Here is a 56,672-nt window from a genome sequence, read left to right as displayed (position 1 = left end):
GTCAGCACCGTACTCTTCGAGCCGTAGCGCACCACTTCGCCGCGATACATCACCGCGATCGAATCGGCGATCGACTTTACCGTCGCGAGGTCATGGGTGATGAACAGGTAGGCGACGTTCTCCTCCTTTTGCAGTTCGAGCAAAAGCTTGAGGATGCCGTTGGCCACCAGCGGGTCGAGCGCCGAGGTCACCTCGTCGCAGATGATCAGCTTGGGCTTGGCTGCGAGCGAGCGGGCGATGCAGACGCGCTGCTTCTGGCCGCCGGAAAGCTCGGCCGGGTAGCGGTCGGCAAAACCCTTGCCCATCTCGATCTTGTCGAGCAGTTCGGTCACGCGGGCGTCGCGCTGCCTGCCGCGCATGCCGAAGTAGAACTCCAGCGGCCGGCCGATGATGGTGCCGACGGTCTGGCGCGGATTCATCGCCACGTCGGCCATCTGGTAGATCATCTGCAACTGGCGCAGATCCTCCTTCGGCCGGTCGGCGAGCCGGTTGGCCAGCGGCCGCCCGTCGAAGGTCACCGTTCCCTGTTCCGGCGGCAAGAGGCCGGTGATGGCCCGCGCCAGGGTCGACTTGCCGGAGCCGGACTCGCCGACGACGGCCAGCGTCTGACCCGGGTAGATATCGACCGAGACGTTCTTCAACACCTTGACGTGGCCGCCCGCATAGGCGGCGGTGACGTTCTTGACCGACAGGAACGGTGTCGTGCCGGGCTTCTGCTCGGCGTGCTCGATCTCATGCACCGAGACCAGCGCGTTGGTGTATTCCTGGCGCGGCTCCTTGATGATCTGGCGCGTGCCGCCCCATTCGACCAGCCGGCCGTGGCGCAGCACCATGATCTCGTCGGAGACCTGGGCGACGACGGCAAGGTCGTGGGTGATGTAGAGTGCCGCCACATGGGTGTCGCGGATGGCGTCCTTGATTGCCGCCAGAACGTCGATCTGCGTCGTCACGTCGAGCGCCGTCGTCGGCTCATCGAAGACGATCAGGTCGGGCTCGGAACAGAGCGCCATCGCCGTCATCACACGCTGCAGCTGGCCGCCCGAGACCTGGTGCGGGAAGCGCTCGCCGATGGTTTCGGGATTGGGCAGGCTGAGCTTCTTGAAGAGTGCTATGGCCCGCTTCTCGGCCTCGGCCCGTGTCGCGGTGCCATGCAGCAAGGTGGCTTCCACCACCTGGTCCATCAGCCGGTGCGCCGGGTTGAAGGCGGCCGCCGCCGACTGCGCGACATAGCAGACCTCGCGGCCGCGCAATTTGCGGAAGCCTTCCTTGCCGCCCTTCAGGATATCGCGGCCGTTGAGCAAAACCTCGCCGCCGGTGATGCGCACGCCGCCACGGCCGTAGCCCATGGACGACAGGCCGATGGTCGACTTGCCGGCGCCGGATTCGCCGATAAGGCCAAGCACCTTACCCTTTTCCAGGGTCAGCGAGACATCGTGCACCAGCACGATATTCTTTGGCGCTTCCCCCGGCGGGTACACCGTCGCCTCGATGCGCAAATTGCGGATATCGAGCAGCACGCCTGGTTTTGCCTGTCCGGGCTTCGCTTTGGTATCTGCCATCACCCGCGTCCTCCCTTCAGGCTTGTCGTGCGGTTGAGGATCCAGTCGGCGACAAGGTTGACCGAGATGGCAAGCGCCGCGATCGCGCCTGCCGGGATGAGCGCTGCGGCGATACCGAAGACGATGCCGTCCTTGTTCTCCTTGACCATGCCGCCCCAGTCGGCGTCCGGCGGCTGCACGCCAAGGCCGAGAAAAGACAAGGTCGACAGGAACAGCACGGCATAGATGAAGCGCAAGCCGAGTTCCGAGACCAGCGGCGACAGCGCGTTGGGCAGGATCTCGCGGAAGATGATCCAGGCGCTGCCTTCGCCGCGCAGCTTGGCGGCTTCGACATAATCCATGACGTTGATGTCGACGGCGACCGCACGCGACAGGCGGTAGACGCGGGTCGAATCAAGAATGCCCATGACCAGGATCAGCGTCACCAGGTTCGTCGGCAGCACCGAAAGCACGACCAGGCCCATGATCAGCGTCGGGATCGACATCAGGAGATCGACGAGGCGCGACAGGATGGTGTCGAACCAGCCGCCGAACACCGCCGCCGAGAAACCGAGAATGGCGCCGAGCGAGAAGGACAGCGCGGTGGCAAGCACGGCGATGAACAGCGTGATGCGGGCGCCGTAGATCATGCGTGACAACAGATCGCGGCCGAGATTGTCGGTACCCAGAAAGTGCGCCGCCGACATCGGTTCCCATACGTCGCCGACGATCTCGGCATTGTCGTGCGGCGAAATCCACGGTGCGAAGATCGCCGCCAGCACGAACAGCGCGGTCAGCACCAGGCCGATCAGGGCGGGAATGGGGATGCGTCTTATGTCAAGCATGCCCGCCCCTCACTTTGGATGTCTAAGACGCGGATTGGCGACGATCGCCGCTATGTCCGCGATGATGTTGAGGCTGATGTAGACGGCCGCGAAGATCAGGCCGACCGCCTGCACGACAGGCACGTCGCGCTTGGTGACATGGTCGACCAGATACTGCCCCATGCCGGGATAGACGAAGATCACCTCGACCACGACGACGCCGACGATGAGATAGGCGAGGTTGAGCATGACGACGTTGATGATCGGCGCGATGGCGTTCGGAAAGGCGTGTCTGCGGATGACCGCGAAGGCTGAAAGCCCCTTGAGCTCCGCGGTCTCGACATAGGCCGACTGCATGACGTTGAGGATCGCCGCGCGCGTCATGCGCATCATGTGGGCGAGCACGACCAGCGTCAGTGCCGTTGCCGGCAGCGCGATGGCCTGCATGCGTTCGCCAAAGGGCATGCCGTCATAGACGGTCGAGATGGCGGGGAAGATCTGCCATTTCACGGCGAAGAAATAGACCAGGAGATAGCCGATGAAGAACTCGGGGAAGGAGGTCGACGCCAGCGCCAGTCCGGAGATCAGCTTGTCGACCCAGCCATTGCGGTAGCGCACCGCGATCAGGCCGAGGATGATCGCCAGCGGCACCGCGACGACCGCCGCCCAGAAGGCGAGGAACAGCGTGTTCCACAGCCGGCCCTTGATCGAGGTCGCAATATCCTGGCCGCTCGACATGGCGGTGCCCAGATCGCCGGTCAGCACGCCGCCGAGCCAGTGGAAATACCTGACATAGGCCGGGTCGTTCAGCCCGAGCTGCTCACGCAAATTGGCGAGCGACTCCGGTGTCGCCGATTGTCCGAGAATGGCTTGCGCGACGTCGCCGGGCAGAATCTGGGTGCCGGCGAAGATCAGGACCGAAATGGCCAACAAAAGGAGGATGCCCAGCGCAATGCGCTGGGCAATCAGTTTCAGGATGGGTGAAGACATATCCGCAAAGCCGGACTCAGGCCTGCAGCCAGCACTTCGCCAAGGCGTAGCCGTTCATCAGTTCCTGATGCGGATCGTCGACCCAGCCATCGACCTTGGCACCGGTAGCGTCGATGAACTGGTTGAACATCGGCAGGATCAGGCCGCCTTCGTCGCGCACCAGGACAGCCATGTCGTGGTACATCGCCTTGCGCTTGGCCTCGTCGAGCTCGGCGCGTGCCGCCAGCACCATCTTGTCGAAATCCGGGCGCTTGAAACGCGTGTCGTTCCAGTCGGCGGTCGACAGATAGGCGGTCGAATACATCTGGTCCTGCGTCGAGCGCCCGCCCCAGTAGGAAGCGCAGAAGGGCTGCTTGTTCCAGACCTCGTTCCAATAGCCGTCGCCGGGCTCGCGCTTGAGCTCGATCTTGATGCCGGCCTTGGCGGCGCTCTGCTGGAAGAGCTGCGAGGCATCGACCGCGCCCGGGAAGGCGACGTCGGAGGTCCTCAAAAGCACGGTGCCGTCATGGCCCGACTTCTTGTAGTGGAACTTCGCCTTGTCCGGATCGTACTTGCGCTGTTCGATCTCGGTGAACAGCGGGTAGGCGGAGTTGATCGGGAAGTCGTTGCCGAGCGAACCGTAGCCGCGCAGCACCTTGGTCAGCATCTCTTCGCGGTCGATGGCGAGCTTCAGCGCCATGCGCAGGTCATTGTTGTCGAACGGCGCCGTGTTGCAATGCATGATGAAGACGTAATGGCCCGGGCCGGCGTGGTTGCGGATGGTCACGCCCGGCACGCGCTTGATCAGGTCGACGATCTTCGGCTCGACGCGGTTGATCATGTTGACCTGGCCGCCCTGCAGGGCCGCCGTGCGCGCCGTCGCATCGTTGATGACGATGATCTCGATCTGGTCGGCATGGCCCATCTTGTCGCCCTGCCAGTAATTGGCGAAGCGCTCGCCGCCATGGTGCACGCCGGGCTCGTTGGTGGTGACCTTATAGGGGCCGGCCGAGATGCCGGCGTCGGCCTTGTCCTTGCCGCCATTGGGCTGGACGATCAGGTGATAGTCGCTGAGCAGGTAGGGAAGGTCGGCATTGGCTTCCTTCAGCGTCAGCACCACTTCCTTGCCATTGGCCTTGATGGTCTCGATGCCCTTCATGTAGCCGAGCGCACCGGATTTCGATTTCTCGTCGGAATGGCGCTCGAGCGTCGCGGCCACGTCCTCGGCGGTCACCTTCTTGCCGTTGTGGAATTCGACGCCGTCGCGGATCTTCAGCGTCCACACCTTGGCGTCCTTGGACGAGCCGATCTCCTCGGCGATGCGGTTCTCGAGCTTGCCGTCGGGGGACAACTCGACGATCATTTCGCCCCAGCACTTGCCGAAGGCGAACGGCACCTGGGTCATGAACAGGGCCGGATCGAGACTGTTGGTGGATTCACCGCCGACCAGACCGGCCTTCAACGTGCCGCCCTTGACCGGACCGGCCGCCCGCGCCGCGCTTGAAAGCAGCGAGTTGGCGAAGGGTGCTGCGATGCCGAGCGCTGCCGCCCGGCCGAGAAAATCACGACGGCTCAGCTTGCCCGCTGCAACACGCCGGCTAAGGAATTCGAGTTCTTTTGACATTTTGAGTTCCTCACTCTGTTGGTTCGACTCTGTGGTCGATTTTCTTGTTTCTTGTGAGGGGAATAATGACGGCAAGGCAAAGCGGTAAGCAAGACCGAATGCGACATGCCGTGGCGTAAATCGTATGTCGCATTTGGACCAACGGGTTCAGTCATCAGACCAGCGCGCGCGGAATTTTTTCCTCGAAATTGCGTTCGAAGACGAGGATATCGCCTTCGTAAGCTTCGATTCTGGCGCTAACGACGAAGTTTTGCGCGTCCGATCGCATCTCCGCCCATGTCTCGGTACGCACCGACCATCCGTTTCGCGACAACGTCTGCGTCCAATGGGTTTTCCCCGATGCGGACAGCGGATCGTCGGGATGGATCGCCCAGGTCTCGCGGGCGATGCTGCCATTGGCCAGGCCATGGGCAAGATCGCGCACCTCGCCGAAGTCGTCCGCTATGGATAGCGTGACGATTCCGGTCTTTTCGTCGCGATCGACATGACGTTCGGAATTCGCTGGCCGGACCGTCTGGGTGGCCCAGGGCGCGGCGCCTTCCGGCTCGGCGAATGTCACCTCGCTGCCCGTGGCCAGCGGGCGCAAGGGAAGGGCCAGTGTCGCTGCCGACAAGGTGAGTTGAACCGGCTCCGGCGAGGGCCAGATCATTGGCCAATAGGCGTTCGAAACGGCAACGCGCAGGCGGTGGCCGGCCGGAACGCGGTAGGCGCACTGATCGAGCACGACGCGCGCCGAGATGGCCTCGCCCGGCGCCAGCGCTTGCGGGAATTCGTGCGAGTCGCGGTGCGTCAGGTTGAGCACGCCGTAGGAGATCAGTTCCGACGCGCCGTCCGGATGCACGTCGCACAGTCGGATCGCAATGTTGGCTTGCGGGCGATCGGAAGTGAGCGTGACTTGGACTTCCGGTGCACCGACAATGTCGAGCGCCTCGGCGAGTTCCGGTTGGTCGAAACACACCGACAGAGCATCGTCGGGACGCTGGTCACCTGGCAGTTCCGGGCCGAAGGTGAACGGGAAGTACTCGCCGCCAGCGAGACCGCAGCTTTGTGGTGAGGCGACGATGGCAGGTTTTTTGCCCTTGGAGATCAGCTCGATCGCTTGCGTCTTGATGGTGGGCGACGGCCATTGCTGCTCCGCCACCCAGCGGCCCAGCCGCTCGGGATGCCAGCGCGCCGGGCGCACGCTGTCCATCACATAGGCGCGATAGGCCGGGTCGGCCTCGACACCAGTGTCGCTGCCCTTCAGCCAGTGGTCCCACCAGCGCAGTGCTTCCTGCAGGAAGCCGATGGCCGGCTGAGGTCCGGCATAATGTGGATATTTGTGGATCCATGGGCCGACGATGCCCTTGACCGGTGCCTCGATGTTGCTGACGAGATTGGAGATCGTGTTGCGGTAACCGTCATGCCAGCCGCCGATCGACAGCACCGCTGCCTTGACCGCGGAAAAATTCTCGCAGATGGAGCCGCGTTTCCAATAGGCATCGCGGTGCTGGTGGCTGAGCCAGAGCGGCAAAAGGAAGGACTGGTTCTTCAGCCGGGTCAGCCACAGATCGCGCCACCGGTTGTCGCCTGCAATCAGCGGGTCCGGTGGCCGTGACGAATAGGAGAGCATCGTCGAAGCCCAGCCGAAATTCTCGATCAGCAGGCAGCCGCCCTTGTAATGGATATCGTCGGCGTAGCGGTCGACGGTCGAGCACAGGCTGATCACCGCCTTCAGCGCCGGCGGCTGTTTGGCCGCCACCTGCAGGCAGTTGAAGCCGCCCCAGGAAATACCCATCATGCCGACATTGCCGTTGCACCAAGGTTGGCTTGCGGCCCAAGCAATGACGTCGCAGGCGTCCTGCAATTCCTGCTCGGAATATTCGTCGTCCATCAGCCCTTCGGAATCGCCATTGCCGCGCATGTCGACGCGGATCGAGGCGTAGCCGTGGCCGGCAAAATAAGGATGCGTCAGCTGGTCGCGAAAGATGGTGCCGTCGCGCTTGCGGTAGGGCAGGTGCTCGAGAATGGCAGGCACCGGATCGTCGCCGGCATCCTCCGGCATCCACACCCGCGCCGACAGCCGGCAGCCATCCGGCATGACGATGCCCATGTCCGGGAATTCGACGACCTTGCGGGGAAATTCGGTGACGGTTTTCATGGCTGCTCTCCAGGATATCAGTGACGCATGAAGCGCGCACATTACGAAGTCGAACGGACGACGGCCTGTGTCGCCGGGACGACGGTTGGCGCGAACATTTAACTTCTATCTTGCGTTATCCCGAGAATTTATGTATTACTTTTATTCACTCCAGTTCGACATACTGAGGATAATTACGCCTGAAAATCGTTTGGGATGAGCCGAAGCGCGTAACGAACCTCAAAAACCGGGGTCTCGATTTTGCCAAACTCGATATCGAGTTTTTTGCGACTTCAACCGTCCTCCCGGCCAAGGCCGGCCGGCTCAAGGCGATTGGCGAATTCGGAGAGATCATTCTCGCCGTTATTTTTAAGCCGCTTGGTTCCGAAGCGATTTCGGTGATCTCGATGCGACGTGCTAGCCGAAAGGAAAGGTCAGTATATGAACAACCCTAAGTCACGTATTCGGCCGCTTACCGATGAGGAGGAAGCGGAAATCCAAAGGCAAATCGCTGCTGATTCCGACGACGCGGAGGCGACTGACGAGCAATTGGCGCGAGCCAAGCCTTTCGCGGAAGCGTTTCCGGAACTTTTCGAAAGCATAAGGCGCGCTCGTGGCCGGCCTCCTGTGGAAAAGCCCAAGCAAGTTGTGTCCATCCGTCTGGATCAGGACGTCGTCAGAAAATTCAAGGCGACTGGCAAGGGCTGGCAGGCCAAGATAAATGAGGTATTGAAAAACGCGAAGGTAAGCTAGGCGATCCCTCTCAATTCAGCGGAATGTCGTTCTCGTTCTTGTTCGCCTGGTAGGCGCCTGACAAATCGTCGTAGCGCGCCGAGATCTTGCCGATACGCGCTTCCAGCCGTTGGCGCTCGGTCTCGGGCAGCGCCCGCACCAGCCTGCGTATGGAGAAACTCTTCCAATAGGCGTTCTCGGCATTGTAACCGCCGGGATCGAGGGTGAAGACCTCTTTCAGGATTTTCAGATCGTGCGGGATGGCAAAGCTGTCGCGCGAATCCTCGTGGCTGAACAGATAGTAGAAATTGTCGAAGCCGGTCCAGGTGATTGCCGACAGGCAGAGCGAGCATGGTTCGTGCGTGGCGAGGAAGATGGCGTCGCCAGTGTCGACACGCTCCGCCCTGGGCATCTCGTAAAAACGCTTCAGGCAATGCACCTCGCCATGCCAGAGCGGGTTTTCGATCTCGTTGTTGGTCTCGGCCAGCACCAGCGAACGATCGTCCTTCCTCAGGATCGCCGCGCCGAACAGCTTGTTGCCGTGGGCAACGCCTTTCTCCGTCTTCGGCACGATGTCATGCTCGATGACGTCGAGCAGGCGGTCGATCAGCGAAATGTCGGTCATGACGGCTCTCCTGCTGCATGTCGCCCAAAAGTGCCCCGGTTCTGGGGTAACGACATGCGCGAAAAACTAGGGAAGATGGATCTCGTAGGCGTGCGAGAAATGGAATTCTTCGAGATTGGAGCCGTCGCCGCCACGGTCGACGATCAGGAAGTCCTGAGCTTCGCCAAGCGGCGTCAGCACGCCATGCCAGAGATTGCGGGAATAGTTGATGCCTTGTCCGGGCGCGGTGATGAAGGCGTGCGGTTCGCCCGGCCCCTCCTTGCCGTCATGGCAGACGACGACTAGGAACGGGCGCGGCGACAGCGGTATGAAGGCCTGGCTGCCGAACGGATGCCGCTCGACCATGGTCAGCTTCAGCGGCAGTTCGTAAGGCGTGCCGCGCACCATCGAGATCAGCACGCGCGCGTTCGGTCCCGTCGCCTCGGCGGTGGCAAGATCGTGGTAGCGCTCGGCCTTGCCGCCATTGATCGGGTAATGGTTGTCGCCGCCCATGTCGATGACGTCCCCGAAACCGGCAAACGCCTCGCGCGTCAGCGGCCGCGCGACGATGCGGGTCACCGCGTGCGACCGCCAATATCGGCACCGCCCAGCTTGGCGTGCCGGTTGACGTCTTTGTAGAGCAGATAGCGGAATTTCCCCGGGCCGCCGGCATAGCAGGCCTGCGGGCAGAAGGCGCGCAGCCACATATAGTCGCCGGCCTCGACCTCGACCCAGTCCTGGTTCAGGCGGTAGACCGCCTTGCCTTCGAGCACATAGAGCCCGTGCTCCATCACATGCGTCTCGGCGAACGGAATGACGGCGCCGGGCTCGAGCGTCACGATGGTCATATGCATGTCGTGGCGCATGTCGGCCGGATCGACGAACCGCGTCGTCGCCCAGCGGCCCTCGGTGCCGGGCATCGGCGTCGGTGCGATCTCCTGTTCGTTGGTGAAGAAGGCTTCCGGCGCTTCGATGCCGTCGACGGCTTCATAGGCCTTGCGAATCCAGTGGAAACGAACAGCCGCCTTGCTTTCATTGCGAACGGTCCAACCGCTGGCCGGCGGCAGGAAGGCAAAGCCGCCGGGCCGCAACATATGCTTCTTCCCGGCAAGCAGGACCGTCAACTCGCCCTCGACCACGAACAGGGCGCCCTCGGCGCCGGCATCGGGTTCCGGCCGCTCGCTGCCGCCGCCGGGTGCGACCTCGACAATGTACTGCGAAAACGTCTCGGCAAAGCCGGACAGCGGACGCGACAGGATCCAGACGCGGGTCTCGTCCCAGAACGGCAAGGCGCTGGTGACGATGTCCTGCATCACCCCCTTGGGGATGACGGCATAGGCCTCGGTGAAGACGGCGCGGCCGGTCAAAAGCTCGTTCTGGCCGGAATGGCCGCCATGTGGAGCGTAATAGGTTCGCTCGGGCATCCTGATCGTATCCATGGGTTCAAACCTATTGCGGTAGCATGTCCCGGAGGCGGAGCAGCGCGATGCGCTCGACCTGTTTGCAGGCGGTCTCGAATTCCACGCCCCGGCTGTTGCCGATGCGGGCTTCGAATTCCGCCAGGATTTCCTCCTTGGTCTTGCCCTTCACCGCGATGATGAAGGGGAAGCCGAAGGTGGTGACGTAGGCGGCGTTGAGTTTGGAGAACAATTCGCGTTCCTTGTCGGTCAGCGCGTCGAGACCGGCGGAGGCCTGTTCCCGGGTCGATTCCGCGGTCAACCGCCTGGCCTTGGCCAATTTGCCGGCAAGGTCGGGATGGGCGTTGAGCACGCCGAGCCGCTCGGTCTCGTTGGCGGAACGGAAGACGCGGCAGAGCGCATTGTGCAGGCCGCCGGCCGTGTCATGCGCTGGGCCTAGTTCCAGTTCGTAGGCCCGCTCCGCGATCCAGGGCGAATGCTCGAACACGCCGCCGAAGCTGTGAACGAATGTCTCGAATTCCATTTTCGACGGGCGCAGCGCCGCCGGCTTGTAGGGATGTTTTTCCTGCCAGTGCCTGGCGATGTCGATGCGCCGCGCCAGCCAGACCTTGTCGTGCGACTTCACATAGTCGACGAAGCGCTTCAGCGCCGCCACCCGGCCTGGCCGCCCGACGAGCCGGCAATGCAGGCCGATGTTCATCATGCGCGGCCGGCCCGCCTTGCCCTCGGCATAGAGCGTGTCGAAGCTGTCCTTGAGGTAGGCGAAGAACTGGTCACCCGAGTTGAAGCCTTGCGGCGTGGCGAAGCGCATATCGTTGGCGTCGAGCGTGTAGGGGATGATGAGCTGCGTGCCGCCCGCATGCTCGTACCAGTAGGGCAGCTCGTCGTCATAGGTGTCGGAGACGTAGTCGAAGCCGCCTTCCTCGGCGACCAGCCGTACCGTGTTGACCGAGGTGCGGCCCGTATACCAGCCGGTCGGGCGCTGGCCCGTGACCTCGTAATGCAGCTTGATCGCGGCTTTGAGGTCGCGGCGTTCGTCCTCGGCGCTGTGGTCGCGGTAGTCGATCCATCTCAGCCCATGCGAGGCGATTTCCCAGCCGGCCTCCTGCATGGCCGTCACCTGGTCGGGCGAGCGTGCCAACGCGGTGGTGACGCCGTAGCAGGTCACCGGCACCTGGCTCTCGCTGAACAGGCGCAGCAGCCGCCAGAAACCGGCCCGCGCCCCGTATTCGTAGATCGATTCCATGTTCCAGTGGCGCTGGCCCACCCAGGCCGCGGCGCCGACGATTTCCGACAGGAAGGCTTCCGAGGCCTTGTCGCCGTGCAGCACGCAGTTTTCGCCGCCCTCTTCGTAGTTGACGACGAACTGCACCGCGACATGCGCTCCGCCAGGCCATTTCGGATCCGGCGGATTGGCTCCGTAGCCGCGCATGTCTCTTTCGTAACGCATCGTCCCTCCCGCGGGGCATCGCCCGAAGTATGAGCAGGATATCGAAAGGGTGCTTCTCGCATTCCCCCGAAAATTTTTGAAAGTGTTTTTGTCGCACTCCGCTCGACCGGGACTTATGCATCGCCTTTAATTGGCGCACAATTCATCACTTGTGTTCGATTGTACCAGCCAGTTCGTTCAACTGGGAAAGGGAGGCGGCCAATGGCAGAGACGTCGAAAGCCGATGGCGGACGCCTGACGACCCATGTTCTCGACACGGCGACCGGCAAGCCGGCGGCGGGCCTGTCGATCGCTCTTTACCGTCTCGACGGTGCCGCCCGCACGCTTCTGAAGACGGTCGCGACCAACGCCGATGGCCGCTGCGATGCGCCATTGCTTGTCGGCGGTGACTTCCGCATCGGCGAATACGAGCTGATCTTCGCGGCGGGCGACTATCTGCGCGGCCAGGGAACAAAGCTGCCCGAGCCGGCTTTCCTCGACAGGGTGCCGATCCGCTTCGGCATGGCGGAGGCGGTGCACTATCATGTGCCCCTTCTGATCTCGCCCTACGGCTATTCGACCTACAGGGGAAGTTGAGGCATGGCCAAGGTCAATATCCGCAACGAAATCCGTTTCATCCTCAATGGCAGGGATGTCGTGCTGTCTTCGGTGGCACCCGACACGACCTTGCTCGACTGGCTGCGGCTCGACCGCTCGCTGCGCGGCACCAAGGAAGGCTGCGCCGAGGGCGATTGCGGCGCCTGCACCGTGCTCGTCGGCAAGCTCTCGGCCGGCGGACTGGTCTATGAAAGTGTCAACGCCTGCATCCGCTTCCTCGGCTCGCTGGACGGCACCCATGTCGTGACCGTCGAGCATTTGCGCGGCCTGCCCGGCCAACTGCACCCGGTGCAGCAGGCAATGGTCGATTTCCACGGCTCGCAATGCGGCTTCTGCACGCCGGGCTTCATCATGTCGCTCTACGGCCTGTGGATGAGATCATCGGCCCCATCGAACGCGACGATCGAAAAAGCCCTGCAAGGCAACCTTTGCCGCTGCACCGGCTACGAGGCGATCATGCGCGCCGCCCACGCCATCTCCAGCTACGGCAAGGCGGCGAAAGACCCGCTGGCGGCGGAGCGCGAGGCAATCACGGCAAGGCTCGATGCCATGCATGACGGCGCGCGGGTCGAGATCGGCGCCGGCAAAGCACGGCTGGTGGTGCCGGCCAATGTCGATGATCTCGCCGCCATACTGGACAAGGAACCCACGGCCACCATCGTTGCCGGGGCGACCGATGTCGGCCTGTGGGTGACCAAGCACATGCGCGATATCTCGCCGGTGATCTTCATCGGCAATCTCGACGGGCTTTGCACGATCTCCGAAGACAAGGGCGTCATATCGATCGGCGCCAGCGTCACCTACACCGAAGCCTTCTCGACGCTGTCAAAGCGCATCCCCGCGCTCGGACCATTGTTCGACCGCATCGGTGGCGAACAGGTGCGCAATATGGGCACCATCGGCGGCAACATCGCCAACGGCTCGCCGATCGGCGACACGCCGCCGCCATTGATCGCGCTCGGCGCGCGGCTGACGCTGCGCAGGGGCAAGAAGCGGCGCACGATCCCGTTGCAGGATTTCTTCATTGCTTACGGGAAGCAGGATCGGCAGCCGGGCGAGTTCGTCGAAGCCGTGCACGTTCCTGTCCCCGCCAAGGGGGCGAAATTCGCCGTCTACAAGATCACCAAGCGCCGCGACGAGGACATCACCGCCGCCCTTGGCGCCTTTTCCCTGACTCTGGCCGAGGATGGCACGGTTGCCGATATCCGTATCGCCTATGGCGGCATGGCCGCGACCCCGAAGCGGGCGTCCGCAGTCGAAAACGCGTTGCGCGGCAAGCCCTGGACCGAAGCGACGGTCGAGGCGGCGATGACTGAGTACGCCAGGGATTTCACGCCGCTCACCGACATGCGCGCGTCAGCCGAATACCGGGCGCTGGCGGCGAAAAACCTGTTGTTGCGCTTCTTTGTCGAAACCACCGGCACCAGGGCACCATTCCGGGTGTCACGCAACGAGGCGGCATGATGAACAAGCACGCCACCGCTAGTCTCAAGGCTGAGAAAATCGTCGGCGGCGTCGCCACCGACCAGCGGCATGATTCCGCCCACAAGCATGTCAGCGGCACGGCGGTCTATATCGACGACATGCCGGAACCGGCCGGCACGCTGCATGGCTGCCTCGGCCTTTCGGCTGCGACCCATGCCACGATCGTCGAGATGGACCTTTCGGCGGTGCGCGCCGCGCCCGGCGTCGTCGATGTGCTGACGGCGAAGGATGTGCCGGGCGAGAACGACATCTCGCCGACTGGTCGCCATGACGAGCCGCTGCTCGCCGACGGCAAGGTCGAGTTCCATGGTCAGCCGATCTTCTGCGTTATTGCTGAAACTCGCGAACAAGCACGCCGCGCCACCAGGCTGGCCAAGGTCGAATACAAGGCATTGCCCTTCGTCACCGATATCGGCGACCTCGACCCGAGGAAGGACAAGTTGGTCACGCCGCCTCTCACGCTGAAACGCGGCGACGCGGCGGCCGCGATCCGTCAGGCGCCGCGCCGGCTGAAGGGAAAGATGCGCGTCGGCGGCCAGGAACATTTCTATCTCGAGGGCCATATCGCCATGGCCGTTCCCGGCGAGGACCAGGACGTCACCATCTACTCCTCGACCCAGCATCCGAGTGAAGTCCAGCACATGGTGAGCCATGCGCTCGGGGTGCCGAGCAATGCCATCACTGTGGAAATCCGCCGCATGGGCGGCGGCTTCGGCGGCAAGGAAACACAAGGCAACCAGTTCGCGGCATTGGCCGCGATCGCCGCCAAGAAGCACCATCGCGCGGTGAAAATCCGGCCCGACCGCGACGACGACATGATCGCCACCGGCAAGCGTCACGACTTCCTCGTCGACTACGAAGTCGGCTTCGATGACGAAGGCAACATCCTCGGCGTCGACTTCATGTTCGCGGCGCGCTGCGGCTTTTCGTCGGACCTGTCAGGCCCGGTCACCGACCGCGCGCTGTTCCATTGCGACAACACCTATTTCTGGCCGACGGTGCATGCGCAGTCGGCACCGCTCTACACCAATACCGTGTCGAACACCGCTTTCCGCGGCTTTGGCGGCCCGCAAGGCATGGTCGGTGCCGAACGCGTCATCGACGAGGTCGCCTTCGCGGTCGGCCAGGATCCGCTGGAAATCCGCAAGAAGAATTTCTACGGCACCAGCGGTGATAGCGAGGGGGGTCGCAACCTCACGCCCTATCACCAGACGGTCGAGGACAACATCATCCAGCGCATCGTCGGCGAACTGGAGGAAAGCGCCTCCTATGCGCGGCGGCGGCGGGAAATTTCGGCCTTCAACGCCAACAGCCGTTTCATCAAGCGCGGCCTGGCGCTGACGCCGGTCAAGTTCGGCATTTCCTTCACCGCCACGCACTACAACCAGGCCGGTGCGTTGGTGCATGTCTACACCGACGGTTCGGTGCATCTGAACCATGGCGGCACCGAGATGGGGCAGGGCCTCTACCTCAAGGTCGCGCAGGTGGTGGCCGAAGAATTCCAGATCGACCTCGACCAGGTGAAGATCACGGCGACCACAACCGGCAAGGTGCCCAACACCTCGGCCACTGCGGCGTCTTCCGGCTCCGATCTCAACGGCATGGCCGCGCAGAACGGTGCGCGTCAGATCAAGGCCCGGCTCATCGATTTCGCCGCCGAAAAGTACCAGGTGCCGCACGACCAGGTGGTTTTCCTGCCCAACCGGGTGCGCGTCGGCAACCAGGAGATCGCCTTCGCCGACCTCGTCAAGCAAGCCTACATGGCGCGCATTCAGCTCTCGGCGGCGGGATTCTACAAGACGCCGAAAATCCACTGGAACCGCGACAAGGGACAGGGTCGCCCCTTCTACTATTTCGCCTACGGGGCCTCCTGCTCGGAAGTCTCGGTCGACACGCTGACCGGCGAATATGTGGTCGAGCGCACCGACATCCTGCACGAAACCGGCCGCTCGCTGAACCGTGCCATCGATCTCGGCCAGATCGAGGGCGGCTTCATCCAGGGCATGGGCTGGCTGACGACGGAAGAACTGTGGTGGGACGACAAGGGACGGCTGCGCACCCATGCGCCGTCGACCTACAAGATCCCGCTGGCGTCAGACCGGCCGAAGATATTCAACGTGACCCTTGCCGACTGGCCCGAGGCGAGCGAGCCGACGATCCACCGCTCCAAGGCGGTTGGCGAGCCGCCCTTCCCGCTCGGCATGTCCGTGCTGCATGCATTGTCGGATGCGGTCGCCAGTGTCGCCGACCACAAGATCTGCCCGCGTCTCGATGCTCCTGCGACGCCGGAACGCGTGCTGATGACGATCGAGCGGCTGAAGAAAGAGGCCAGGGCTGGCGCCTAAGTCGCCAAAACGTGCAAAATCAGCGTGAAAAGCCTATATTTCCCAATTGGGAATGCAAAAATGAACTCGAAAGTGCAAAGCCTGAAAGCCTTTCTCGCCAGCGCCCACCGGGTCGCCCTGGTCGAAGTGGCGGGCACCAAAGGCTCGACGCCGCGCGAGAAGGGCGCCTTCATGCTCGTCTCGGCATCGGCCACCTTTGGCACGATCGGCGGCGGCCAGCTCGAATACATGGCCATCGACAAGGCCAGGCAGATGCTAGCGTCCTCACCCTCCCCCTTGTGGGGAGGGTCGCTGCGCAGCAGCGGGGTGGGGGTGCGGCGCCGGCCCCCCACCCGAACCTGCGGTCNGGCAAAGCCGGCCGGGGTGGGGGTGCGGCGTTCGAAGGTCCCCCTCCCCACAAGGGGGAGGGTGAAGAAGCCCGCATCGAGGTCGACGAAGTCCGCGCTACCCTCGACGTCCCGCTGGGGCCCGAAATCGGCCAATGCTGCGGCGGGCGCGTTGAGGTTCTGATCCGGCTGGTCGATGCCGCGCTTGCCGCCGATCTGATTGCGGGCGCCGAAGCCGAAGAGGCCCACCTGCCGCATGTCTACATCTTCGGCGGCGGCCATGTCGGCCAGGCGCTGGCGTCGACGGTAGCACTGCTTCCCGTCCACGGCGTCATTATCGAAACGCGGGCCGAGGCGCTGGAAGGCATGCCGGAAACCGTTGAGACGCGGCTGACGCCCATGCCGGAGGCCGAGGTGCGCAAGGCGCCCGCCGGCACCGCATTCGCCATCCTCACCCATGACCACGCGCTGGACTTCCTAATCGTCGCCGAAGCGCTGAAACGCGATGACGCCGCCTATGTCGGCATGATCGGCTCGAAGACCAAGAAAGCGACCTTCAGGAACTGGTACCTGAAATCGGCTGATGGCACGGAAGCGGAGTTTGCCCGCCTCGTCTCGCCGATCGGCGGTAACGCCGTCAGGGACAAGCGGCCGCAAGTTATTGCGGCGCTCGCGGCGGCTGAGATCATGACGGCGCTGGTTGCTCACGCTGCCGCGTCAAATGCCGAAAATCCCGTGCCGCATGGCAAGGTAATGGTCAGTTGAGCTTTGCCGCGCTTAGGCTGGCCGCTTCAAGCCCAGATGGTCGCGCAGCGTTCGGCCTTCATAATCCCTGCGGAACAGGCCGCGCCGTTGCAGCTCCGGCACCACGAGTTCGCAAAAGGCATCGAGTTCGCCGGGGAAGTAAGACGGCATGACGTTGAAGCCATCGGCCGCGCCGCCTTCGAACCGCGCCTGCAATTCGTCGGCGATCTGGGCCGCCGTGCCGACGATACGCCAATGACCCCTGGCGCCGGCGAAATGACGGGCAAGTTGGCGGATGGAAAGGCCGTCGCGGCGCGATTGCTCGACGATCAGAGCCTGCCGGCTCTTCATGCCCTCGCTTTCCGGCAATTCGGGCAGCGGCCCGTCGATCGGATAGCGCCGCAGATCGGAGATGCTGAGATAGCTGGACAGCAGCGCCACGCCGACGTCGTCGGGGATCAGCTCCTGCAACGCCTCGAATTTTTCCTGGGCCTCGGCTTCCGTTTCCGCCACCACGGGGGAAACGCCGGGCATGATCTTGATGTCGTCCGGCTCGCGTCCATAGCTTACCATGCGCCCCTTGAGGTCGTCGTAGAAGGCCTTCGCCTCCTCGAAGGTCTGCGCCGCCGTGAACACCACGTCGGCGGTGCGGGCGGCCAGATCGCGGCCGACATCCGAGGCGCCGGCCTGGACCATGACCGGCGCGCCCTGCGGCGAACGCGGCAGGTCGAGCGGGTCGCGAACCGAAAAGCTCTGGCTGTCATGGCCGGAAGCGCCGAGCTTGCCGTGCCAAAGCCCGGTTACCACCTCGGCGAATTCGCGCGCCCGCTCATAGCGGTCGGCATGGGGCTTGAGGCCGGTCGCGCCGAAATTGGCGGCCTCGATGGGGCTTGCCGATGTGACCAGGTTCCAGCCGGCCCGTCCGTGGCTCAGATGGTCGAGAGACAGGAAGGTCCGCGCCAGCCCGTAGGGCTCGTTATAGCTCGTCGAGGCGGTGGAGACGAGGCCGATGCGGCTGGTCTGCACGGCGAGCGCCGAGAGCAGGCTGATCGGCTCGAAGCCGATCGAGCGCGACGTCTGGCTGGCGATGCCGACATTGGCCTCGCGCAGGCCGGCGGCGTCTTCGCAGAAGATCATGTCGAACTTCGCCGCTTCCGCCGTGCGCGCCAGCTGGATGTAGTGATCGATGTCGATGCCGGCGGTCACATGCGCCTTGGGGTGGCGCCAGGCGGCGATGTGGTGGCCCGTCGCCCACAGGAAGGCGCCGAGCTTCATCTGCGCGGTCATTGGTCACCTCCGCCGGCAAGGCCAAGATGCGAGCGCAACGTCGTGCCCCGATAACCGTCCCGCAAAAGGCCGCGCCGCCGCAACTCCGGCAACACGCGGCCGACGAAATCGTCCAGTGCCGGGGGCGGCATCGCGATGTTGAACCCATCGCAGTCTTGCGAGCGGAACGACGCATCGAGACGATCGACATCGACGCCGACATTCAGCAGCACCTTGACCGAGCCCGGTTCGCGTCCGCAGGCGGCCACGTGCCGCTTCAGATCGTCATGACGCGCCTTGGCGTCCTGAGCGGATCCATCCAGGAGGATGACGTCGGCGGTCCGGGCGGCGATATCCATGTCGGCTTCGGACAGAACGGACAGCAGCAGCACCGGCTGATCCTGCGGCGAGCGCGCGATATTCAGTGGGCCGCGCACGGAGAAAAATTCGCCCTTGTGGTCGAGCAGGTGCATTTTGTCGGGATCATGGAAGCGGCCGCCGCCCTTGTCGAACAGCAGCGCATCCGCGTCCCAGCCCTGCCACAAGCCTCGTACGACCCCGATATATTCCTCGGTGCGGCGGCGGAAATCATCGCTGGAAAATCCATCCGGCCGGCTGAAATTGGCCGCCTCGCGCGGCGCCTGCGCCATCGTCGCGTGCCAGCCGGCGCGGCCATGGCTGATAATGTCGAGCGAGGCGAAACGGCGCGCCAGATTGTAGGGCTGGTGGGCGACGGTCGAGGCCGCGGCGACGAGGCCAATCCTGGTTGTCACGGTCGCCAATGCGGCCAGCAAGGTGGTCGCTTCGAAAGGGCTGCTGGACGCGGGGGCATCTGGCGCGGAGTCTTCAAGGATAATCATGTCCAGCCCGGCCGCTTCCGCCTGCCGGACAAAGCCGGCCACATCCCTGAAAGTGAGCGCGCTGGTCTGGCCGGCCATGGAAGAAATGTTGAGCGAAACGGTGAGATGCATTGTGGTTTGCTCGTCGCGCAGCCATCGACCATGAGGCCGTGCATGCGAACCTAAGTTCGCCTCTGCGTAAGGCAACCCCTTCGACTGGGCCAGGAGCCGTTCACTTGCCAGCCAGCCCCTTGTCACCTCTACTTGCCGGCCAGAAGATCCTTGATCAGCCGCTGGCAGCGCTCCGCCATGAAGTCGAGCAGCAGCCGCACCTTGGGGTCCTGCAGCTTCTTGTGCGGATAGACGGCCGCGAACTGCACTGGCGTCGGCGGCGTGTTGCTCAGGATCACCTTCAGCCGCCGGTCGCGGATGAACGGTTCGACCTCGAAGCGCGGCTTGTTGATGATGCCGCGTCCCGATAGCGCCCAGCCGGTCAGCACGTCGCCATCGTCCGTGTCGTAGGGGCCATGCACCTCGAATTTCTGCGGGCCGGTGGGAGTTTGCAGTGTCCATACATATTCGCGCGCGCCGGAGTAGCGTAGCATCAGGCAGTCGTGCTTCTTGCCGATCAGCTCCTGCGGCTCCACCGGTTCGCCGCGCGCCTCCAGATATTTCGGCGCCGCCACCAGCACGCGCTCGCATTCCATGATGCCGCGCATCCTGAGGCTGGAATCCTCGATGATGCCGAGCCGGAAAGCGACGTCGATGCCTTCCTTCATGATATCGACATTGTGGTCCGAGAGCCTCAGCCGCACCTCGATGTCAGGGTATTTGTCGTGGAAATCGGGAATGCCCGAGGCCACCAGCCGGCGGCCGAGGCCGAGCGGCGCGGTTACGCGGATGGTGCCGCGCGGCTGGCCGGACAGCGCCGAGACGGCGGCCTCCGCTTCGGTGATCGCTTCCAGCACCTGCTTGGCGCCCGCATAAAAAACCGTGCCGTGCTCGGTCGGCATCAACTGCCGCGTGGTGCGGTTGAACAGCCGCACGCCAAGATGCTTTTCCAACTCCTTGATGCGGTTGGAGGCGACCGCCGGCGAAATGCGCATGTCGCGGCCCGCCGCCGACAGATTGCCGAGTTCGACGACGCGGACGAAAACGGCGATGTTGTCGAGATAGGCCATGCGGAGCACCTTCGCCGGTTTGCAGCGATTAGCCTAGCGCATGACCCCGAAAAATCGGAATCGATTTTCGGAAAGGATCATGCGCCAGATCAAAGTGCTACAGCGTCCTTTGCGCGTCCAAGAGGCCGCGCGGCGTTGTAGTATTTTCCATTTTTTTTTGAAAGTCATCGTACACCTCGCCTCTTTTCGTTTGCGCGCGACACCGTAAAGTCGCGTCATCGGCAGGGACGACGTCAATGATGGATTTCGCGATTTTCTGGGACTGGCTGAGCTTCGCTGTGCGCTGGCTGCATGTCATCACCGGCATCGCCTGGATCGGCTCGTCTTTCTATTTCGTCGCGCTCGATCTCGGCCTGCGCCAGCGACCGGGCATGCCTGTCGGCGCCTTCGGCGAGGAATGGCAGGTGCATGGCGGCGGCTTCTACCACATTCAGAAATATCTGGTGGCGCCGGCCGAGATGCCCGAACATCTGACCTGGTTCAAATGGGAATCCTACGCCACCTGGCTGTCAGGCTTCGCCATGCTGTGCGTGGTCTATTATGCCGGAGCCGATCTGTTCCTGATCGATCCCAACGTGCTGCCGATGTCGGTACCCGTGGGCATCTTGCTGTCCATGGCGACAATCGGCGTCGGCTGGGTGGTCTATGATCTCCTGTGCCGCTCGCCGCTGGGCAAAAGCGATACCGGCCTGATGCTGGTGCTCTACTGCGTGCTGGTGTTCATCGCCTGGGGGCTGACGCACCTGTTCACCGGCCGCGCCGCCTTCCTGCATCTGGGCGCCATCACCGCCACGATCATGTCGGCCAATGTCTTCATGGTCATCATCCCCAACCAGAAGATCGTCGTCGCCGACCTCATCGCCGGCCGCAAGCCCGATCCGAAATACGGCAAGATCGCCAAGCAGCGCTCGCTCCACAACAACTATCTGACGCTGCCGGTGCTGTTCCTGATGCTGTCGAACCATTATCCGCTGGCGTTCGGGACCGAGTTCAACTGGGTCATCGCCTCGCTGGTGTTCATCATCGGCGTGCTGATCCGGCACTATTTCAACAGCGTCCATGCGCGCAAGGGCAACCCGCATTGGACCTGGCCGGGCGCCCTTGTCCTGTTCATCATCATCATCTGGCTGTCGACCGTGCCGAGGGTGCTGACCGGCGAACCCAAGCCATCCGCAGCGGCGGAACTCTATATCGCCTCCGCGCATTTCCCCGCCGTGCGCGACACCGTGCTCGGCCGCTGTTCGATGTGCCATGCGGCGGAGCCGGTCTATGAGGGCATCTACCATGCACCCAAGGGCGTGATGCTCGACACCGACGCGGGCATCGCCGAGCATGCCCGCGAGATCTATCTGCAGGCCGGACGCAGCCACGCCATGCCGCCTGCCAATGTCTCGCAGATATCAGACAAGGAGCGGGCGCTGCTGGTGACCTGGTTCGAAGGCGCAGGGAAATAGGCATGATTTCGATACTTCTGCGCGGCCGCACGCTGTCTTTCGAGCGCTGGCCGCAAACCATCGACGACCATTCGGCCTGGCGCTACGAGGAAGACGGCGGCCTGCTGATCGGCGATGGCAGGATCGTCGCCGCAGGCGCCTATGCCGATGTCGAAAAGCAAGCTGGCGAGGCGGTGAAAAAAATCGACCACCGGCCGCATCTGTTGCTGCCCGGCTTCATCGACGCGCATGCGCATTTTCCGCAGATGCAGGTCATTGCTTCCTATGGCGCCGAACTGCTCGACTGGCTGAACACCTACACCTTCCCGGAAGAGACGAAGTTCGCCAACGCGCAGCATGGACGCCGCATAGCGCGGCTGTTCCTCGACGAGATGGTGCGTCACGGCACCACGACGGTCGTAGCCTACTGCTCGGTGCACAAGGCCTCGGCGGAGGCCTTCTTTGCTGAGTCGCACGATCGCAACATGCTCAACGTCGCCGGCAAGGTGATGATGGACCGCAATGCGCCCGAAGGTGTGCTCGACACGCCGCAATCCGGCTATGACGACACCAAAGCGCTGATCAAGGAATGGCACGGCAAGGGTCGCCAGCACTACGCCATCACGCCGCGCTTCGCCATCACCTCGTCGCCGGAGCAGATGGAGATGGCTGGAGCGCTCTGTCGCGAGCATCCCGACCTGCACATGCAGACGCATCTGTCGGAAAACCACGCCGAGATCGCCTTCACGCAGGAACTCTACCCATGGTCGCGCGACTACACCGACGTCTACGAACATTACGGGCTGCTGGGCAAAAAGAGCCTGTTCGGCCACTGCGTCCACCTTTCCGAGCGTGAGGCGGACGCGCTGTCGGACAGCGGTTCGGTGGCGGTGTTCTGCCCGACCTCGAACCTCTTCCTCGGCTCCGGACTGTTCGACTATCAGCGCTACCGCAAGCGTGACAAAGCGCTGCGCATCGCGGCCGCCACCGATGTCGGCGGCGGCACCAACTATTCGATGCTGCGCACCATGGACGAGGGCTACAAGGTGATCGCGCTGAATGGCGAGAAGCTGAACCCGTTCCAGTCTTTCTGGCAGATCACGCGCGGCAACGCCGAGGCGCTGTCGGCGGTGGAAAGAATCGGCACGCTGAACGAAGGCACCGATGCGGACATCGTCGTGCTGGATGCGAACGCCACGCCGGCGATGCGGCTCAGGATGGAAACAGTCGAGACGCTGGCGCAGGAACTGTTTCTCCTGCAGACCTTGGGCGACGACCGCGCCGTGCGCGAGGTCTATGTGGCCGGGCGGGCAGCGAAGACAGACATGGTCGCGGGTTGAGGCCCCTCGCCCGGGAGGGGCTTCGCGACGGGAGCTTGACCGGGCAGAGCTTGTCGTACAAACGACGTGTGACGATTTTCGGAGGAAGAAAATGGCCACCGCGGACGACATCGCTCTGATCAAGAGACAAGAAGAGGTTCTTGTCTTTCCCGCCTTCGACGAGGCTGTCGCTTTCAAGATCGGTTCGGCCATCCGTGACCGGGCGCTTGCCAAGAACATGCCTGTTATCGTCGACATCAGGACTTTCGACCGGCCGCTGTTCTATGCGGCGATGCCGGGCTCGAACGCCTCCAACCCGGACTGGGCGCGGCGCAAGATCAACGTCGTCAGGCGGTATCTCAGGAGCACCTATCGGCTGGTGCTGGAGCAGCAACGCCCGGACCGCACCTTCAAGGTCGGCGAAGGCCTCGACATCTCGGACTATGTGTTGGCCGGCGGTGGTTTTCCGGTCACGGTCAAGGGCTCCGGCGTCATTGGCGTGATCGCGGTGTCCGGCCTGCCGGAGCGCGAGGATCACGGCGTGGTCGTCGATGCGCTGTGCGCCCACCTGGGCATCGACCGCCAAGAGCTTGCCTTGCCGCCGGAAGCCAAATGACAGAGCTCGACCCCAAGGGCTTCCTCATCTCGATCTTCGACGCCGCCGTCGCCGCCGCCGATCCGGAGCGCACCATCAGGGATCATCTGCCGGCGATGCCCAAGGGCCGCACCATCGTCATTGGCGCGGGCAAAGGCTCGGCGCAGATGGCGGCGGCATTCGAGAAGGTCTGGGACGGGCCGATCGAAGGGCTGGTCGTCACCCGCTACGGCTATGGCGCCAAATGCGAGCGGATCGAGATCATCGAGGCGGCGCATCCGGTGCCGGACGCCGCTGGCCTGGAAGCCTCGCGACGATTGCTGGAGAAGGTCAGAGGGCTGACCGCGGACGACATGGTCGTGGCGCTGATTTCCGGCGGCGGCTCGGCGCTGCTGCCATCGCCGGCCGCCGGCCTGACGCTCGCCGACGAGATCGCCGTCAACGAGGCGCTGCTTGCTTCCGGCGCACCGATCGCGGCGATGAACACCATCCGCAAGCACCTTTCCACCATCAAGGGTGGCCGGCTGGCGGCCGCCGCCTGGCCGGCCAAGGTGGTGTCGCTGGTTGTCTCCGACATTCCCGGCGACAATCCTGCACTTGTCGCCTCCGGGCCAACCGTGCCGGACGTCGGCAGCCGTGAAGATGCGCTGGCATCGATATCGGCCTATGGCATGAAGCTGCCGGCTGCGGTGATGGCGCACATCAATTCACCGGCTGCCGATGCGCCAAATCCCGACGATCAGCGCTTTTCGCGCAACGAGGTGCATCTGATCGCCTCGGCCGGCGTCTCGCTGGAAGCGGCCGCGGCGGAAGCGAGGCGCCGGGGCATCGAGGCGGTCATCCTGTCGGATGCCATCGAGGGCGAAGCGCGTGAGGTCGGCGGCGTGCATGCGGCGATTGCGCGTGAGGTCGCGACGCGCAACCGTCCATTCCAAAAGCCGGTGCTGATCCTGTCCGGTGGCGAAACAACCGTGACTTTGCGCGCCAAGGGCAAGGGTGGCCGCAACTCGGAATTCCTGCTCGCCTTCGCCATCGGCACCAACGGCGTTGAGGGTATCCACGCCTTGGCCGCCGACACGGACGGCATCGACGGGTCGGAAGACAATGCCGGCGCCTTCGCCGATGGTTCGACCGTTTCGCGCATGCGGGCGGCGGGTGTGGATGCCAAGGCCATGCTGGCGGGCAACAACGCCTGGGCGGCGTTCGACGCCGTCGGCGACCTTTTCGTGCCCGGCCCGACGGGCACGAATGTTAATGATCTCCGGGCGATCCTTATACGTTAGGGTAACAACTCAAGCAGCCATCAACCGCTTCACCTGCTTCATGTCCTGCAGGAAGCGCTCGCGTTCGGCCGCCTTGTCCGCGGCCTCGCGGATGCGCAGGATGAAGGAGGGGTGGATGGTGATGAACACACGCAGGCCGTCCTCGCGCTCGATCACCTGGCCACGCATCTTCATCACCGGCGTCGCCTTGCCCAGCAGCGACAATGCCGCCGTTGCTCCGAGCGCCACGGCGAGGTTCGGCTTGATGAGATCGAACTCCTGATCGAGCCACCAGCGGCAAGCCTGAACCTCGCCGGCATTCGGTTTGGAGTGGATGCGGCGCTTGCCGCGCGGCTCGAACTTGAAGTGCTTGACCGCGTTGGTAACATAGACTTTTTGGCGGTCAACGTCCGCGTCATCGAGGATAGCATCGAACACCCTGCCCGCCGGGCCGACAAATGGTTTGCCGACGAGATCCTCCTGATCACCCGGCTGTTCGCCGACGAAAATCACCTTGGCGTTGTCAGGGCCTTCACCGAAGACGGTCTGTGTCGCATTGCGCCACAGCGGACAGCGACGGCAACCTTCCGCCGTCTCGCGCAGTTCCGGGATCGAGTTGGCATCAGTCTCGTCCGATATCAGTTCGGCGCGTGGCCCGGAAATACGCCGGGCTGGCATCTTCGCATCGCGCGGAAGGCCTGTGGTCGCCATCATCCTGCCTCGTCCATTCCAATATTGAAATGGTCCAAGCCGACGATGGTTCCCTGCTCAGACTTCGTGCAGGTAGAGATGATAATCCAGCTCGCTCACCGTGCGCGCGACGCGCAGATATTCGGACTGCTTGATCGCCACGAAGGTGCCGTGCAAATCCTCGCCGAGCGCACCCTTCAGGAAGCTGGATGTCCTCGCCGCCTCGATGGCGGCGCGCCAATCGGCCGGCATCGTCGTGCGGGTGACGGCAGCCTCATAGCCATTGCCCGTCGTTTCGGGGCCGGGATCGAGCCCCTCGTCGAGGCCCTTGATGATACCGGCGAGCACTGTCGCGGCAATCAGGTAGGGGTTGGCGTCGACACCGGACGGCCGGTGCTCGATGCGCCGGTTCTTGGAGTCGCCCGCCGGCACGCGCAACGCCACGGAACGGTTGTTGACGCCCCAGGTCGGTGCCACCGGGGCGTAGGATTGCGAGACGAAACGCCGCCAGGAATTGGCGTGCGGCGCAAACACCAGCATCGATTCCGCCATCGTCTGGATCAGGCCGCCGAGACCGCGCAGCAGGGGCAGCGACCAGCTTTCGCCGCCGGCTTCCGAAAATACGTTTCGGCCCGTCTTGTCCTGCAGCGAGACATGGAAATGCATGCCCGAGCCAGCATATTTCTCGATCGGCTTGGCCATGAAACAGGCGGTGACGCCGTGACGGCGCGCCTGTGCCCGCACCAGCCGCTTCAGCATCACGAGGTCGTCGGCTGCCCGCATCACGTCCTTGCGGTAGTTCAGCGTCAATTCGTACTGGCCCGGCGCATATTCGGAAATCACCGTCTCGGCCGGAATTCCCTGCACCTTGGCGGCCGCATAGATGTCGGAGAACAGCGGCTCCATGCCGTGCAGATGGTCGACGGAATAAACTTCCGTCTTGCCCGAGACCCGGCCGTCAAGCACCGCGCGCGCCGGCTGCACCTTGCCGTCGGCGTCGCGTTCGTTGGCCAGCAGGAAAAATTCGAGTTCGAAGGCACCGGCCGGATAGAGGCCCTTGGCCGCCAGTATGTCGACTTGCCGGGCCAGTGCCAGCCGCGGGTCCGAAGACATCGGCTGGCCTTCGAGATGGTACATCGCCATCAGCACCTGGCCGCGCGGCGGGTTGGTGCCATGGAGCGGCACAAGCGTGCCGGGGATCGGCCATGCCCGGAGATCGCCGTCACCGGTCGTCCAGATCAGTCCGGTTTCGTGCACATCCTCGCCGGTGATGTCGAGGCCGAGGATCGAGATCGGCATGTGGCGGCCGCCCTCGAAGATGCTTTTCAACTCGTGCCGGCGCACGATCTTGCCGCGGCCGACGCCATTGGCGTCTGTCAGCACGATATCGAAAGCTTCGATCTCGGGATGGGCGTCGAGAAAGGCTTGCGCCTCGGTGGGCGAGGAGCCCGAAGGCGAGGTCACGATGGCATTGTCCATGGCCGCTTGTCTCATGCCGCAAGATTTGCCGCAACCGCGCCGAAGGCGGCGATCAGCCGGTTGACCTGGGCGCCTGACGTCGCCGGGGAGATCAGCATCATGTTGTGGAAGGGCGCGATCAGCACGCCGCGATTGACCAGCGCGACATGGATGGCGGCTTCCAGCTCCGGCGCATGTGCACCCTCCGCCTCGGCGCCATTGCGCAGCGGGCCGGGCGCGCAGATGAACTCGACGCGGGCGCCGACACGGGCGACATGCCAGGGAAGGCGATAGCGGTCGATCGCGCCGGTAAGGCCGGCATCGAGCCGCCGTGCCAGATGGTCCATGCGAGCGTAATTGTCCTCGGTCATCACCTCTTCGAGCGTGGCGCGCATTGTGGCGAACTGCAGCGGATTGGCCGAGAGCGTCGTGCCCATGCCGGAATAGCCCGGTTCCTTCGTCCTGTTGTAGTCGGCGTAGCGCGAGGCGACCTCGTCGCTCATGCCCCAGACGCTTGCCGGCACACCGCCGGCGATCGGCTTGCCCAGCACGAACAAGTCCGGATCGAGCCCGTATTTCCTTGTGTAGCCGCCCGGACCGGTCGAAATCGTGTGCGTTTCGTCGATCAGAAGCAGCGTGCCGGTCGCGCGGGTGAGACGCCGCAACGCGTCGTGAAAGCCGGGATCGGCCAGCACCATGCAGGAGTTGGTCAGCACCGGTTCCGCGATGACGCAGGCGGCATCCTTGTCCTTGAGCGCTGCCTCAAGCGCCGGAATGTCGTTGAACTCGATGACCTTGGCCGTACGGGTCAGGTCGCGGAACTCGCCAGCCAGTCCCGGCCGGTTGACGGGCTTTCCGTCGATCAGCCGCACCATCGTCTCGTCCACCGAGCCGTGATAGCAGCCGTTGAAGACCAGGATCTTTTCCCGACCGGTGACGGCGCGGGCGACGCGCAGCGCAAAGCGGTTGGCATCGGTCGCCGTCGTCGCGATCTGCCAGAACGGCAGGCCGAACCGCTGCTGCAGCAGCGGCCCGATGGCGAGCGCATCTTCCGAAGGCAGCATATAGGTCAGCCCGCGCCCGGCCTGGCGGCGAATGGCGCGCGCCACCGCTGGCGGCGAATGACCGAACATCGAGCCGGTGTCGCCAAGGCAGAAATCGTCGAGCCTGTTGCCGTCGATGTCGGTGATCGTGGCGCCCCTGGCGCTGTCGACCAGGATCGGAAATGGCGTTGGCCAGTCATTCATCCAATGCATCGGCACGCCGCCGAAGAAGCCGGGCAGGCCGTTGCCGACCTTCGCTTGCGATTTCGGCCGTGCCTTGCGGAACGCTTCTCCTTCGGTCTCGCGCAGATTGGCGATGCGGTCGCGGCTGATGCCGCCGATGGCCGTATTTGACATGTCGCTGCTGTGCATGGAAACCCCTCTGATCGTTCCTCTTAGCCAATCCGTGTCGGCATCCGCAATTGGCCGGGCGCCCGTCCTGTATTGGCTCAGCGTTCGGCAGCGGCGCTTGACCGTGCCGCTGAAGTCAGCGCCAATATGAGTGTAGGATTGAGGTGGGGAGGCAAAAATGCGGACGATTGTCTGTGTGGCAATGTTTCTGTCGTCGGCCGGCGCGGCCCTCGCCTCGGGCGGCATCTGGTGCAACGCCGACGATACGGCTGTCACATTCGACGTCGGCGCCGGCGTCACCAGAGGAATGGGCGGCCCGACCTTCAACTTTCGCGGCGATCTCGAAATCAAGGCGCGGCCGGCCGGCGACGGATTGCGCAAGACGGTGTTCGAGGATTCCAACCTGACCCAGTACTGGCTGGACGACAAGGAGCTGCGGCTGAACATCTACCGCGAGTACGAGGTGGCAAGCACCTTCAATTCAGTTGAACTGACGATCCTGACCAAAACCAGCGACGAAGGCGTCTATGACGGGCAGTACACGCTTGCCGTCTATGACAATGCCGCCGACACGGACAAGGACGGCAAGCCGACGGAGTTGACGGGCAAGGTGTCGTGCGGCGCCGAGTGATCCGCTATTTTGAAACTACGCCGTGATGTCGATGACGCCGCAGTCGCCGGCGGCACTGCCGAAGGCGATGCGGCGTTCTTCCTTGTCCCACATCATCGAGGTGATCGCGCCCTTGCCTGGCCGCCGCAACAGCACTTCCTTGGCATCCGAGAAGCGCACCGCCATCACCATGCCGTCATCATAGCCGACGGCGACGACATCCTGGCTCGGGTGGCAAGCGACTGCCGTCACCATGGCGTTGCCGCGCGTGCCGAGTTCCAGCGGCGCCTTGCCCATCGGGCCGTCCTTGCCTGAAAACGGCCAGACGATCGCCGCCGGCGCGCCGGAACTCGCCAGCCATTTGCCTTTGACGCTCCATGACAGGCTTTTGACCTTGCCGGGATAGCCGGTCATGCGCATGTGCTTGCCGTCCGCCAGCTTCCAGCCATGCAAGGCGTTTTCCTGCATGGTGGTGACGAGGAAGGCGCCGTCGGGGGAAAAGGTGATGCCGGTGTGGGCGCCAGCCCATTCGAGTTCCACCGGCTTGCCCTCGGCGGCCGGGAAATGCAGCGTCGCGCCATTGTAGCGGGCAACACCGAAGCGCATGCCCTTGGGCGAAAACGCCAGTCCCTCGACCGAGCGCGGATGGACGAATTCCCGGGTCTTGCCGTCGGCGAAACGAACGGAGGCGGTTTTCCCCGTCGCATAGGCAATGGCCCCCTGCGGTCCCGCGGCAACGCTGGTGATCCACTTCTTGCCGGCTGTCGCCAATTCCTGTGCCTCGCCACCTGCCTTCACGGCAAACACCTTGCCGTCCTCACCACCGGTGATCAGCCGGTCATTGGCTGCGTCGTGGAAGGCCGCGAGCAGCCCGTCATTGGCCTGCACCGTCTTGTGGCCATTGTCGAGCCGGTGGACGGCGCCATCGGCCAGCGCGAAATGCGGCACGTCGCCGAGGAAGACGGCGGCAAGGCAGTGGCCTTCGAGATCAAGCGGGGCGACGGTGGGCATGATTGTCTTTGTTCAGTTGGACGGATTGCAAACGCGGCCCGGCTTACTCGACGCAAGAGGCCATTGTCAAAGCAGTCCCTTGGTGCGCAGATCGGTTGCGAATGTCGCCAGGGGCATCGCCAGGGTCAAATCCGATCCTTGAAGGCGCTCGGCACCGTAGCTGGCGTACCATGTCGCAGCACGCTCGCTTTTGGCGTCAATGATGAGCAGGATGCCCCCGCCCTCGCTGGCAAGCCGCAGGCAGCGCAACGCCGCGGCTGCAAGCAATTGTCCTCCGAGCCCATTCCCTGCGGCGGTAAGGTCGGTTGCGAGGCGGGCGAGCTTGAAGCCGGAAACCTCGTGCCGCGCCAAGCCCTTCGTCATGGCTGCCGGCACGTTTTCGTGAGCGACGGCAGAGGGTGCGATTGTGTAGAATCCTAGAATTCGTTCTGGCGCCGCGTCATCAACAGCACAGAAGGTCTTCGCGGCATTCTGCTCGTGACTTTGCCGTGCGAAACGCCGCAGAAAATCATTCATGTGCGTATCGCCGCAATCGAAGGAATTCCGATTGTGCCGTTTCGCAATCGCCTCTTCGTGCCAGGACGGAAGCGTCACAGCGTATCTGGCAAGGCTGCAATCGCTGCTCGCAACTTGGCGTTGGGTTTGGGCGGGTGCTCCAAAAGGTCGAGTATGCGTGTGAAATCGCGGTCTGATACTTTCGTGACCTCGGCCGCTTCGATCACGGCCTGAGCTTCGGGCACCACCTTGTTGAGGATGAAGTCAGCCACGTCCTGATGCGACAGGGCAGCCGCCCGCGCAATCATCGCCTTTTGCGCCGGCGCAATGCGGATTTGATAACGCTCGGTCTTATTGTCGGCGGGCCGCGGCATGGGTGCCTCCTTGATCTCTCGTACACATATTATGTGTACGCGAGATCAAGGTCAATCCTTTATGCCTGGCAGGCGTCAAAGCTCTTCTTCAGCCGCTCGGCGTCGAGTTCGCGGCCGATGAAGACCAGCCGGCTCTCGTGTTTCTCGCCGTCTTTCCAGGCGCGCTGGTGGTCGCCCTCGATGATCATGTGCACACCCTGGATGACGTAGCGCTCATCGTCGCCCTTGAGCGCGATGATGCCTTTCAACCGCAGGATGTTCGGGCCTTCCATCTGGGTGATCTTCTCGATCCAGGGGAAGAACTTCTTCGGGTCCATTTCGCCACCGCGCAGCGACACCGACTGCACCGTCACGTCATGGATGTCGGAAGGATGCGCATGATGATCGTGCCCCTCATGATCATGCCCGTGATGATCGTGGTGGTGATCGTGGCCATCATGGTCGTGGTGATCGTGGTCATGGTGATCGTCATGCGCCTCGAGGAAGTGCGGATCGTTTTCCAGCGCCTTGGAGAGGTCGAAGGCGCCACGGTCGAGCACCTCGGACAGGGCGACACCGGCGCGCGTCGTGCGATGGATCCTCGCCGCCGGATTGATGGCGCGGATCGTCGCCTCGACCTTGGCGAGTTCTTCCGGTGTGACCAGATCGGTCTTGTTGAGCACGACGACGTCGGCGAAGGCGATCTGGTCCTCGGCTTCCCTGGAATCCTTGAGGCGCAACGGCAGATGCTTGGCGTCGACCAGCGCTACCACCGCGTCGAGCTTGGTCTTGGAGCGCACGTCGTCGTCCATGAAGAAGGTCTGCGCCACCGGCACCGGATCGGCGAGACCGGTGGTCTCGACCACGATGGCGTCGAAGCGGCCGGGGCGGCGCATCAGGCCTTCGACGACGCGGATCAGGTCGCCGCGCACCGTGCAGCAGACGCAGCCATTGTTCATCTCGTAGATTTCCTCGTCGGATTCCACGATCAGGTCGTTGTCGATGCCGATTTCGCCGAATTCATTGACGATGACGGCGTAACGCTTGCCGTGGCTCTCCGACAGGATGCGGTTGAGCAGCGTCGTCTTGCCGGCACCGAGATAGCCGGTGAGAACGGTTACGGGGATCTGCGTCTGTGCGTCGCTCNTGAGCAGCGTCGTCTTGCCGGCACCGAGATAGCCGGTGAGAACGGTTACGGGGATCTGCGTCTGTGCGTCGCTCATGGCTTGCCTCGAACTGACTGGGCCAAAATCTGGGGCCGCGAAAGGGATTGTCGGTTCCATATAGGATGTGTGCCGGGCTTTTGCACGGGGCAAACCAATGGGCCAAGGCGGCCCCCCGGAATTGTCCCACGATCCTGGCTGCGAAAAGCTTCCCTGCCTCCGCGACGTGACGACAAACGGGGCGTCCGTCCAGGTCTGCCGACCGTCACATCGCGCCCGCGTCGCGGTGGCTGTGAATCCGCCGCTGCCGAAACTCGTTTGTCATCTAACTGAAATAAACATCTGGCATTAGCCACGGCGGACACCGCAATGCTTGCCGGCAAAGCTGTTTGAAGCGCCGGAATCTTTTCGATCGTCGATTGCCAACCGGCCGGCTGCGTCTATGCTGCACGCACCGGTACGGCCGAAGAGGGATGACCATGGCCAAGGCGGACAAGACTGCAACGATGAGCCGGCTGCATTCCGCGGCAAGGCTGGCAAGGACCGCACTGGCGGCTCGGCTTCTGGCGCACGGCTTCTATGCCGGCCAGGACCAGATCATGCTGGCGCTCGACCGCGAGGACGGCCAGACGCCGGGCAATCTTGCCGGTCGCCTCGGCGTGCGCCCGCCCACCATCACCAAGACCATCAACAGGCTGCAGGCGCAGGGCTTCCTGGAGAAGCGCGCCTCGGAGGCCGATGCCCGCCAGGCGCACATCTTCTTGACCGACACCGGCCGCGAAACCATTCGGGCCATCGAGAAGTCGGTGAAGAAGACCGAGAAGCAGGCGCTGAAAGGCCTCGACAAGAAGGACCAGAAGGCGCTGTTCAAGCTGCTTGCCCGCATCGAGGCCAACCTCTCCAACGAGGAACTGGTGTTGATGGACGACGACGCCGAGTCGGACGACTGATCGTCCGGTACGACGATCAGGCCGCCGCCATCGCGGCCGGTCCACGGATCAGCGAAGACCAGCGCCCCGGCGTCATGCCGAACGCCTTCTTGAATTGCCTGTTGAAATGGCTCTGGTCGCTGAAGCCGGCCTCGACGGCAATCTGCGCCAATGGTTCGCCGGCGATCATCATCCGCCGCGCATGCTGAAGCCGGCGCATCACCAGGAAACGATGCGGGCTGGTTAAGAAGGCGGCGCGGAAATGCCGTGACAATGCATAGCGGTCGAGCCCGGTGATCGCCTCCAATTCGCCCGACCCCACCGGACGGTTCAGGTTTTCCGTGAGATAGTCACGCGCCGCCGCGGCCGCTTGCCACGCCGTCCTGGCCATCGGCTTGCCCGGCTGCCCGGCATGCCGCGAGAGCCTCTGCATCAGCTGCGCCAGGAAGTCGTCGACGAACAATTCGTCGAGTTCCTGCTCCAGCGGCCCCAGTGCCGAAAGCAGCGTTGCGCAAAAGGCATCGTCCGTCACCACGGCGTCCCTGACGAAGGGCAACGATGCGCCGCCAAGGCAGTCGAGCATCAGCGACGGTTCGAGATAGAGCATCCTGTAGCGCAACCCGTCCTCGGTGCCGGCGCCGCCATCATGCAATTCGTCGGGATGCAGCACGATGATCTGGCCCGGCAGGCTTACCCGCGTCGCACCACGATAGCGAAAGGTCTGCACGCCCTGCAGCGTCAGCCCGATCGCATAGGTGTCATGGCGGTGCAGGTCGAAGGCGCTGCCGTGGAACCGCGCCTCGATCCGCTCCATGCCCGCAGGGTCGGGAGCGGAAATGATGCAGTTTTGCGCCGCATCGGCGCACAAACGTCCAAGACCCTCGAAGGCCTGGCTGCCTAGATCGTGCGACATCGTCTCCTTCAGCCTCGAAAGGGGCCTGTTCGAATGGGTAATGTCTCATGTTCGATACGAAATTTGCAATCGTGCTCAGGGAGGACCTGCCGGTCTGGCAGAAACTCAACGTCACGGCCTTCCTGACCAGCGGCGTCGTCGCCCAGTTCCCTGGCATCATTGGCGAACCCTACCGCGACCGGTCAGGCAATCTCTACAATCCGCTGTCGATCCAGCCGGTCATCGTGCTGTCGGCGGATCAGGCGACGCTCGCCGCGATCCAGCGGCGCACGCTCGAGCGTGGCGTGACGACCTCGCTCTATGTCGAGGAGATGTTTTCGACCGGCTTCGACGCCGCCAATCGCGCCGTCTTCGCCGAGTTTGCGCCCGAAGACGCCAAGGTGGTCGGCATCGCGCTGCGCGCCGAGAAGAAGGTGGTCGACAAGATCACCAAGGGCGCCCGCATGCACGCCTAGCGACATAGGCATGGACTAAGCCTGGCGGCACCTGTTGTTAGGCCAGCACGCTCAGGCGCGGCAGCGGGCGACAATTGGCTTGCCGGCAAGCGGCAATTCCCGCAAAGGTGGGCTTCAGCCCAGCTTTTCCCGGCCTGCAAGTGAATGCTCCCCAAAGACACTTAGAAAGCGCGACGCCGCCGGTGGCGATCCTGTGCATGCTTTCCACCTATGTCTTCTTCACCTTCCTCGACACCTCAAGCAAATATCTCGTCCTGGCCGGGGTCTCGGTGCTGATCGTCGCCTGGGTGCGCTTTGCCGTGCATGTCATATTGGTCGGCGCTCTCCTGCGCGGCTGGCGCCAGCCGGTGCGGTTTCGCCCGGTCAACCTGCCGGCGCATGTGCTGCGCGGGATGTTCCTGTTCGGCTCCACCATTTTCAACGTCCTGGCGCTGCGGTCCCTGCAATTGGCCGAGACGACATCGATCTATTTCTTTGGACCGATGGTGATCACCGCACTTGCCGGCCCGCTGCTCGGCGAATGGGCCGGCTGGCGGCGTTGGCTGGCTATCGTGGCTGCCTTCACCGGTGTTCTGATCATCACCAGGCCGGGTGTCGGCGTTTTCGGCATCGGGCATCTCTTCGCGCTCGGCTCGATGCTGTCGAACTGCTTCTACGTCATCATGACCCGCCGCATGTCGGCGACCGAAACCCCGGAAAGCCTCATCTTGTTTTCGGCGCTCGCGCCGACGGTGCTGCTGTTGCCCCTGCTGCCGTTCTCGTTCTCGCTGCCGCATGATGGCTGGCACTGGTTCATCCTGCTCATGCTTGGCGTGTTCGGCGGCGTCGGCCACTGGCTTCTGGTCCAGGCCTACCGGCTGGCGACGACAACGGCGCTCGCCCCCTATCCCTATTCGCAGATGGTGTGGATGATCATTTCCGGCTGGATCGTCTTCAAGCAGCTTCCTGACCGCTGGACGCTGCTCGGCGCGGCCATCATCGTCGCCAGCGGCCTCTACATCGTGCACCGCGAACACCGGCTTCGGCTGCAGAGCCGCGCGGCTTCCGATGTCGAGGCGGAAGCGCTGGCAAAAAAACTTTGATTTGCCCCCGATCGGTGGCATAACGCCGCCTTTAAACAGTTTAGGTCAGAATTCAGGTCGTTCGGGGAGCGCAAGGCGCTGGCACAAAAAATCAAGCTTTCGACGATCGCGGATGCGCTCGGCGTGTCCACGGCCACGGTTTCGCTGGCGCTGCGCGACAGCCCATTGGTCGCCGGCTCGACACGCGATCGCATCAAGGAACATGCCCGCGCCATCGGCTATATCTACAACCGCCGCGCCGCCAGCCTGCGCACCTCGCGCTCGGGCATTGTCGGCGTCGTCGTGCACGACATCATGAACCCGTTCTTCGCCGAGATACTGCGCTCGATCGAAAGCGAGCTCGACCGCAGCCGGCAGACCTTCATCCTGTCCAACCACTACGACCAGCTCGAGAAACAGCGCACCTTCATCGACACGCTGCTGCAGCTCGGCGCCGATGGCGTCATCATGTCACCGGCCATCGGCACCCCGGCTTCCGACATCGTGATGGCCGAGGAGAACGGCCTGCCGGCGGTGCTGATCGCGCGCACTGTCGAGGGCGCCGACGTGCCGGTGTTCCGCGGCGACGATGCCTATGGAACGGGGCTCGCCACCAATCACCTGATCTCGCTCGGCCACAAGCGCATCGCCATGATCGGCGGCACCGACCAGACCTCGACCGGACGCGACCGCTATCAGGGCTATGTCAACGCCATGGAAGCGGCAGGACTGGAAGTCAGGCCGTCCTGGCGCATTGCCGGCCCGCGCACCAAGCAGGCCGGCTTCGAGGCCGCCGGGCAGTTCCTGGCACTGAAGGACAAGCCGACCGCGGCCTGCTGCTGGAACGACCTTGTCGCCATCGGATTGATGAACGGTATCGCGCGTGCCGGCCTGGTGCCCGGCGTCGACATCTCCGTCACCGGCTATGACGATCTCGAAGAGGCGGCGATCGCCACGCCGGCGCTGACCACCGTCTGGAACGGGCAGCGCGAGGTTGGCCGCCGCGCCGCCAGCGCACTGCTCGACAAGCTCAACGGGCAGACGGTGCGGCCCTCGCAGGAATTGATCAAGCCGGAACTGCATGTGCGCCAGTCGACCGGCAAACCGGTGGAGCGTGCATGACGAAGGCCGAAGAGTTGCAAGCCGTCGCCATTCTGGTCCCGGCGGGTTTCAGCGACCACGCGGTTGGGCGCATCGAGCGGACCTTCAGGCGCATCGCCATCGAGCGCGCCGATCCGGCGCTGGTCACCGACGAGATGCGCAGCACGGTGCGGGGCATTGCTTCGTTTGCCGGCATCAACGCGGCGATGATGGATGCGCTGCCCAATCTCGAACTGATCGCCTCCTTCGGCGTCGGTTATGATTCGGTCGATGTTGGCCATGCGGCGGCGAACAACATCATGGTCACCAACACGCCCGACGTCTTGACCGAGGAGGTCGCCGACACCGCGATCGGGCTGCTTATCAACACCATCCGCGACCTGCCGCGCGCCGAAACCTGGCTGCGCGACGGCAGCTGGGCGAAGAAGGGCGACTATCCGCTGAGCCGGCTGACCTTGCGTGCACGCCGCGTCGGCATTTTCGGCATGGGCCGCATCGGACGAGCCATCGCCCGGCGGCTGGAAGCGTTCGGCCTACCGGTCGCCTACCACAACCGGCGTCGCGTCGAAGGTCTTGCCTACCAGTATCACCCGACGCTCAAGAGCCTCGCCGAAGCGGTCGACACGCTGATTTCGGTGGCGCCCGGCGGCGCTTCGACACAGAAGGCGGTCAACGCCGAGATCCTGTCGGCACTCGGCGCCAACGGCGTCTTCGTCAACATTGGCCGCGGCAGTACGGTCGATGAGGCCGCCCTTGCGGCAGCCCTGGCCAACGGCACCATCGCGGCCGCCGGCCTCGATGTCTTCGCCGCCGAGCCGAATGTGCCGAAGGCGTTGCTCGACGCACCGAACGCTTCCTTGTTGCCGCATGTCGGTTCGGCCTCGCAGCACACGCGCCGCGCCATGGCGGATCTGTGCGTCGACAATCTTGTGTCCTGGTTCGGCGAGCGCCGCCCGCTGACGCCAGTGCCGGAGACTGCGAATGTGAGGGCTCGCGGCTGAGTGGCAGTCTGCCACAATTATTAACGTCGGCTTAACCCTTGGAAATCATTGTTTATCCTGTCCGTCTACAGGGATGAACACCAGGATGAAGACGCTCTCCGCATTGATCGCAGCCGCTGCGCTTTTTGGCGGTATCCAGCTGTTTCATGGCGGCACTTGGGAAAGCGCGGCCAACGAGCCCGCCCCGTCCAACACCTACAGGCTTGTCGCCAATGGCGACGAGGCGGCTTGCGCGGTCAGCCGCGGCGCCGAAATTTCCGACGGCTTGTCGCTGGTTACCGTCGCGCCGACCTGCCGCCGGCTCCTGCCAGGTATCGAGCAAGCAAAATTCTGGCGTGAACAAACCGACGGCTCGGTCGCCTTCAGCGCCAACGGCATCGATCCGATCGTCACTTTCAGTATTGCCGACGGCAACGGTTACGAATCCTATGCCCCAGCCACGCCCTTGCTGTCGCTGGCTGCAACCGGTGATTTGAAGTCGGAAGACTGATTATTCCGCAGCGGCCCGCGCACCGGCTTTCGCAGCCGCATGCAGGCGCACCGCATCGCCGAAGGCGCGGAAAATCTTGACCGAGTTGCTGTCCGATTTGACCCAGTATTCCGGATGCCACTGGACCCCGACGGCAAAGGCGCGGGCCCCCTTGACCGAAACCGCTTCGACCGTGCCGTCAGTGGCGACAGCCTCGACCTCGAGTTTCGACCCCAGCCGATCGATCGCCTGGCGGTGCAACGAATTGACCTTCATGTCGCCGGCACCGAACACGCCGGCCAGGCAACTGCCTGGCTTGATCGAAATGGTCTGGTGGATGGCGAAGCGTTCGTCCTGCTTGTCGCTCACCGGCGCGCGGTGGTCGAGCGAACCTTCGCGCTCCTGGATCTCGGTGCCGAGCGTGCCGCCGAGCGCGACATTCAGCTCCTGGATGCCGCGGCAGATGGCAAGCAGCGGCACGCCGCGCTCGATCGCCTTGCGGATCAGCGGCAGCGTGGTGGCGTCACGCGCCGGGTCATAAGGGCCGTTGGCCTCGCTGGCGTCGCCGCCGTAAAGCGAGGGATGTACGTTGGACTTCGAGCCGGTGACCATGACGCCGTCGACTGAGGACAGGAGTTCGTCGAAGTCGAGCCTGTCGCCGAGTGACGGCACCAGCAGCGGGAACACGCCGGCGCCGGTGATCGCGGCTTCCAGGTACTGCTGTGGGGCGGCATGCCAGGTGTAGTTGTCGAACTGACGGACGTCGGTCGATATGGCGACGAGCGGCTGGTGCATTTTGGCTCTGTTTTCCATCTGGGCAAGGATGTCCTGCCTCCAAAATAGGCGATCTCCCGAAATTTTTCCATGCCAAGTTTCAGCATCTCGCATGGGCCACGAAACCGCCTGTTAGACTATAGTTGCAGGGCTGCACGGCTTGGTCACCAAATCCGGCCGCCGTGCTGGACTAGGCTTCTCGCCTGTGTATTGTTTCGGCCAACCGATGCGGGAGTTGAGGATTTCCCGAACTCGGTCTGTTGATCCAATAGGGAGGAACTTCATGGATCGTCGTTCATTCATCCGCAGGGCCGGCGTGACCGGCGTCGGCGCCGCCGCCGCGGCGGCCACGCTTGCGGCGCCGGCAATAGCCCAGTCAAATCCCAAGGTGACATGGCGGCTTGCGTCGTCCTTCCCGAAGTCGCTCGACACCATCTATGGCGGCGCCGAGGTGTTCTCCAAGATGCTGTCGGAAGCCACCGACGGCAATTTCCAGATCCAGGTGTTTGCCGCCGGTGAACTCGTGCCAGGCCTGCAGGCCGCCGACGCCACCACGGCCGGCACTGTCGAAGCCTGCCACACGGTGGCATATTATTACTGGGGCAAGGATCCGACATGGGCGCTGGGTGCGGCCGTTCCCTTCTCGCTCAACGCGCGCGGCATGAACGCCTGGCACTACCATGGCGGCGGCATCGACCTGTTCAACGAGTTTCTCGCCACGCAAGGGTTGTTCGGCCTGCCCGGCGGCAACACCGGCGTGCAGATGGGCGGCTGGTTCCGCAAGGAGATCAACACGGTCGCCGACCTCTCCGGCCTCAAGATGCGCATCGGCGGCTTCGCCGGCAAACTGGTGCAGAAGCTCGGCGTCGTGCCGCAGCAGATCGCCGGCGGCGACATCTATCCGGCGCTGGAGAAAGGCACCATCGACGCCGCCGAATGGGTCGGCCCCTATGACGACGAGAAGCTCGGCTTCTACAAGGTCGCGCCCTATTACTACTATCCCGGCTGGTGGGAGGGCGGACCGACCGTCCACCTGATGTTCAACAAGTCGAAATACGAAGAGCTTTCGCCGACCTACAAGTCGCTGCTGCGCACCGCGGCCCAGGCCGCCGATGCCAACATGCTGCAGAAATACGACTATCTGAACCCTCCGGCGGTGAAGCGGCTGGTGGCCGGGGGCGCCAAGCTGCGTCCGTTCAGCCAGGACATCATGGCCGCCTGCTTCGAGAAGGCAAATGAAGTCTACGCCGAAATGGAAGCCTCCAACGCGCCGTTCAAGAAGATCTGGGATTCGATCAAGGGCTTCCGCAAGGAGCACTATCTCTGGGCGCAGGTGGCCGAATACAATTACGACACCTTCATGATGGTCCAGCAGCGCAACGGCAAACTGTAGGACTGTCGAAGTCTGCGCCGCCCCTTATCCGCCCGGCAGGGCGATTGGGGGCGGCGCCAACTCCCGAAAGCTCGCCCTTCAGCCCAAACCCGGCACCACCAGCACCTTGACCTCGCCTGGAGCTGGCGGCTTGGCGATCACGTCAGCCGCCTCTTCGAGCGGCACTTGCCTGGAGATCAGCCGGTCGATCTCGATCGCGCCCGACGCGATCAGCTCGGCGGCGCGGCGGTGCGTGTAGGGATTGAGAAACGAGCCCAGCACCTTGAGTTCGCGAAACAACAGGTCGAAGGGTTCGAATTCCACTTTCATGCCTTGCGGCGTCACGCCGACGATGACGACCATGCCGCCGGCCCTTGCCAGCCGCATCGACTGCTCGACGGTCTCGCGCACCCCGGCGCATTCGAACACCACGTCAACGCCGCCCGGCATCAGGCCCGCCGGCCCGGCGATGGCATCGATGACGTCGCCGGCGGTCGGGTCGACCGTCGCTGTCGCGCCTAACTCCTCGGCGAGTGCGCGCCGTGAAGCCTGCCTGGTCGACAGGATAATGGTCGTGGCGCCGGCCAGCCGCGCCAGTTGCACGGTGAGCAGGCCAATCACGCCGCCGCCGAGCACGACCACCGAGCTGCCGGGCTTGATCTCGGCCAGGTCCACGCCATGCAGGCAGCAGCCGAGCGGCTCGCAGAACGCGCCATGCGTCGGCTTCAAACTGGCGGGCAGGATAAAAGCCTGTTTCTGCGGCAGCACGACATAGTCGGCAAAGCCGCCGTCGCGGTGGATGCCGATGGCGTTGAGATTGCGGCAGAGATTGACCCGGCCGGCATGGCAATGCGGACACCGCCCGCAGGCGATATTGGGGTCGCCGGTGACGCGGTCGCCGACGGCAAAGCCGGAGACTTCGGCTCCAACAGCCTCGATGATGCCCGAGAATTCGTGGCCGGGCGTCACTGGCGGCCTGCAGGGAAACTCGCCGTGGAAAAGATGCCGGTCGGTGCCGCAGACGCCACAGGCTTCGACCCGCACCAGAAGATCGTCCGGTCCGGGAACGGGTTTGTCGACCTTGCACAGCGAAATGCTGCCTACCGCTTCCAGCCGCACCGCTCTCATGGCGTGGTCCCCATCAGTTGAAGCTTGGTGGCTGCGAAAGGTCCGGCGTCGGTGTCGCCGGCTTGGCCGGCGGCGCATCGCCGAAACTCGGCGGTTGCGACAGGTCCGGCGTGCCGGGCGCGGCCGGTGCATTGCCGCCATTGGCAGGTGCGCTGCCGTCCTGCGGGGCGCTGAGTGGCGATAGAGAGGGCATTTCCGGTACCTTGTAGTCGATCGTGCCTGGATCGGTCGCCGTGCCTTTGTAGCGCATCACCATTTGCGGGAAGGAGATGGTCAGTCCGATCATGATCACCTGGATCAGGACGAACGGCACCGCGCCCCAATAGATCTGGCCTGTCGTCACCGGCGCGACCTGCTTGCCGGTGAGGCGGTCGAGATAGGGTACCCGCGCGGCGACCGAGCGCAGGTAGAACAGCGCGAAGCCGAAGGGCGGGTGCATGAAGCTGGTCTGCATGTTGACGCCGAGCAGCACGCCGAACCAGATCAGGTCGATGCCGAGCTTGTCGGCCGCCGGCGCCAGCAGCGGCACGATGATGAAGGCCAGCTCGAAGAAATCGAGGAAGAAGGCCAGGAAGAAGACGAGGATGTTGACGCCGATCAGGAAGCCGACTTCGCCGCCCNCGCGCGCGCCGATCAGGATGAACAGCACGAAGGACGATAGTCGCGTCGTCGAGGCGAGTGCTTGCTTGATCACATCCAGCGACAGCCGGCCCTTGGCCGCGGCCATCGCCAATGCGCCGACCGCGCCCATGGCGCCGCCTTCCGTCGGCGTGGCAATGCCGAGGAAGATGGTGCCCAGCACCAGGAAGATCAGCGCCAGCGGCGGGATCAGCACGATGACCACCTGCTGCGCCAGCCTGGACATCATGTGGATATTCAGCCGCCGGTCGGCAATCGCGACGATATAGATCACGATCACGCCGGCCGTGGCGCCCAGAATATCGGCATTGTCGCCATGCGCCGGCGCCAGATAGCGGTACGCCGCATAGGATATGGCTACCGCTGCCACCAGCGCCACCAGCAGCGACATCACGCCATGTCCAAGCGTGCGTGCTTCGAGCGGCAGCGCCGGCATCATCTTCGGCCGGAAGATCGACACGATGAGGATGTAAAGCGCGTAGAGTCCGGTCAGCACCAGGCCGGGGATCAGCGCGCCGGCATACATGTCGCCGACCGAGCGGCCGAGCTGGTCGGCGAGCACGATCAGCACCAGCGACGGCGGGATGATCTGCGCGAGCGTACCGGAGGCGGCGATGACGCCGGACGCCAGCCGGCGGTCATAGCCGTAGCGCAGCATGATCGGCAGCGAGATCAGTCCCATGGCGATGACCGATGCCGCCACCACGCCGGTGGTCGCCGCCAGCAGAGCGCCGACGAAGATCACCGCGTAGGCGAGACCGCCGCGGATCGGTCCGAACAGCTGGCCGATCGTGTCGAGCAGGTCCTCGGCCATGCCCGATCGCTCGAGCACGATGCCCATGAAGGTGAAAAACGGGATCGCCAGCAGCGTGTCGTTCGACATCACCCGGCTGCCGTAGAAATTGTCCGGAAGCGCATAGAGCAGCGGCCAGGCGAGGTTGATCGCACCGCCCGAATAGGGCGTCAGGAGCACGCCGATAAAGAAGAACATCAATCCGTTGGCGGCGAGCGAAAAGGCGACGGGATAGCCGATCAGCATGAACAGGATCAGCGAGGCGAACATGATCGGCGCCATGTTCTGGGCAATGAACTCCATCACGAGCGCACCTCGTCGGCGAGCGCCTTGGCTTCGAGCTCAGCCTGTTCGTGCACGGAAATGAAGGGGTTGGGATCGTCCATGTCGCCGCGTATGATGGCGATCTTCTTGATGATCTCGGAAATGCCCTGCAGCGCCAGCAGGAAAAAGCCGACCAGCAGGATGGCCTTGGCCGGCCAAACGATCAGGCCTCCGGAATTGTTGGACATTTCGCCGCTGTGAAACGACAGCCGGACGTAGGGCACGAAATAGAACACCATCAGCGTCACGAACGGCATCAGGAACAGGAGATGGCCGAGAAGGTCGATCCAGTGTTGTACGCGGCGTGAGAACAGGCCGTAGACGATGTCGATGCGGATATGGTCGTTCTGCTTCAGCGTATAGGCGGCAGCCAGCATGAAGGCGGCGCCGAACAGATACCATTGCAGCTCCAGCCACGCATTCGACGAAATGTCGAAAACCTTGCGGATGACGGCGTTGACCGCGCTCACGAGGATCGCCAGCAGGATCAGCCAGGACACCGACTTGCCGATGAATTCGTTGAGGCGGTCGATCGCCCTGGAGAGAGCGAGAAGCCCTGCCATGCATTCCTCCCTTTTATCGGAGGCGTGCCGACTCCCCCTTTTTGTCGTCACGCCGCGTGGCCCAACGGTATGCCGCGCGTGGCCGGACGGGTCAACAAGGATGGAGGCAACAAAACAGCATCGATCAAAGCGAGGGCCAAAGACTGGCTGTCTGCCGCCGCGTCATGCAACCAAAGTCTGATCGGTTCAGACGATTTTGCTGGTGTCGCGGCCAGCGCCGATCAGCACCAGCATGGCCACCAGGAACAGATACATCCACGCATCGCGCCATTCGATCGGGAAATAGCCGGCCCACAGCGATTCGGCCATGCCGAAGGCGGCTGCGCCCAGCGCTGCCCGTGGCGGCGAGAGATATCCGCCGACCGCCGTCACGAACAGGATCTTCAATCCGTAGACGAGGCCCGACCCGAAGCTGACATTGCCGTAGTAGAGGCTGGCCATCACGCCGGCCAGCGCCGCGCACAAGCCACCGAACAACACGGCGCGCCGGAACACAGCGAGCACGTCAACGCCGCACAGGGCAGCCGCGCCCGGGTCGTCGGAGACCGCGCGCCAGGACCGGCCGAAGCTCGAGCGGGCAAACACCCAGGTGGCGAGTAGAACCGCTGCCAGGACAGCCGCGCAGTCGAGCACCTGGATCAGCGTCAACGTCGCCTTGAAGCCGGCGCCCTCGGCGAAAACGATGGGCTGGGCCAGCATTGGCGGCAGCCACAGATCATGCGTGTCGGCCGCGATGCGGCTCGCTTCCGATAGCACCAGCAGGATGCCGAGCGTCGTCACCACGATGGCATTGGGCGTGCGGTCGGCCAGCGGCTCGAAGACGCTGCGCGACAGGACATGGCTGATGAGCGCGGCATAGAGCAAGGCCGCGACGACGCCGAGCAGCACCGAAGCCAGCAGCGTCAGCCATAGCACCTGGTAGCCGAAGGCGACGGTCAGGATCATTGCCTGGCCGCAGAAGGCGAACAGCGCGCCATAGGCAAGGTTGGTGCGGTGCAGGATGCCGTTGGTCAGCACGTAGCCGAAGGCAAGCAGCGCATAGAGCGCACCCGAATGCAGCCCGTTCAGCACCTGCTGGAAGAAATAGAGCATGCAAAACCTGCAAAGCATGTCGCCCAAGCGCAGCGGTTTGGGCAGACGGAATGCTCAAGACAAAGGCGACGATAGCGTACCCATAGGAGGTTTGCATCGGCGAATCTAACTTGTCAAATGCGATTTATCGGTTAGATTTTGGGCATGACAGTTGCCTGGACCCCGCATCGCTTCACCGGCGGCCTGCTCGCACTCGATACGGCGAACACCGTCGTGCTGCGCGGCGATCCCCAGCGCACCTTCGACCGCTTCGACGATCCCGCCGAAATCGCCCGCTTTGCCGAGGCGGCCAGCGGTTTTCGCGCCGACGAGCTTGGCGACAGGCGGCTTGCGGTTTCCTCGCCCTCGACGATCGCGCCCGTCGTGCTGTCGATCCGCGAGGCGACCGACCGGCTGTTTCGCGGTGCGGTGTCGAAAGGGGTGCTCGCGACCGCGGATCTGCCCGGGTTCCTGACGGCCTGTGCCGAGGGCCTGGCTGGCAGCCGCACCGAGATCGGCGCACCGGGAAGGCCGTTCGGCGACCCCGTGACGCCGATCGCCTTCGAGACGGCGCTGGCGGTTTCGGCGCTGTCGCTGCTTCGGGACGATACAGTCGCCAGATTGAGGATATGTCCCAACTGCACCTGGCTGTTCGTCGACAGGAGCCGCAATTCCAGCCGCCTTTGGTGCGACATGGCGGTGTGCGGCAACCGGCAGAAGGCAAGCCGTCACTATCGCCGCCGCCGCATGGCGGCCCATGAGGTCAAGGATGCTTAGAAGGATTTCCCGTTCGGTCGTTGTCGGCGCAATGCTGATCGCCGCCGTTGCGCTCGGCGCCTGCCGGGACACGGGAAAGGACGGCGAAGGCAAGCTGTTCGAGGTTTCGGGCAAGATATTCGTCTTCAACTACCGTCTCGCCCGGGCGACCTATGTCGTCACGCTGCGGCCCTTGCAGCCGATGGGTGAGGGCCAGGTGGCGGTTGCCAGTTTCCAGAATCCGGCCGGCGGTGCCCCTATCGTGGTCGAGCAGAAGGTCTGGCCGAAGCTCGGCAAGGTGAGCCTTGAGAGCCCGGCGCTGACCTGCATCGTCAAGAACAAGCCCTATGCCATCGCCATCAGCATCAAGGGCGCCGACGGTGCGGTCCTGCAGAAGATCGACACCACGCTGATGTCGACGGAAGACCAGTCGATCCTGCCCGACCGGCCGCTGGTCATCGACCAGCTCTATACGGCCAATCCCGACCTCGCAGGCCATCCCGACGGCAAGCTGCCGGGCGAGCCGAAGCCGGATTGTTCGAAAGCCGGCTGACACTTTCCGACCGGCATCGATTTGGCTGGAATTTTCGTGCGTCGTCGCACGATCGGCGCGCTGGTTCGTGCGCGATCCGGCACCTGCCGGACTGTTGTTGCGCGTCGCCTGGTCCCTTCGATTTTGTTTGACCTGCCTTGCAAGGGGAGAAAGGATGCGTCATCCGATCCCGACGTTGGCTGCTGCCCCACGCGGCCTTCGCAGAGGAAATGCCTGATGACGCTGCATGATGTCGCGCTCGACGACAAGTTCGATCTCGGGAAGGAGCGCATCTTCCTGTCCGGCGCGCAGGCGGTCATCCGCATGCTTCTGATGCAGCGCGAGCGCGACCGTCGCGCCGGCTTGAACACGGCCGGTTTCGTCTCCGGCTATCGCGGTTCGCCGCTCGGCGGCCTCGACATGCAGCTGTGGAAGGCCAAGAAGCAGCTCGCCGGAGCCGACATCGTCTTCCAGCCGGGCCTCAACGAGGAGCTGGCCGCGACCGCCTGCTGGGGATCGCAGCAGACGGAACTGCTGGGCGAGGGCACCCATGACGGCGTGTTTTCCGTCTGGTACGGCAAGGGGCCTGGCGTCGATCGTTCGGGCGACGTGTTCCGCCACGCCAATCTCGCCGGCTCGTCGAAGCATGGCGGGGTGCTCGCTCTGATGGGCGACGACCATATGGCCGAATCCTCGACCAATGCGCATGCCACCGAATTCCTGTTCGTCGACACCATGGTGCCGATCCTCAACCCGGCTGGTGTCCAGGAGATCATCGATTACGGCCTCTACGGCTTTGCCATGTCGCGCTTTGCCGGCACCTGGGCGGCGATCAAATGCGTCAAGGACAATATCGAATCGACGGCCTCGGTCGATGCCTCGCTCGAGCGGCTGAACATCGTCGTGCCGGAGTTCGACATGCCGCCCGGCGGCCTCAACATCCGTCACGAGATCGACATGCTGGGCCAGGAGGAGCGCCTGCATGAACACAAGCGCGCCGCGGCTTCCGCCTTCATCCATGCCAACGGATTGAACCGCATCGTCTATTCGGGCGGCCGCAGCCCGAAGATCGGCATCATCACCCTGGGCAAGAGCTATCTGGATGTGCGCCAGGCGCTGGAGGACATCGGCATCGACGAGGCGGCCGCCAATCGCATCGGCGTGCGGCTGTTCAAGGTCGGCTGCCCCTGGCCGCTCGATCTGCATCACATCGCCGACTATGCCCGCGGCCTCGATACCATCGTCGTGGTCGAGGAAAAGCGCTCGCTGATCGAGGTGCAACTGCGCGAAAGCCTCTACGGAACCGCCTCGCAGCCGGTCATCGTCGGCAAGAAGGACGAGCGCGGCGACTGGCTGTTTCCCGCCAAGGGCGCGCTCGATCCCAACGAGATCGCGATTGCCCTCGGCGAGCGGATCGTGAAGACCATTGGTCCGTCGGAAGAGATTTCGGCGCGGGTGGGCAAGCTGCGCCAGTTCCAGGCGATGCTTGCGGACGCCACCGACATCGGCTCGCGCACGCCTTTCTTCTGTTCGGGTTGTCCGCACAATTCCTCGACCAAGGTGCCGGACGGCTCGATCGCCGCCGCCGGCATCGGCTGCCATTTCATGGCGCTGTGGATGGACCGCAACACACTCGGCTTCACGGCCATGGGCGGCGAGGGCGCGCAATGGGTCGGCCAGGCGCCGTTCTCCAAGCGCGACCACATCTTCCAGAATCTCGGCGACGGCACCTACAACCATTCCGGCACGCTGGCGATCCGCTTCGCCCTGTCGAGCGAGGCCAACATCACCTACAAGATCCTCTACAACGACGCCGTCGCGATGACCGGCGGCCAGCCGCATGAGGGCGGCCTGACCGTCGACATGATCGCCAGGCAGGTGCGGGCGGAGGGCGTCGACCGCATCGCCATCGTCACCGACGAGCCCGACAAATATGCGGGCAAGGTCGTATTCCCCACCGGCGCATCCATCCATCACCGCGACGACCTCGATCTCGTCCAGCGCGAGCTGCGCGACGTCAAGGGCGTGTCGATCCTGATCTACGACCAGACCTGCGCGGCCGAAAAGCGCCGCCGCCGCAAGCGCGGCACCTTTCCCGATCCCGACAAGCGCGTCTTCATCAACGAGCTGGTCTGCGAGGGCTGCGGCGACTGCGGCGTGCAGTCGAACTGCGTCTCGATCCAGCCGGTCGAAACCGAATTCGGCCGCAAGCGCAAGATCGACCAGTCGAGCTGCAACAAGGACTTCTCCTGCGTCAACGGCTTCTGCCCCTCCTTCGTCACCGTGCACGGTGCCAAGATCAGGAAGGCCGAAGGCCTGGCCGGCAAGGCCGATCCGCTCGACGGCGTGCCGACCCCTGCCGAATTCCCGCTGGGCTCCGAGGGCTGGGCGGCGATCATCGACGGCGTCGGCGGCACCGGCGTGGTCACCGTAGGTGCGGTGCTCGGCATGGCGGCCCATCTCGAGGACAAGGGCTGCGGCATGATCGACATGGCCGGCCTCGCCCAGAAGGGCGGTTCGGTGTTTACCCATGTGCGCATCGCCCGCACACCGGACGACATTCATGCCATCCGCGTTTCGGCGGGCAAGGCCGACCTGGTGCTTGGCTGCGACCTCGTCGTGTCGGGCGCCAAGAAGGTGCTGACGGCGGTGCGCGAGGGCCATACGATCTTTCTCGCCAACACCGCCGAGATCATGCCCGGCGAGTTTGCCCGCTCGGCCGATTTCTCGCTGCCCATCGAGCGGCTGAAGAAGGCGATCCGGAGCGCGGCCGGCGACGACAAGGCGCATTTCTTCGACGCCACCCGCACCGCCACCGCGCTGTTCGGCAATTCGCTTGGCGCCAACATGTTCATGCTCGGCTTCGCCTTCCAGCATGGCGGCCTGCCGCTGTCGGCCGAGGCGGTCGAAAGGGCGATCGAACTCAACGGCGAAGCCGTGGCAATGAACATCGCCGCCTTCCGCTGGGGCCGCCGCGCGGCGCACGAGCCGGATTTCGTGCGGGGCCTCGTCGCCCGGCCGGGCAAGGCCGGGCAGGCCGCCCCGATCGCGCAGACGCTGGACGAGATCATTGGCCGCCGTGTCGCCTTCCTGACCGCCTACCAGAACGCCGCCTACGGTAAGCGTTATGCCGACACGCTGGCCCGCCTGCGTGCTGCCGAAACGAAGGCCGTGCCCGGTTCGACCGCCGTGACCGAGGCTGCGGCCAGGAACCTGTTCAAGCTGATGGCGATCAAGGACGAGTACGAGGTGGCGCGGCTTTACACCGACGGTTCCTTCGCCGCCGAGCTTGGCAAGCAGTTCCAGAGCTACGAAAAGCTCGAATTCCATCTCGCGCCGCCGATCATGGGACGGCGCGGCAATGACGGCAAACCGAGGAAATCGAGCTTCGGCCCCTGGATGATGAAGGGGTTTCGCCTGCTGGCGGCGCTCAAGAGGCTGCGCGGCACCGCTTTCGACCTGTTCGGATACACCGGCGAGCGGCGTATGGAACGGCAGCTTTTGGCACGGTATGAGAGCGATCTCGAGCTTGTCGCCAAGTCGCTGGCGCCGGGCAAGGTCGGGGCTGCGACCGCCCTCGTGTCGGTTCCGGCACTCATCCGCGGTTATGGCCATGTCCGGCAAGCCAGCGCCGAAAAGGCCGCCGGAGAGCGCCAAAGGCTCCTCGAACGCCTGTCAGCCGCCTCGAAGCGGCCGGAACTCCAGGCCGCCGAATGACGGATACGGCTTGTTTACCTGAACCGCATTTTCTCCACTTTCCCTAGCGTCAACTCCCTTGACCGCGAGCGGGCGACCGCTCCTCTAAATGTTTCTTAAGGCGAATATGGCACTGCTTGGCTCCCAAGGGTTGGGATTCAGGCGTGAATCTGAGAAAAAAGAACGAGATCCCGGTCGACGTCTACATTCCGTTCGTGGAAACCCTGTTTCGCGACGGACTGACGCTTTCGATCGGATTCTTTGCCCAGACCCTGCTGGTGGTGCTCGTCTATTGGAAAACCAGGGACCCGGCCTATCTTGCTGTGACCTTTGGTTTCCTGACCGTCGCCTTCCTGCGCTTGCGCAACATCCGCAAGTACCGGCACGCACCGACGCCCAAGAGCTGGGAGGAGGCCCGCCGGCGCGAGAACGACTATATTTTGTACGGCTCCATGCATGGTTTCATGCTGGGAGCCTTCTGTTTCGTCGGCATCTATCTTGCCTATGACGGATTTGCCGAGATCGCCGCGGTCTGCGTGACGTTGGCGTCGGCCACGTCGATCGCGGGCCGCAATTATGGTTCGCCCAGGATGGTGATGATCTTCATCATGACCATGACCTGGCCGATCTCTCTGGGCTTCATCCTGCGCGGCGATCCCTACCATTTCATTCTTGGCCTGCTTTCGGCGCCCTTCCTGTTCGCCATCAAGCGCTTCGCCGATCTGGTCCGCGAGGTGCTTTTCGCAGCGCTGTCGGAGGAAAAGAAGGCAAACCGCCTCGCCCAGCGTTTCAACCGGGCGCTCAACACCATGTCGCACGGCCTGGTCATGCTTGGCCCGGATGGCCGGGTGGCGGTCGCCAATGCCGAGGCCGCGCATTTGATGTCGCTCAAATCGGCCGACGCGCTGCTCGGACGATCGATCCACGGTCTCTTGATGCGCGGCGTCGCCGGCGGCATGCTGGGGCCGAAGGACTGCCGCTACATCGAGGCCCAGCTGACGCGCGCGTTGCGCGAAGGCCGCGACCGCAAGGTTCTGGTTTCCCTTGCCAATGGCCAGCATTATGAATTCTCGGCCCGCGAAGGCAGCCAGGAACTGGGGGTCATCACCTTCGAGGACGTGACGGCTCGCGTCGAGGCGGAAGACAAGATCCGCTTCATGGCGCGCTACGACAATCTCACCGGCCTGCCCAATCGAGCCTATTTCCACGAACTGATCGGCGAGGCGATGGCTTCGGGCGATCGCGACCGTCTCTGCGGCCTCGCCGTGCTCGACCTCGACGACTTCAAGAGCGTCAACGATACGCTTGGGCATCCGATCGGCGACGGGTTGATCTATGCGGTCGCCGAACGTCTTGCCGCCGTCGCCGGGCAAGGCATCACCGTCAGCCGTTTCGGGGGCGACGAGTTCATGGTTTTCTTCGACCGCATCGAGGATGAGAGTCACCTGACCATCGAGATCGACGAGATCTTTGCCGCGTTGCAGGGCGAAGTGGACGTCGCCGGCCACGGGCTGCGCATCCAGGCCAGCGGCGGCGCGGTGCTGTCGCGTGTCAGCGACAGCGATGTCGATGCCATGATCGTCAAGGCGGATCTGGCGCTCTACAAGGCCAAGGAACTCGGCAAGAACGGGTGGCGCCTGTTCGAGGCGGCGATGGACGCCGCCTTCCGCAATCGCCAGCTGATGAAAGCTGACCTGCGCAGCGCGGTGGAAAGCAAGGGCTTGCGGGTGGTCTACCAGCCGATCGTGGCGATGAGCACGATGCGCATCGCCAGCTGCGAGGCGCTGTGCCGCTGGGACCATCCCGATCTCGGACCGGTCTCACCAGGCATCTTCATTCCGCTGGCCGAGGAGATGGGCATCATTTCGGAAATCAGCACTTTCGTGCTGCATGCGGCCTGCACCGAATGTGCCAAATGGCCTGACCAGACCAGCGTCTCGGTCAACCTCTCCGCCAAGGATTTCCGCAGCCGCGATGTCATCCAGAAGGTTCGCGATGCCTTGGCGAGCTCCGGTCTCGCTGCCGGCCGGCTGGAGATCGAGGTCACCGAAACGGCGCTGCTCGACGACAAGTCGCTGACGCGCCAGTACATCGAGGAGCTGAAGCAGATTGGCGTGCGCATCGCGCTCGACGACTTCGGCACCGGCTATTCGAGCCTGAGCTATCTGCACAAGCTGCCGCTCGACAAGATCAAGATCGATCGATCGTTCCTCATGGACGTCACCCAGAACTCTCGTTCCCTGGAGCTGCTCAAGGGCATCGTCAATCTTTCGCGGCCGCTGGGGCTTTCGGTAACGGTCGAAGGCGTCGAGACCTTCGAACAGCTCAAGATCCTGGCGCTCGAGGTCAAGCCGGATCTCGTGCAGGGCTTCCTGTTCGGCTCCGCGCTCAGCGCGTCCGGTATCGAGACCATGTCGACCACGGTCTGGCCCTTTGCCAAGGAAATCAAAAGCGCCAAGAGGGCATCCCGCGGCTAGTTTGCGGGACGAATGCTTTTAATTTTAGTAAAATTTACCGATTGTTAACCTTAACGTTCGGTAAACAGTGGCCGGATCATTTTCATCTTTACATCCCGTGGTCTCGTCGTAGGGTTGAAACGCGGCGGCATTTACGGGGAAAGTCCATGGACGCGCATTTGACAGCGCTTCGCCAGGTGGCGGGCGTGAGCGAAGAAAATTCGCCCGACAACATGTCGAGCTTTGCCCGAAACATCTCAGCGATGTTGGAGCGCACTGAATATCGCCGCTGCGACAAGGGCGAAGACCTCGAAGACATCTACAGGTTGCGCTACAAATCCTATCGGTTGAGCGACATGGTCCCGGAGAATCCGGATCATATTATCCATGACGAGCTCGATGAAGCCGAGAACTGTTCGAAGTTCGGCATCTACATTGACGGCGACCTGGTCAGCACGCTGCGCATCCACCATGCCTGCCACGAGACGCCACAGTCGCCTTCCACCACGGTTTACGGTGATATCCTGCGGCCAATGCTTGCCACCGGCGCGCATTTTGCCGATCCGAGCCGCTTTGCCGCCGACCCGGATTGGTCGAGGGTTTATCCGCAGATCCCTTATCTCACGCTGCGCCTTGCCGGCATGGCCTGCTTCTATTTCGATGCGCCCTACTGCCTTTCCACCATCCGGCCTGAGCATGCGGGCTTCTATCGCCGCATCTATTGCTCGGAGCAGATCGGCGAATTGCGCGACTATCCGGGCCTGAACTACAAGGTCGTGCTCTACCGCGCCAACGTCAACGCAATCCGCGAGCGCTCCTTCTCCCGGTTCCCCTTCTTCCGCTCGACGCCGCTGGAGCAGCGCATGCTGTTCGAGACGCCTGGTGCGGGCGAACTGGCACCGCTGACCATCCTGCCGACGGCAAAGTATTTTCGCGAAGCCGCCTGAGGGCTCGCGACCAACGCCGCGCGCAATTTTCCCGACATCCGTGGAGCTTCCAGGCGGTTTCCGCGTTCTGGGTGACGGCGGGCGCGCCGGGAATGTGCGCCGGCGGCAGCGGCATCGTTATCGCGCGGGCCAGACAGTCGTCGAACAGACAGGGGTCAAAAGGAGTTCCCATATGACCGTTTCAACGCTCGCGCTCACGCCGCTGATCTCCTTGATAGCCGGCGTGCTGATCCTCGTGATGCCACGATTGTTGAACTACATTGTCGCGATCTACCTGATCATCGCCGGCCTGCTTGGATTGTTCCCGCACCTCGCCGGCTGAAGCCGGCGCAATTTCAGGAAAGTGTAAGGCGCTTTCCCTTGGGAGTTGCGTCAGCATCAACTCTCAGCCGGCGAAGAAGCGTAGCGCTGCGGCGACGACGGCCTCCGGCCTGTCCTCCTGCATGAGATGGCCGGAACCGGGGACGAGGGTCAAGGCGCAATCCGGCAACATGGCCGCGAGCCTTTGGCCGCTTTGCGGCGATATCCAGCGGTCGTCCTCTCCCCACAGCAAAGCGACGGGGCAGCGGAGTTCGCCGTAGAGCGGTTCGACCTCGTCGGTGAAACGCTGATCCATCTGGGCGATCTGCCGATAGAAGGCTGGCTGGCCAACAGGCCCGGTCAAAGGCGCGACATAGGGTTCCAGTTCGCTGTCCGACAGAGGCCTGGCCGCAGCGCCCGAAACATACGCCTTCAGGATCGCCACCTGTATGTAGTCAGGCACGCCGGCGAAGGCGGCCTCATGTCGTCGGACATGCTGAACGAAGGGCGAGCCCCATGGCCGCACCGCCACCGGGTCGATCAAAAGCAATCTGTCATAGTCACGGCCGTCGATCAGGTGCGCGCGCAGCGCCGTGGCGCCGCCGAAATCATGGGCGATGACCTTGGGTCGATCGAGCTTCCAAAAGGCCAGCATCGCTGCCAGCGCCTCGTTCTGGATGCCCAGCGAAACATCCTGGCCATCCCGTTTGGTTGATCGCCCATATCCGGGGAGATCGTAGAAATACAGCGTATGCTCGCGCGCCAGTTCCGGTGCGACGCGATGCCAGACATGCGAGGAGAACGGCGTGCCATGCACGAGCACAATCGGAGGGCCTGAGCCGGCGGTCCCCCACGCAATGGCAGTGTCGTTCCAGTCAAATGTCTGTGTGGGCGTGATCATGGCACTTCACCACCGGCTGTTCATCCGGCGACGATACTCCCCCGCGACAACGTCCAGAACCGCCAAATTCTCACAGCAGCTTCAACGGAGCTGACACATGATGCCGGCAGTTTCAATTTTCCCTTGAGGCAGTTGTCGGCTGCGATGCGGCAATAGCGCCATTGCTCTTGGCCCGGCTTTTCGCTATGTGCCTCAAAGATGTCTTCGAAGGGGTATTCCTATGGCTGATCACACGCCGAGCGGTCCTGTAGAACTGGGCGCGAAGATGGACTACGCCGAGCATGACCGCACCTATGCGGGCTTTCTCATGCTGGCCAAATACGGATCGCTTTTCTGCGGCGCCATACTCTTGGCGATGGCTTTCGGCTTCTTCGCTGGCGGTTTCTTCTCGGCGACCATCCTGTTCATCCTGATCATGGCCGTTGGCGCTTTCATTCTGCGGTAGACTTTCCAAAACCCTCTTGCCTTGATCGCCGGACACCCCGGCCGACACTTTGCGCAGACAGGTTCCAGCCGAAAGGATCATGCGGTGGGACAGACGGTTTTCATCCCTCGTGAGCTTGACGCGAACGAACCGCGTGTCGCGGCCTCGCCAGATACGGTGAAGCGGCTGGCCGGACTTGGCTTCGATGTCGTCGTCGAGACCGGTGCCGGCACCAGGTCGCGCATTCCCGACGAAGAATTCGCCAAGGCAGGGGCTGCCATCGGCAAGGCTGCGGATGTCGCCAAGGCCGATGTCGTGCTCAAGGTCCGCCGGCCGTCGGAAGCCGAGCTGAAGGGCTACAAATCCGGCACGGCCGTCATCGCCATCATGGACCCCTACGGCAACGATGCCGCCGTCGCGGCCCTGGCCAAGGCCGGTGTCACCGCCTTCTCGATGGAATTCATGCCGCGCATCACCCGCGCGCAATCGATGGACGTCCTGTCCAGCCAGGCCAACCTTGCCGGCTACCAGGCGGTGATCGACGGCGCCTCGGAATATGACCGCGCGCTGCCGATGATGATGACGGCGGCCGGCACTGTTCCTGCCGCCAAGGTCTTCATCATGGGCGTCGGCGTCGCCGGCCTGCAGGCGATCGCCACGGCGCGCCGCCTCGGTGCGGTCGTCACCGCCACCGACGTGCGCCCCGCCGCCAAGGAACAGGTCGCTTCGCTCGGCGCAAAGTTCCTCGCGGTCGAGGACGAGGAATTCAAGGCCGCCGAGACGGCCGGCGGCTACGCCAAGGAAATGTCCAGGGAATACCAGGCCAAGCAGGCGACGCTCACCGCCGAGCACATCGCCAAGCAGGACATCGTCATCACCACGGCACTGATCCCCGGCCGGCCCGCGCCCAAGCTGGTGTCGGCGGCCATGGTCGCTTCGATGAAGCCGGGCTCGGTGCTCGTCGACCTCGCGGTCGAGCGTGGCGGCAATGTCGAAGGCGCGGTTCCAGGTCAGGTGGTGAACACGACCAATGGCGTAAAAATCGTCGGCCACCTCAACGTGCCCGGCCGCGTCGCCGCATCCGCCTCGCTGCTTTACGCCAGGAACCTGTTCGCCTTCCTCGAGACGCTCGTCGACAAGACGACGAAGACGCTCGCCATCAACCGCGATGACGATCTGGTCAAGGCGACGATGCTGACCGATGGCGGCAAAGTCGTTCATCCGGCCTTCGCCAAGGCCGATCAGCAGCCTCCAAAGGGCCAATATGTCGAGCCGGCCGCGATCCCGGCCAAGACCATGGTCGCCGACGCTTCGCCCAAGAAAGCCGCGCCCAAGAAGGCAGTCGCACCCAAGTCGCCCTCGTCGAAGCCGAAAGGGATCGCGTGATGGACCAGACCCTGCAGAAAGCCCTCGACCAGCTCGACCAGGCAAGTGCCGCCGTCCGGCTTGCGGTGCAGAACCTGGCCAATGCTCCCGGCGCCGATGCGGCGGGTGATGCCGCGCATGCGCTGTCGGGCGGCGCCATCGACCCCTTCGTCTTCCGTTTCGCCATCTTCGTGCTGGCGATCTTCGTCGGCTACTATGTCGTCTGGTCGGTGACCCCGGCACTGCACACGCCGCTGATGGCCGTCACCAACGCCATCTCCTCGGTCATCGTCGTCGGCGCGCTGTTGGCCGTCGGCATCGCCGCCTCCGGTGTTGCCGCCGGCTTCGGCTTCNGCTCGACCAGGCAAGTGCCGCCGTCCGGCTTGCGGTGCAGAACCTGGCCAATGCTCCCGGCGCCGATGCGGCGGGGGATGCCGCGCATGCGCTGTCGGGCGGCGCCATCGACCCCTTCGTCTTCCGTTTCGCCATCTTCGTGCTGGCGATCTTCGTCGGCTATTACGTCGTCTGGTCGGTGACCCCCGCACTGCACACGCCGCTGATGGCCGTCACCAACGCCATCTCCTCGGTCATCGTCGTCGGCGCGCTGTTGGCCGTCGGCATCGCCGCCTCCGGTGTTGCCGCCGGCTTCGGCTTCGTTGCGCTGATGCTGGTTTCGGTCAACATCTTCGGCGGCTTCCTGGTCACCCAGCGCATGCTGGCCATGTACAAGAAGAAGGACAAGTAGAGCGCCATGAACGCCAACTTCGCGTCCTTCCTCTACCTCGTTTCCGGCGTCCTGTTCATCATGGCGCTGCGCGGCCTGTCGCATCCGACCACCAGCCGCCAGGGCAATCTCTA

53 protein-coding genes and 2 pseudogenes (1 of these 55 running past the window's edge) are annotated in these 56,672 nt (G+C 63.7%); 29 read left to right on the top strand and 26 right to left on the bottom strand.

Translation table 11 applies throughout. The features are described 5' to 3' along the window. The 5 genes from X743_RS156415 to X743_RS156435 all read right to left on the bottom strand — a co-directional run. Nucleotides 1-1,559, bottom strand: partial view of an ABC transporter ATP-binding protein gene (locus X743_RS156415; RefSeq protein ID WP_023765587.1) — the 5' portion only. The gene continues 112 nt to the left of window position 1, outside the view; 1,559 of the gene's 1,671 nt are visible here — the first part of the coding sequence; it begins with the start codon at nt 1,557-1,559; its stop codon lies beyond the left edge, outside the window. Further along, the gene (locus X743_RS156420; protein ID WP_023765586.1) at nt 1,559-2,383 is read right to left on the bottom strand and encodes an ABC transporter permease; all 825 of its coding nucleotides are present in this window, start codon (nt 2,381-2,383) and stop codon (nt 1,559-1,561) included. The genes X743_RS156415 and X743_RS156420 overlap by 1 nt, the downstream gene beginning before the upstream one ends. A 9-nt stretch (nt 2,384-2,392) precedes the next feature. Then, complete coding sequence (locus X743_RS156425; RefSeq protein WP_023765585.1) at nt 2,393-3,352, bottom strand: ABC transporter permease; 960 nt, start codon at nt 3,350-3,352, stop codon at nt 2,393-2,395. A gap of 16 nt (nt 3,353-3,368) precedes the next feature. After that, nucleotides 3,369-4,955 (bottom strand): ABC transporter substrate-binding protein, encoded by a 1,587-nt coding sequence (locus tag X743_RS156430; protein WP_023765584.1) that lies wholly within the window; start codon nt 4,953-4,955, stop codon nt 3,369-3,371. A gap of 154 nt (nt 4,956-5,109) precedes the next feature. Further along, the gene (locus tag X743_RS156435) at nt 5,110-7,095 is read right to left on the bottom strand and encodes a CocE/NonD family hydrolase (protein ID WP_023765583.1); all 1,986 of its coding nucleotides are present in this window, start codon (nt 7,093-7,095) and stop codon (nt 5,110-5,112) included. Between the two features lie 179 nt (nt 7,096-7,274). On the opposite strand from X743_RS156435, the gene X743_RS1000000170570 reads away from it, so the two are divergent. Next, nucleotides 7,275-7,529, top strand: coding sequence for a BrnT family toxin (locus X743_RS1000000170570; RefSeq protein ID WP_013891603.1), 255 nt, complete (start codon nt 7,275-7,277; stop codon nt 7,527-7,529). Continuing rightward, nucleotides 7,516-7,827 carry a BrnA antitoxin family protein gene (locus X743_RS156440; RefSeq protein WP_013891602.1) on the top strand — a complete coding sequence of 104 codons (312 nt, stop codon included), beginning with the start codon at nt 7,516-7,518 and terminating at the stop codon, nt 7,825-7,827. Before X743_RS1000000170570 ends, X743_RS156440 begins: the two co-directional genes overlap by 14 nt. 10 nt (nt 7,828-7,837) lie before the next feature. Here the strand turns inward: X743_RS156440 and X743_RS156445 are convergent, their stop codons facing one another. From X743_RS156445 to puuE, 4 genes are all read right to left on the bottom strand, one after another. Continuing rightward, nucleotides 7,838-8,431 (bottom strand): nucleoside deaminase, encoded by a 594-nt coding sequence (locus tag X743_RS156445; RefSeq protein ID WP_023765582.1) that lies wholly within the window; start codon nt 8,429-8,431, stop codon nt 7,838-7,840. A 66-nt stretch (nt 8,432-8,497) separates the two neighbouring features. After that, nucleotides 8,498-8,989 carry an ureidoglycolate lyase gene (locus X743_RS156450; protein WP_023765581.1) on the bottom strand — a complete coding sequence of 164 codons (492 nt, stop codon included), beginning with the start codon at nt 8,987-8,989 and terminating at the stop codon, nt 8,498-8,500. Further along, nucleotides 8,986-9,849: a bifunctional allantoicase/(S)-ureidoglycine aminohydrolase gene (locus tag X743_RS156455; RefSeq protein WP_023765580.1), complete on the bottom strand. Its 864-nt coding sequence runs from the start codon at nt 9,847-9,849 to the stop codon at nt 8,986-8,988. The genes X743_RS156450 and X743_RS156455 overlap by 4 nt, the downstream gene beginning before the upstream one ends. Before the next feature lie 10 nt (nt 9,850-9,859). Further along, complete coding sequence (gene puuE / locus X743_RS156460; protein WP_023765579.1) at nt 9,860-11,278, bottom strand: allantoinase PuuE; 1,419 nt, start codon at nt 11,276-11,278, stop codon at nt 9,860-9,862. Between the two features lie 201 nt (nt 11,279-11,479). On the opposite strand from puuE, the gene uraH reads away from it, so the two are divergent. The 4 genes and pseudogenes from uraH (at nt 11,480) to xdhC (ending at nt 16,796) form a co-directional block, all read left to right on the top strand. After that, nucleotides 11,480-11,854, top strand: coding sequence for a hydroxyisourate hydrolase (uraH, locus tag X743_RS156465; protein WP_023765578.1), 375 nt, complete (start codon nt 11,480-11,482; stop codon nt 11,852-11,854). Nucleotides 11,855-11,857: 3 nt separating this feature from the next. Next, on the top strand, nt 11,858-13,339 hold the full coding sequence (xdhA, locus tag X743_RS156470; RefSeq protein WP_023765577.1) for a xanthine dehydrogenase small subunit: 1,482 nt from the start codon (nt 11,858-11,860) through the stop codon (nt 13,337-13,339). Then, on the top strand, nt 13,339-15,705 hold the full coding sequence (xdhB, locus tag X743_RS156475; protein ID WP_023765576.1) for a xanthine dehydrogenase molybdopterin binding subunit: 2,367 nt from the start codon (nt 13,339-13,341) through the stop codon (nt 15,703-15,705). Before xdhA ends, xdhB begins: the two co-directional genes overlap by 1 nt. 60 nt (nt 15,706-15,765) lie before the next feature. After that, a pseudogene (gene xdhC, locus X743_RS0135925) lies at nt 15,766-16,796 on the top strand (xanthine dehydrogenase accessory protein XdhC). Nucleotides 16,797-16,808: 12 nt separating this feature from the next. Here xdhC and X743_RS156480 read toward each other — a convergent pair. The 3 genes from X743_RS156480 to X743_RS156490 form a co-directional block, all read right to left on the bottom strand. After that, nucleotides 16,809-18,062 (bottom strand): LLM class flavin-dependent oxidoreductase, encoded by a 1,254-nt coding sequence (locus X743_RS156480; RefSeq protein ID WP_023765575.1) that lies wholly within the window; start codon nt 18,060-18,062, stop codon nt 16,809-16,811. Further along, nucleotides 18,059-19,012 (bottom strand): LLM class flavin-dependent oxidoreductase, encoded by a 954-nt coding sequence (locus X743_RS156485; RefSeq protein ID WP_023765574.1) that lies wholly within the window; start codon nt 19,010-19,012, stop codon nt 18,059-18,061. Before X743_RS156485 ends, X743_RS156480 begins: the two co-directional genes overlap by 4 nt. A gap of 128 nt (nt 19,013-19,140) precedes the next feature. After that, nucleotides 19,141-20,061 (bottom strand): LysR family transcriptional regulator, encoded by a 921-nt coding sequence (locus tag X743_RS156490; protein ID WP_013891591.1) that lies wholly within the window; start codon nt 20,059-20,061, stop codon nt 19,141-19,143. Nucleotides 20,062-20,297: 236 nt separating this feature from the next. Between X743_RS156490 and X743_RS156495 the strand changes: the two genes are divergently transcribed. The 4 genes from X743_RS156495 to X743_RS156510 all read left to right on the top strand — a co-directional run bounded on the left by X743_RS156495 (nt 20,298) and on the right by X743_RS156510 (nt 24,691). Beyond that, nucleotides 20,298-21,515, top strand: coding sequence for a urate hydroxylase PuuD (locus tag X743_RS156495; protein WP_023765573.1), 1,218 nt, complete (start codon nt 20,298-20,300; stop codon nt 21,513-21,515). A gap of 2 nt (nt 21,516-21,517) precedes the next feature. Next, nucleotides 21,518-22,834: a guanine deaminase gene (guaD, locus tag X743_RS156500; protein ID WP_023765572.1), complete on the top strand. Its 1,317-nt coding sequence runs from the start codon at nt 21,518-21,520 to the stop codon at nt 22,832-22,834. A 91-nt stretch (nt 22,835-22,925) separates the two neighbouring features. Next, nucleotides 22,926-23,429 (top strand): heme-degrading domain-containing protein, encoded by a 504-nt coding sequence (locus X743_RS156505; protein WP_023765571.1) that lies wholly within the window; start codon nt 22,926-22,928, stop codon nt 23,427-23,429. Further along, entirely contained in the window at nt 23,426-24,691 is a 1,266-nt protein-coding gene (locus X743_RS156510) for a glycerate kinase (RefSeq protein WP_023765570.1), read from the top strand. Before X743_RS156505 ends, X743_RS156510 begins: the two co-directional genes overlap by 4 nt. A 9-nt stretch (nt 24,692-24,700) precedes the next feature. Here the strand turns inward: X743_RS156510 and X743_RS156515 are convergent, their stop codons facing one another. The 3 genes from X743_RS156515 to X743_RS156525 are packed head-to-tail and all read right to left on the bottom strand — an operon-like array spanning nt 24,701 to nt 28,233. Continuing rightward, the gene (locus X743_RS156515; RefSeq protein ID WP_023765569.1) at nt 24,701-25,381 is read right to left on the bottom strand and encodes a UdgX family uracil-DNA binding protein; all 681 of its coding nucleotides are present in this window, start codon (nt 25,379-25,381) and stop codon (nt 24,701-24,703) included. A gap of 57 nt (nt 25,382-25,438) precedes the next feature. After that, nucleotides 25,439-26,839 carry a glutamine synthetase family protein gene (locus tag X743_RS156520; RefSeq protein ID WP_031257699.1) on the bottom strand — a complete coding sequence of 467 codons (1,401 nt, stop codon included), beginning with the start codon at nt 26,837-26,839 and terminating at the stop codon, nt 25,439-25,441. A gap of 11 nt (nt 26,840-26,850) precedes the next feature. Then, nucleotides 26,851-28,233: an aspartate aminotransferase family protein gene (locus X743_RS156525; RefSeq protein WP_023765567.1), complete on the bottom strand. Its 1,383-nt coding sequence runs from the start codon at nt 28,231-28,233 to the stop codon at nt 26,851-26,853. A gap of 157 nt (nt 28,234-28,390) precedes the next feature. On the opposite strand from X743_RS156525, the gene X743_RS156530 reads away from it, so the two are divergent. Continuing rightward, nucleotides 28,391-28,843, top strand: a complete 453-nt coding sequence (locus X743_RS156530) for a hypothetical protein (protein ID WP_023765566.1) — start codon at nt 28,391-28,393, stop codon at nt 28,841-28,843. A gap of 15 nt (nt 28,844-28,858) precedes the next feature. On the opposite strand, the gene X743_RS156535 is transcribed toward X743_RS156530, so the two are convergent. From X743_RS156535 to X743_RS19025, 4 genes are all read right to left on the bottom strand, one after another. Then, entirely contained in the window at nt 28,859-29,833 is a 975-nt protein-coding gene (locus X743_RS156535) for a WD40 repeat domain-containing protein (RefSeq protein WP_023765565.1), read from the bottom strand. A gap of 66 nt (nt 29,834-29,899) precedes the next feature. Further along, nucleotides 29,900-30,427 carry a hypothetical protein gene (locus tag X743_RS156540; RefSeq protein ID WP_023765564.1) on the bottom strand — a complete coding sequence of 176 codons (528 nt, stop codon included), beginning with the start codon at nt 30,425-30,427 and terminating at the stop codon, nt 29,900-29,902. After that, nucleotides 30,424-30,702, bottom strand: a complete 279-nt coding sequence (locus X743_RS156545) for a DUF1778 domain-containing protein (RefSeq protein WP_023765563.1) — start codon at nt 30,700-30,702, stop codon at nt 30,424-30,426. The genes X743_RS156540 and X743_RS156545 overlap by 4 nt, the downstream gene beginning before the upstream one ends. Before the next feature lie 59 nt (nt 30,703-30,761). Beyond that, nucleotides 30,762-31,904 (bottom strand): GTP-binding protein, encoded by a 1,143-nt coding sequence (locus X743_RS19025; protein ID WP_245264209.1) that lies wholly within the window; start codon nt 31,902-31,904, stop codon nt 30,762-30,764. A 419-nt stretch (nt 31,905-32,323) separates the two neighbouring features. On the opposite strand from X743_RS19025, the gene X743_RS156550 reads away from it, so the two are divergent. Next, complete coding sequence (locus tag X743_RS156550) at nt 32,324-32,794, top strand: MarR family winged helix-turn-helix transcriptional regulator (RefSeq protein ID WP_013891578.1); 471 nt, start codon at nt 32,324-32,326, stop codon at nt 32,792-32,794. A gap of 16 nt (nt 32,795-32,810) precedes the next feature. On the opposite strand, the gene X743_RS156555 is transcribed toward X743_RS156550, so the two are convergent. Beyond that, nucleotides 32,811-33,686, bottom strand: coding sequence for an AraC family transcriptional regulator (locus X743_RS156555; protein ID WP_023765561.1), 876 nt, complete (start codon nt 33,684-33,686; stop codon nt 32,811-32,813). A 47-nt stretch (nt 33,687-33,733) separates the two neighbouring features. Here X743_RS156555 and X743_RS156560 point away from each other — a divergent pair, with 47 nt between their 5' ends. The 5 genes from X743_RS156560 to X743_RS156580 all read left to right on the top strand — a co-directional run bounded on the left by X743_RS156560 (nt 33,734) and on the right by X743_RS156580 (nt 37,794). Next, nucleotides 33,734-34,141 carry a DUF2000 family protein gene (locus tag X743_RS156560; protein ID WP_023765560.1) on the top strand — a complete coding sequence of 136 codons (408 nt, stop codon included), beginning with the start codon at nt 33,734-33,736 and terminating at the stop codon, nt 34,139-34,141. A gap of 197 nt (nt 34,142-34,338) precedes the next feature. Beyond that, nucleotides 34,339-35,223, top strand: coding sequence for a DMT family transporter (locus X743_RS156565; protein WP_032923020.1), 885 nt, complete (start codon nt 34,339-34,341; stop codon nt 35,221-35,223). Between the two features lie 78 nt (nt 35,224-35,301). Further along, complete coding sequence (locus tag X743_RS156570; protein WP_023765558.1) at nt 35,302-36,324, top strand: LacI family DNA-binding transcriptional regulator; 1,023 nt, start codon at nt 35,302-35,304, stop codon at nt 36,322-36,324. Next, nucleotides 36,321-37,304: a 2-hydroxyacid dehydrogenase gene (locus tag X743_RS156575; protein WP_023765557.1), complete on the top strand. Its 984-nt coding sequence runs from the start codon at nt 36,321-36,323 to the stop codon at nt 37,302-37,304. Before X743_RS156570 ends, X743_RS156575 begins: the two co-directional genes overlap by 4 nt. An 85-nt stretch (nt 37,305-37,389) precedes the next feature. Beyond that, nucleotides 37,390-37,794, top strand: a complete 405-nt coding sequence (locus X743_RS156580; protein WP_023765556.1) for a hypothetical protein — start codon at nt 37,390-37,392, stop codon at nt 37,792-37,794. Here the strand turns inward: X743_RS156580 and X743_RS156585 are convergent, their stop codons facing one another. Further along, nucleotides 37,795-38,568 carry a gamma-glutamyl-gamma-aminobutyrate hydrolase family protein gene (locus X743_RS156585; RefSeq protein ID WP_023765555.1) on the bottom strand — a complete coding sequence of 258 codons (774 nt, stop codon included), beginning with the start codon at nt 38,566-38,568 and terminating at the stop codon, nt 37,795-37,797. 262 nt (nt 38,569-38,830) lie between these two features. On the opposite strand from X743_RS156585, the gene X743_RS156590 reads away from it, so the two are divergent. After that, complete coding sequence (locus X743_RS156590; RefSeq protein ID WP_023765554.1) at nt 38,831-39,940, top strand: TRAP transporter substrate-binding protein; 1,110 nt, start codon at nt 38,831-38,833, stop codon at nt 39,938-39,940. 78 nt (nt 39,941-40,018) lie between these two features. Here the strand turns inward: X743_RS156590 and X743_RS156595 are convergent, their stop codons facing one another. The 4 genes from X743_RS156595 to X743_RS156610 form a co-directional block, all read right to left on the bottom strand. Next, nucleotides 40,019-41,047: a zinc-dependent alcohol dehydrogenase family protein gene (locus X743_RS156595; protein ID WP_023765553.1), complete on the bottom strand. Its 1,029-nt coding sequence runs from the start codon at nt 41,045-41,047 to the stop codon at nt 40,019-40,021. Nucleotides 41,048-41,060: 13 nt separating this feature from the next. Then, the gene (locus X743_RS156600) at nt 41,061-42,782 is read right to left on the bottom strand and encodes a TRAP transporter large permease subunit (RefSeq protein ID WP_031257697.1); all 1,722 of its coding nucleotides are present in this window, start codon (nt 42,780-42,782) and stop codon (nt 41,061-41,063) included. Then, complete coding sequence (locus X743_RS156605; protein WP_023765551.1) at nt 42,782-43,366, bottom strand: TRAP transporter small permease subunit; 585 nt, start codon at nt 43,364-43,366, stop codon at nt 42,782-42,784. Before X743_RS156605 ends, X743_RS156600 begins: the two co-directional genes overlap by 1 nt. A gap of 186 nt (nt 43,367-43,552) precedes the next feature. Continuing rightward, nucleotides 43,553-44,458, bottom strand: a complete 906-nt coding sequence (locus tag X743_RS156610; protein ID WP_023765550.1) for a branched-chain amino acid ABC transporter permease — start codon at nt 44,456-44,458, stop codon at nt 43,553-43,555. A 144-nt stretch (nt 44,459-44,602) separates the two neighbouring features. On the opposite strand from X743_RS156610, the gene X743_RS156615 reads away from it, so the two are divergent. The 6 genes from X743_RS156615 (at nt 44,603) to X743_RS1000000170560 (ending at nt 53,146) form a co-directional block, all read left to right on the top strand. Then, nucleotides 44,603-45,214 (top strand): CGNR zinc finger domain-containing protein, encoded by a 612-nt coding sequence (locus X743_RS156615; RefSeq protein ID WP_023765549.1) that lies wholly within the window; start codon nt 44,603-44,605, stop codon nt 45,212-45,214. Further along, nucleotides 45,207-45,746 carry a hypothetical protein gene (locus X743_RS156620; RefSeq protein ID WP_023765548.1) on the top strand — a complete coding sequence of 180 codons (540 nt, stop codon included), beginning with the start codon at nt 45,207-45,209 and terminating at the stop codon, nt 45,744-45,746. Before X743_RS156615 ends, X743_RS156620 begins: the two co-directional genes overlap by 8 nt. A 216-nt stretch (nt 45,747-45,962) precedes the next feature. Further along, nucleotides 45,963-49,442: an indolepyruvate ferredoxin oxidoreductase family protein gene (locus X743_RS156625; protein WP_023765547.1), complete on the top strand. Its 3,480-nt coding sequence runs from the start codon at nt 45,963-45,965 to the stop codon at nt 49,440-49,442. Nucleotides 49,443-49,585: 143 nt separating this feature from the next. Further along, nucleotides 49,586-51,898, top strand: coding sequence for an EAL domain-containing protein (locus tag X743_RS156630; protein ID WP_023765546.1), 2,313 nt, complete (start codon nt 49,586-49,588; stop codon nt 51,896-51,898). Between the two features lie 146 nt (nt 51,899-52,044). Then, nucleotides 52,045-52,824, top strand: a complete 780-nt coding sequence (locus tag X743_RS156635; protein WP_023765545.1) for a hypothetical protein — start codon at nt 52,045-52,047, stop codon at nt 52,822-52,824. A gap of 172 nt (nt 52,825-52,996) precedes the next feature. Continuing rightward, complete coding sequence (locus X743_RS1000000170560; RefSeq protein ID WP_013891560.1) at nt 52,997-53,146, top strand: DUF3096 domain-containing protein; 150 nt, start codon at nt 52,997-52,999, stop codon at nt 53,144-53,146. Between the two features lie 63 nt (nt 53,147-53,209). Here the strand turns inward: X743_RS1000000170560 and X743_RS156640 are convergent, their stop codons facing one another. Beyond that, the gene (locus tag X743_RS156640; RefSeq protein WP_023765544.1) at nt 53,210-54,025 is read right to left on the bottom strand and encodes an alpha/beta hydrolase; all 816 of its coding nucleotides are present in this window, start codon (nt 54,023-54,025) and stop codon (nt 53,210-53,212) included. Between the two features lie 220 nt (nt 54,026-54,245). Between X743_RS156640 and X743_RS156645 the strand changes: the two genes are divergently transcribed. From X743_RS156645 to X743_RS1000000172780, 5 genes and pseudogenes are all read left to right on the top strand, one after another. Continuing rightward, entirely contained in the window at nt 54,246-54,470 is a 225-nt protein-coding gene (locus X743_RS156645) for an aa3-type cytochrome c oxidase subunit IV (protein WP_013891558.1), read from the top strand. Nucleotides 54,471-54,554: 84 nt separating this feature from the next. Continuing rightward, a complete protein-coding gene (locus X743_RS156650) occupies nt 54,555-55,835 on the top strand; it encodes a Re/Si-specific NAD(P)(+) transhydrogenase subunit alpha (RefSeq protein ID WP_023765543.1) in 1,281 nt (426 codons plus the stop codon). Beyond that, a pseudogene (locus tag X743_RS0135920) lies at nt 55,835-56,167 on the top strand (NAD(P) transhydrogenase subunit alpha); the annotation flags it as partial. The gene X743_RS156650 and the pseudogene X743_RS0135920, both read left to right, overlap by 1 nt. 35 nt (nt 56,168-56,202) lie before the next feature. Beyond that, nucleotides 56,203-56,559 carry a proton-translocating transhydrogenase family protein gene (locus X743_RS19135; protein WP_023765541.1) on the top strand — a complete coding sequence of 119 codons (357 nt, stop codon included), beginning with the start codon at nt 56,203-56,205 and terminating at the stop codon, nt 56,557-56,559. 6 nt (nt 56,560-56,565) lie between these two features. After that, nucleotides 56,566-56,672, top strand: a 107-nt coding sequence (locus tag X743_RS1000000172780; protein ID WP_198028434.1) for an NAD(P)(+) transhydrogenase (Re/Si-specific) subunit beta, incomplete at its 3' end; no start/stop codon positions are given.

Source organism: Mesorhizobium sp. LNHC232B00 (assembly GCF_000502435.1).
Lineage (GTDB): Bacteria > Pseudomonadota > Alphaproteobacteria > Rhizobiales > Rhizobiaceae > Mesorhizobium > Mesorhizobium opportunistum.
The sequence above is the reverse complement of the archived record's forward strand: the minus strand, read 5'-3'. Positions and strand labels throughout refer to the sequence as shown.

Excerpts from the sequence above, each read along its gene's own strand:
- X743_RS156615 (WP_023765549.1), top strand. The coding sequence starts at position 44,603 with ATGACAGTTGCCTGGACCCCGCATCGCTTCACCGGCGGCCTGCTCGCA.
- X743_RS156485 (WP_023765574.1), bottom strand. The coding sequence starts at position 19,012 with ATGCATCTCACCGTTTCGCTCAACATTTCTTCCATGGCCGGCCAGACC.
- X743_RS156545 (WP_023765563.1), bottom strand. The coding sequence starts at position 30,702 with ATGCCGCGGCCCGCCGACAATAAGACCGAGCGTTATCAAATCCGCATT.
- X743_RS156515 (WP_023765569.1), bottom strand. The coding sequence starts at position 25,381 with ATGGCGACCACAGGCCTTCCGCGCGATGCGAAGATGCCAGCCCGGCGT.
- X743_RS156445 (WP_023765582.1), bottom strand. The coding sequence starts at position 8,431 with ATGACCGACATTTCGCTGATCGACCGCCTGCTCGACGTCATCGAGCAT.
- X743_RS156440 (WP_013891602.1), top strand. The coding sequence starts at position 7,516 with ATGAACAACCCTAAGTCACGTATTCGGCCGCTTACCGATGAGGAGGAA.
- X743_RS156580 (WP_023765556.1), top strand. The coding sequence starts at position 37,390 with ATGAAGACGCTCTCCGCATTGATCGCAGCCGCTGCGCTTTTTGGCGGT.
- X743_RS156605 (WP_023765551.1), bottom strand. The coding sequence starts at position 43,366 with ATGGCAGGGCTTCTCGCTCTCTCCAGGGCGATCGACCGCCTCAACGAA.
- puuE (WP_023765579.1), bottom strand. The coding sequence starts at position 11,278 with ATGCGTTACGAAAGAGACATGCGCGGCTACGGAGCCAATCCGCCGGAT.
- X743_RS156560 (WP_023765560.1), top strand. The coding sequence starts at position 33,734 with ATGTTCGATACGAAATTTGCAATCGTGCTCAGGGAGGACCTGCCGGTC.
- X743_RS156535 (WP_023765565.1), bottom strand. The coding sequence starts at position 29,833 with ATGCCCACCGTCGCCCCGCTTGATCTCGAAGGCCACTGCCTTGCCGCC.
- X743_RS156565 (WP_032923020.1), top strand. The coding sequence starts at position 34,339 with ATGCTTTCCACCTATGTCTTCTTCACCTTCCTCGACACCTCAAGCAAA.
- X743_RS156640 (WP_023765544.1), bottom strand. The coding sequence starts at position 54,025 with ATGATCACGCCCACACAGACATTTGACTGGAACGACACTGCCATTGCG.
- X743_RS156455 (WP_023765580.1), bottom strand. The coding sequence starts at position 9,849 with ATGGATACGATCAGGATGCCCGAGCGAACCTATTACGCTCCACATGGC.
- X743_RS156575 (WP_023765557.1), top strand. The coding sequence starts at position 36,321 with ATGACGAAGGCCGAAGAGTTGCAAGCCGTCGCCATTCTGGTCCCGGCG.
- X743_RS1000000170560 (WP_013891560.1), top strand. The coding sequence starts at position 52,997 with ATGACCGTTTCAACGCTCGCGCTCACGCCGCTGATCTCCTTGATAGCC.
- X743_RS156610 (WP_023765550.1), bottom strand. The coding sequence starts at position 44,458 with ATGCTCTATTTCTTCCAGCAGGTGCTGAACGGGCTGCATTCGGGTGCG.
- X743_RS156555 (WP_023765561.1), bottom strand. The coding sequence starts at position 33,686 with ATGTCGCACGATCTAGGCAGCCAGGCCTTCGAGGGTCTTGGACGTTTG.
- X743_RS156525 (WP_023765567.1), bottom strand. The coding sequence starts at position 28,233 with ATGCACAGCAGCGACATGTCAAATACGGCCATCGGCGGCATCAGCCGC.
- X743_RS156495 (WP_023765573.1), top strand. The coding sequence starts at position 20,298 with ATGATGGATTTCGCGATTTTCTGGGACTGGCTGAGCTTCGCTGTGCGC.
- X743_RS156435 (WP_023765583.1), bottom strand. The coding sequence starts at position 7,095 with ATGAAAACCGTCACCGAATTTCCCCGCAAGGTCGTCGAATTCCCGGAC.
- X743_RS156530 (WP_023765566.1), top strand. The coding sequence starts at position 28,391 with ATGCGGACGATTGTCTGTGTGGCAATGTTTCTGTCGTCGGCCGGCGCG.
- X743_RS156420 (WP_023765586.1), bottom strand. The coding sequence starts at position 2,383 with ATGCTTGACATAAGACGCATCCCCATTCCCGCCCTGATCGGCCTGGTG.
- X743_RS156635 (WP_023765545.1), top strand. The coding sequence starts at position 52,045 with ATGGACGCGCATTTGACAGCGCTTCGCCAGGTGGCGGGCGTGAGCGAA.
- uraH (WP_023765578.1), top strand. The coding sequence starts at position 11,480 with ATGGCAGAGACGTCGAAAGCCGATGGCGGACGCCTGACGACCCATGTT.
- X743_RS156430 (WP_023765584.1), bottom strand. The coding sequence starts at position 4,955 with ATGTCAAAAGAACTCGAATTCCTTAGCCGGCGTGTTGCAGCGGGCAAG.
- X743_RS156590 (WP_023765554.1), top strand. The coding sequence starts at position 38,831 with ATGGATCGTCGTTCATTCATCCGCAGGGCCGGCGTGACCGGCGTCGGC.
- X743_RS156510 (WP_023765570.1), top strand. The coding sequence starts at position 23,426 with ATGACAGAGCTCGACCCCAAGGGCTTCCTCATCTCGATCTTCGACGCC.
- X743_RS156550 (WP_013891578.1), top strand. The coding sequence starts at position 32,324 with ATGGCCAAGGCGGACAAGACTGCAACGATGAGCCGGCTGCATTCCGCG.
- X743_RS156585 (WP_023765555.1), bottom strand. The coding sequence starts at position 38,568 with ATGCACCAGCCGCTCGTCGCCATATCGACCGACGTCCGTCAGTTCGAC.
- X743_RS156625 (WP_023765547.1), top strand. The coding sequence starts at position 45,963 with ATGACGCTGCATGATGTCGCGCTCGACGACAAGTTCGATCTCGGGAAG.
- guaD (WP_023765572.1), top strand. The coding sequence starts at position 21,518 with ATGATTTCGATACTTCTGCGCGGCCGCACGCTGTCTTTCGAGCGCTGG.
- X743_RS156595 (WP_023765553.1), bottom strand. The coding sequence starts at position 41,047 with ATGAGAGCGGTGCGGCTGGAAGCGGTAGGCAGCATTTCGCTGTGCAAG.
- X743_RS156520 (WP_031257699.1), bottom strand. The coding sequence starts at position 26,839 with ATGGACAATGCCATCGTGACCTCGCCTTCGGGCTCCTCGCCCACCGAG.
- X743_RS156645 (WP_013891558.1), top strand. The coding sequence starts at position 54,246 with ATGGCTGATCACACGCCGAGCGGTCCTGTAGAACTGGGCGCGAAGATG.
- X743_RS156425 (WP_023765585.1), bottom strand. The coding sequence starts at position 3,352 with ATGTCTTCACCCATCCTGAAACTGATTGCCCAGCGCATTGCGCTGGGC.
- X743_RS156480 (WP_023765575.1), bottom strand. The coding sequence starts at position 18,062 with ATGACCGCGCAGATGAAGCTCGGCGCCTTCCTGTGGGCGACGGGCCAC.
- xdhA (WP_023765577.1), top strand. The coding sequence starts at position 11,858 with ATGGCCAAGGTCAATATCCGCAACGAAATCCGTTTCATCCTCAATGGC.
- X743_RS156620 (WP_023765548.1), top strand. The coding sequence starts at position 45,207 with ATGCTTAGAAGGATTTCCCGTTCGGTCGTTGTCGGCGCAATGCTGATC.
- xdhB (WP_023765576.1), top strand. The coding sequence starts at position 13,339 with ATGAACAAGCACGCCACCGCTAGTCTCAAGGCTGAGAAAATCGTCGGC.
- X743_RS156490 (WP_013891591.1), bottom strand. The coding sequence starts at position 20,061 with ATGGCCTATCTCGACAACATCGCCGTTTTCGTCCGCGTCGTCGAACTC.
- X743_RS156505 (WP_023765571.1), top strand. The coding sequence starts at position 22,926 with ATGGCCACCGCGGACGACATCGCTCTGATCAAGAGACAAGAAGAGGTT.